Origin of the sequence: Micromonospora echinospora (assembly GCF_900091495.1) — a bacterium.
In the GTDB taxonomy this organism is placed as follows: Bacteria; Actinomycetota; Actinomycetes; order Mycobacteriales; family Micromonosporaceae; genus Micromonospora; species Micromonospora echinospora.
The window spans coordinates 7,673,790-7,731,069 of sequence record NZ_LT607413.1 but is presented as its reverse complement, the minus strand read 5'-3'; the positions used below and the strand labels follow the sequence as shown (position 1 = coordinate 7,731,069).

Genomic DNA, 57,280 nt, shown 5'->3' with positions numbered 1-57,280 from the left:
GTGCCAGATCGGGGAGGCCATTCTTGCGGCGCTCTTCCGGGCCGTTCGCGTCGTACTCGTGCGGGGCGACCCAGGAATCCGCAGCGGCGACGATTTGGTTCAGGTAGAACCGTCGCGCCTCCTCGGGCGGCGTCGCCGGGTCGTAGACCTCCTCGGCGATGCGTTCGAGGTCGACCCAGAGCGAATCGCCGTAGGCCATCGCGAGGCCGTTCATCAGCTCGTCGCGGTCGGAAAGGTCGATGTGCCCCGGGGCCTCGCGGGAGTCGTACAGGATGCCGGTCGCGCGGGTGCGCTTCTCCTTCATCGCGAGGTACGCGAGGTAAGAGATTTCGGCGACGCTGTCCTGACCTGGCGCGTGCGCGTTTGTGGTCTCGATTGCGCGGGCCATGCCGTCGCGGGACTTCGCGAGGTTGCGCCGGATCACGCGGGCGAGGGCATACCCGCCATTGGATTCCGTCCAATGGTGCGTCTCGTCCATGATCGCGAAGGAGGGCCGAGCGCCTTCCTGCGTCGAGCTGGACGCGGTAACCGGCATGATCTTTCCGCCCGACGGCGTGAAGATCCGTGTCTTACCGATGTCCAGGCCGGCGGCTTCGACCAATGGCGACTGCTCGACCATGGCGCGAATAGCGGCCATGGTGTTTTCCGTCTGCGTCTCGCTGACGCCCGCAATGACGATCCATGGCGCGGGGTGCGGCTTGCCGACGGGCTCAAAGTCTCGGCGGGGGTCCTCGTTCCGGCCCTCGGCGCTCCAATGCGAAAACCTGACCGGGCCGCAAAGCTCAGCCAGCGCTAGAGCGCCGAGGAACGGGCTTTTCCCCAGCCCTTCGCCCTCCTAAGGACGGCGCGGCGGTAGATAAAGCGTCCCCGGTCGTCTACGGCGTAGAACCAAAGGACGAAGTTCAGTTGTTCGCGCGTCAGCCGATAGGGCTCGCCGGCCTCGTCGCCGTCGGGCTGAAGCAACCACGCTTCGACCCAATCGACAACGCCCCATCCGAGGGTCTTAATCGACCCGTCGAGCGGGAATGCCTCGATCGTCGTCAGGGCGTGGGCGGCGACGGCCTTCCGCGCCTCGATCGCGGCGAGGCGGGCCAGCTCGTCCAGCTCGGCGGCGCGGGCGTCCGGGGCCGTCACGCGAGCCGGTCGCGCAGCGACGCGCGACGCTCGGAAAGGGACGTCACCCCGGCGGGAAGGTCGCCCTCGGCGGCCTCGTCGTCGGTCTCGACCCGCATCCGAGCCCTCATCCGGTCGACCACGGTCGCGCCTAGGCGCTCTTCGTTCATCCGGATCTCGGACAGCGCGGCGGCCGAGGGGCGACGCCAGTACGCGTCAACGATGGGCGCGAGGGTCGCCAGGCGAAGCCAGTCGGTCGAGATGAAGACGGCGGCCTGCGGGGATCGTCGCCAGGTGTCGAACCATGCGACCGTCTCGGGGCGGAACTCGCGGCCTGCGGTCAGCCCGGCCAGCTCGGGCCCCCGGACCACGTCGTCGTCGGGAAGGACGGTCTCGCCGTGCGTCGGGGCGTTGCGGCGGCGGCGCTGGCCGTCCGGCTTCGGCGCGTGCATGGTGCCACGGGCCACGGCGGGACCTCCTCTCATGTGTTTAAACGGGGGTACTTCCGGACGTTCGGACTCCTCGATCGGTGTCAGCAACCCGACCCGAAGGCCCATCGCTAAACGCTGCGCGCACGTGCCACGATGGCCGGCGGCGTTCGTCCACTTAAGGGAGTCCTAAGGAATGCGTAACAAGCGGTGGTCAGTGGTGGCCGTGGTCCTCGGCGGCGTCGTAGCGCTGGGATGCGGCGGCGGGGGTGGTGACACGGGCAAGGTGACCGACGTTTCGCAGCCGAAGGCCGCTGCGTCGAGTGCGGCCCCGGAGAAGAAGACGGTCGCCGCGATGGGGGCGGAAGCCGTGACCCTTGACGGCGGCGTTGTCGTGACCGTCGGCAAGCCGACGAAGTTCACGCCGTCGGGAACGTCCGCCGGTCACCAGCGCGGCAACTCGGCGGCGGTCTTCTCGATCACGATCGAGAACAAGGGGACCGAGCCCCTAGACCTCACCCTCGCCAACGTAACGGCCTCGTTCGGAGCCGAGGGGACCCAGGCCGAGCCGGTCTTCGACAGCGAGAAGGGCATCACGGGGGGCTTCACGTCGACTATCGCGACGGGCCAGAAGCGCACCGCGAAGTACGCCTTCAGCGCGCCGACGAAGGACACGAGCGTGATCGCGGTGACCGTCGAGCCGAATGCGCTCGGGGACTCGGTCGCTCTGTTCGAGGGCAAGCTCTAACGAACGCCCAGGGGCCCGCCGTTCGGCTACGTGCCAGCGGCGGGCCGACGTTCGGGTACAGTTGGGTTGCCCGGGGCAGTAGCACCGGGAAGCGGACCCGGTAGTCCTCCGGACGGTGGGCGGGCCGGGTTTCGCGCTTTGATGGCTGACCCGTCCGGATAGCCAGGTAAGCCCCCGGGGGACGACGCTGGGCTAATGGGCGTTCTTTAGTTGCAGGTCCCCCGGGTCACGGGTCAGCCTCACAACCCCGCAACCACAGGTGCCCGAACGCGAAGAGCGGCTCGAAGTGCCGGGTCGCGGGGTGGCGGCCGGCGCTAATCTCCAGCATCGGCCCTCCTCGGGCGGTAACAGAGCGTGTAAACGATCGGCGTTAGTGACCCTCCGTTGCGACCTCTATGCCCGTACAGAGCCCGAGGCGCTATGCCGCTTCGGTGGGGGGAGCGAGCGGGAGGGGGCCACCCCCCACCCCTCACGCTGCGTGACAACACACAGAGTCACAGCTCGCCAGGATGACGCTCGGGCTCGCGCGCTCGCTTCGGCCTCGGTCGCCGAGCAGCGGCGGCCTCGGCTGCGGTCTTCACACCGTGGCAGTACGAGCAGAGCGTCTGAAGATTGGATAGGTCGTGGTTGTCACCACGCACCACATGGTCTACCTCGGACCCCGGGGCACCGCACCGCTCACCAGTGCTGAACACCTGGCGGCATCGGTACCCGTCCCGGCGTAGGGCCCGCAGTCTGCGCAGGGCCCAATCATGCGGCAGGCGGGCCCTTCGGTCTGACCCCTCCCAGGTCATCAGACCCTCCCAGGTAGAAGACGAACGCCCCCGGGGCACTCGACACCCGCATCCCGCGCCGTGGCGTCGGGTCGTTGATCGGTAGCGGGTGGAGCGCACGCCGGGGGCGTGGGTATGGCGCTCGGGCGGGTGCTCTCACGGCCAGGTCCGAAAGGAGAGCGCCCGCCCGAGGCGAGCGGAACCCCGGCGGCGTGCCCGAGGGCAGAGGCGGACCGGGGCGTTCACGACGCATACGCGCCCCGCTCCCGAGCCTGTCCCTAGGGGCACACAGGTCGTCGGCAGAGCGGGGCCGTAGCGGCTAGGGGCGGGTCCGTTTACACGGCTCCCTGCCTCTACTACTCCTATGCGCCAGGGCTGGGAGACGCTGATCTTCGTTCGGCCTGCCGGGCGGCGTCGCACTCGCGACACACGACCTTTAGCCCGTCGCCCTTGCTGATGTCCTCGGCGAAGGACAGCGCGGGAAGCGCCTCGCCGCAGGCAGGGCACACCTTGAACGGGATGCGCCCCCGGGCCATCCTGCGGGCGAGCTGGCGGCGGACGCGGGCCGCGAAGTCCGCCGGGTCGAGGGCGTGGCGCTCGGCGACCACGGCGGCCAGCTCGGCGAGCGGGTCGGTCATCCTTCCTCCTTCGGATACGGGAAGGGCCCGCCCAGCACGAAGCCAGGCGGGCCCTTTGGGGTGCGGTCAGGACTGCGGGGAACCGATGCCGAAGAGCAGCCGCGACGTACCGTCGGCCTCGTCGGCGGCGTTCAGGATGCCGGCGGCGTACCGGCGGGCATCCGACGGCGTCACGACGATGTTCGGCCGCGTCGACCCGTCCACCAGGCCGAGCCGGACCCGCTTGCCCCGGACGGTCTGGTAAGCGTCGACCCAAGCGGAGTCGGACGGGACCACAGTGCACGGGACCGACGACAACGCGCCCAGCGGGCCGGGCTCGGCGTCGGTGTCGATCTCGTCGTCCGGGGCCGGGCGCTCGGCGTACTCCAGCAGCAGCGTTGCGATGCCGTTGATCTGTTGAGCGAGCGCGGCGGCGTCCAGCTCGCCGGCACCGGGCAGGGACAGTACGAACTCGCGCGCCTCGGCGAGCGCGCTGGTAGGGGTGAGGGTCACGGGGCCTTCCCTTCGAGAGCGTCGGCGAAGCGGCCGAATAGGCTAGAGACGTTGCGCATACCGAGCCGGCCCGCCTCGGCGGCGGTCTCCCGGGCCGCCCTCACCACGTCGGCCGCAGCCGGCGCGGGGGAGGGGTCGAGCGGGGCGAGGTATTGCGGCAGCACGTACACGCTCCGCGCGCCGTCGCACGTCTCCACGAACACGTCGCCGTCGGCGTCCGGAAGCCGGATCACCCGCACCCGAGCGGGGCCGAAGTAGTCCGTCAGCGCCGCGTACCCGCCCGAACGGCAGGCCCCCGGCAGCAGCCGGTACTCCCGCCCCACCTCGACCGCGCCCGCGTCGCCCGCGACCGGCTTCGGCCCGTCGCCCAGGACGGCCGTCAGGTGGTCGCGCAGCCGGGCGACCTCGGCGCGCTTGACGTAGGTCCCGACGCCGCCAGAACCGACACCCTCGAATCGCATTTCGCCGTCGCCGTCGAAGATGTCCGACACGCGCAGCCGGCCGAAGTAAGCCTCACTCATCAGAAAAGCCCTCCCGTCAGAAAGTGCACTGCCAACCACGTCACGAACGCGAGCAACACGAACCGCCGGAACCGAACCCACCCGGTCACCTCGCGTGGGGGCTCGCCGGCCTTCCGGCGCTGCGTGCCGAACCACAACCACACGTGCTCGCTCAGGGTGTCGCCGGTGCGGGAGTTGAACAGCGCCGCACCTTCGACGGCCGCGAAGTAGACGAACCACGCGACCCACGTCAGCCACCACGCGTCGAGCGCGAGGGCAACGCCCCCGACGGTGCCGAGCAAGGCACCGCCGAGGGTGTAGGGGAGAGTGCGCCTCATGCCGCGTCCCCGATCAGGAACTCAGCGAGGCGCAACACGTCGTCCACGTGGGCCGCGCGACCGTCCAGCATGGTCGACGCCTTCTCCCACGCCGCGACCCGCGCCGGGTCGAGCGAGTCGGCCGGGTCGGGGAGCACCCACAGTGCCTCGGCGGCGTCGCCGGGGAGCGGGGCGAGGAATTCGGGTGCCACACTCCAATTCGGCGTTCCCGCGTTGACGCCGTCCACGGCGGTTACGGTGGCGTTCCCCCGGCGCGTCTTCGGGTTGGTCACGACGACCCGCGTGGTGCCCGAGGTCGCGAGACCCGTACTCACGTCGCCGAAATCGGTGTGGAGCTTCGCACCCGGCAGCAACCGGTACTCGCGGCCGACCTCGATCGCGGCGACCGGGGCCGTCGGACGGGTCACGCGCTCGGCCAGCTCGTGAAGCGCCGTCCCGGTCGTCGGCACCTCGGCCGGGTCGTGCGAGGCCAGGGCCGCCCGCAGCTCGGTCACGCGCGCCGGGGTCAGCCAGACGGTCTGCTCGTCGTCCGTCTCGGCGTTGATCGTGAGCGCGATCGGGTTCTCACGGCTCGACCGCGTGTAAACGGTCAGCGTGTCGCCCTCGACGTCCGTCAGGTCGAGGATCGGGCCGGGACCGGCGTCGGTCGCGGGCTCCGGGGTGCCGTGTGGGGCGAGCGCGGCGCGAAGCCGGTCGACGTCGGCCCCCGGCTTCAGCTCGACGGGAACGATCGTCCCCGCGCGCGACTTCGCCAGAAGAACCAAGTTGCCGGGTGCCGACGGGTAGTGGTCGATGTGGAAGCCGTCGCCGTCGCCGTCGGTGTGCTCGAAAATCTTCCGTGCCATGCGGCCCTCCGCTGTCGTGTCTCGTTCGGACACACGCCCTATGCGCCAGGGCCGCCCGGGGTGTTCACGCGACTTTCGGGAGAAACAGAAGAAGCCCGCCCCCGAGCAGGGGACGGGCTTCTTCAGGGGGTGTTACGGGCGGCGCAGGGCGGAAGCGGGGATGAACCATCCGCCGCCCCCGTGCGCGCCACCCCGGCCCGAGACGAACTCGGCGCGGTAGCGGTCGTCACGCACGCTCGGCAGGTCCGTGATGCGGACGCGGTCACCCGCGCGGACGCTCGCGTGGGTCGGGTAGTCCTCCGTCACGATCGCCTCGTCACCGACAGCCCACGGCCGGTCGGCGGCGGGACGCTTCAGCCGACGCGGGTAGCAGTCGCCCGACACGCCCTTCCGGTTGTGCGTCACCTCGATGAACTCCTCGCCGAAGCTCATGAAGCGCCGCACCACGGTCACGCGGTCGCCGACCCGGAAGTCCACGCCCCACGACTCGACCACCTCGGCCTCCTCGCCGGCCTCCAACGGGCCGGTCTTCGGGGCGGCCGGGGCCTCGGCCAGCGGGGCGAGGCCCGACGGGAGGACGTACGCGCCGGTCCGCGTCCCGTCGCCGTCGAGCGCCCGGATGACCAGGTCGCCGTCGTCGTCCGGACCGGACGTGACCTCGACCCGGGTCACACCGCGCCCGTTCAGGGTGCACGTCCCGAACGACGTGAGCGCGCCCGGCTTCAGCGCGTACACCCCGCCGACCTCCGGCGCGAAGGGCTCGGCCGCGATCGGGTCGCCCAGGTAGGCGCGGCCGACGTTCTGCGTGGTGACGCCCCCCGAGCCGTTCACGCGGTGGACCAGGCAGTTGCCACGCTCGTTCATGGCGCGCTCGACCCGGACCCGGGTCACGTCCGCCGCGAAGTAGACACCGCCCCCGTTGGTCGTCTTCGCGTTCGGCTTCAGCTCGACCACGTCGCCGACCTTCAGGGCGACCGGCTCGGCCGGCTTCTCGTCCTCGGGCAGGATCGCGGCGGCGTGGCGGACGAAGACGGCCGATACGTAGCTGCCGTCCTCCATCAGGTACTCGCCGTCGAAGTCGATCGCATCGGCGACCTTCTCGGTCCGCTTCAGCGAGCCGTCCCGGTTCAGGACCTTCACGGTCTCGCCGGCCTTCGCGCCGAGGTAGCCACCGACGCCGTAGCGGGTCGCGAACCACTCGCCCATCCGCCGGGCGGCGTCCGGGTTCAGCCACACGGACTCGATCTTGCCCGGCAGGGTCAGACCCAGGTACGCACCCTGCGAGTCGGGCCGGCGACCGTCGGCGTCCACGTACACCTGCGCGTCCTCGGTCAGCTTGTCACCGTTCGCACGCGCGGGGAAGTTCTGCATCATTGCTCGGGCCTCCTGGGCTCGTGTCTCTTGCGGACACGGCCCCTATGCGCCAGGGGACCCCAAGGTGTTCAAAGAAAGTTTGAGCCCGCCCCGGGCGACACCGGGACGGGCAGTTTCAGCAGGTCAGTACCTCGGCCGGCGCGGCGGACGCGCCCACGACACGAAGCGTTCGAGCAGGTTCTCTCCACTGTCGGCGGGCACCTCGGACACCGCGACGTCGAGCAGCGTCCCGAGGTACATCGACAGGGCGAGCCGGTCTTTCTTGTACTCGCCGAGGAGACGCAGCTTCGCCGGCTGACACGGCCACGGGGCCCCACACGTCCGGCAACGCCACGCCGGGCGACTGTAGACGTGCGTGCTACCGGGGTGGGGCCGAGGCATTCGGCCACACCTCCCATGCCAGCATTTGGGCGTCGTTGCGGCCCAGCTTCAGCCACCACAGAAACCGGCTGATGAGGGCCGGCGCGGGAATGTCGATTCCTTCCCTCTTCACCCGCCGCGCCTCCTCCACCATTTGGAGCACGGCGGCGGCGCGCTGCGCCGGGGTCGTCAGGAACATAGCCGTTTTGAAGGCGTCGCACGGCCAGTGCCGACCACACTCCACACACCGCACCGTCGCCCAGCGGCGGCGGTGAACGAGGGCCGGGTCCGTCGTCGCCGAGGAAGCCACGCTTACCACCAGCGGCCCCCGTTCCCGCGCTCGCGCTGGGCGCGCGTGACCAGTCCCGACGCGTTCGGCCAGATGACCTGAGTCGCGTCGTCCTGGGCGACCGGACGAGAAGGAAGGCTGAAGGGCCCGATCGGGTTCAGCGGCGGCCAGGGGATCGAAGGCGGCTCGGACTTCGGCTTCGGGTCGGGCTTCGGCGGTGGCTTCGGCTTGTCCTCCGCAGCGTGGCGCGGGGCGGCGAGCGGGCCCGGTCGCAGCGGGTGCCGGCGGTCCGGGCAGCGTCGCCAGGACGCGAGACCACACGAGCACCGCAGCCGGAACCCGCGCAGGACCGGACGGTGCCGGGGGGCGAACGGGACAGACGATGTCGGGCGTGATCGTGGCATGAAGACCAGCCTGCCGACGGTTGCCTGACAATCACACAGCGTTGTCTAATGTCCTTAGGACAGATCGTTTGTTCCGGGAAGGGACAGGCATGAATCACGCGTTTGTCGCGGCGCTCGCCGAGGCAGGGCACACAGCGGAAAGCCTCGCAGGTCAGATAGGGGTACACCCGAAGACCGCGCAACGCTGGGCAAACCCTGGGCACATTCCACAGAGTCGCCACCGCGTCGCCGTCGCAAAACTGCTCGGGCGAGATGTCGACACACTATGGCCGGACGTCGGGCTACGCCGCGAGCCCGTCTGGTTCCGCCCGTGGGTCGACATCGAACGCGAGGCCGCCACGCTGCGCGCGTATCAGCTCGCGTGGGTGCCCGGCTTGCTTCAGACCGAGGCGTACGCGCGGGCGACCCTCGCGGGCGGGGTGCTGTGCACCGACGCGGTAGACGAGCTGGTCGCCGCGAGGCTCGGCCGGCAGTCCATCCTCACGCGGGAGCGCGGGCCCCTGCTCGTCGCCGTACTGGACGAAGGCGTACTGCGGCGGCGCGTCGGCGGCGACCGGGCACTCATGGCCGCGCAGCTCGCCCACCTCGTACAGTGCGCCGACCTGCCCAGCGTGCAACTTCACGTCGTGCCGGCGGACGCGCCCAGCTACCCGGGCCTTGACGGGCCCTTCACGATCGCCGACATGCCCGAAGGCGCACGGGTCGCACACGTCGACAGCCCCGCGCGGGCGGCGATACTCGACCAGCCCTCCGACCTTGTTACCCTTGAGCGGCGGTGGGAGCGCATTCGAGGTGAGGCGCTTCCGCGAGGAAGATCCCTAGACCTCATCATGGAAGCGGCGAAGACATGGACCTGACCGGGGCGCAGTGGCGCAAAAGCACTCGCAGTGGCGGTAACGGCGGCGACTGTGTAGAGGTCGCCGACAACCTTCCCGGGGTCGTCGGTGTCCGGGACTCGAAGGACCCGGCAGGGCCGGCGCTGACCTTCCCGCCCGCAGCCTGGCGGGCGTTCGTGGGCAGCGTGGCGCAGCGCTGACCCGACCAGCACGACGGGCCCTCGGCTACCTAGCCGGGGGCCTTTTGCTGTCCCGGCGCGTGAACGGGATCACGCGGGCCGAGGGGCGGTCGGCTGCGGCCCGCTCGTCGGCGCGGCCCAGCTCGTAAGCCTCCTCGTACGTCGCGGCGGTGACCGCAGGACGCGGCCGGCGACGGCGGGCGAGCACCCACGCGGCCGGCAGGGCAAGGGCGACCAGGCCGAAGACGTAGACCGTCCGCCCCGGGGCGGGGTCGCTGTCCTCGGGTGCGGGCTCACCCCACGGCCCGACAAGGCCCGGAATCGCCTCGGGCGTTGCCGCCCCCGGTGTGGCGGGGCCCGGCTCGGTCGGGCCTTGCAACGTGCCCTTCGGACGGGAAGACGACGCGGGCCCCACCTCTGTTACGTGGGCGGGTGTCGTCCGGGCCGGTGCGGGGGCCTTGGTCGGGGCGGGGCTCGGGGACCCGGCCGGAGTCACCAACGGGGCCGGCGGGACGGTCACGGGGACCGTGGTCGGCGACGGGGGCACGTCGGGCGGGCGGCCGGGAATCAGGCGGTCGACCACGCCCCCGACGGCGTCACGCAGGGGGCCCGGCGGGGCGGCAGGGGCAGGGGCGAGGGCGAGCGTCAGTGCCAGGGCGGCGGTACGCATCGGCGGGTACCTCCTACGGTGAGCGTTAAGCGTAAGGAGACCCCTACCCGCCCAGGCCGGCGGCCATGCGTGACGCAGTGACGCACGTTTCGTCACTCCCGTATCTATGTCTAAGACTCCTCCTCCTCCTCTAGAAGAAGTAATAGGGGAGTGACGAAACGTCGGTCACTTCGTCACCCGGCGGTCTCGCCCGGCGCTCCCTCGGCGCGGCGTGTAAACACGCGAACGCCCCCGGCGGGAGGGCCGAGGGCGTCCGGTCGGGGTTGGTCCGTTTACACGAATTCGGGGTCCGGGTCGTGGGCACCCTCGAACGGGATTGCTTCGAGGCGGGCCGGGTCGAAGTAGCCCTTCCCACCACGCTTCCCGGGGTGGAGGCGTAGCAGCTCGTAGGCGTCGGACAGCAACTCACGCCGACCTTCGGTGTCGCGGGCCTCCCACTCTTCCGCCATCGTAAGGCCGGTCGGAACGCGGGTCACGATCGGTTCGCGGGGTGCGGCGATCAGCTCGTCCCGCTGAGCCTGTAGCGCCTGAAGCTGAGCGAAGGTCTCGGCGGTGGCGGCGGTGGCGAGGCGGGCGAGCAGGCCGGCGAGAGCTTCCTCTACCGCAGCAAGTGCGCCCCCGTCGGCCACGATCACGCGCTCCTCGAACATCGGCGCGTGGCCGAAGTCTTCCAGGAAGCGACGCTCTAGGTACTGCTCAAACGGCAGGGCCGAGACCAGGACGGGGCGCTCGCAGCGCCGACCCTCGGACTTCTCCTGACAGCGGTACGTGATCAGCTCGTACCGGCGCACCTCGCCGGGTCGGGAGCGCGGCCGGTAGGCGGTCTTCGTCCTCGTCACCGTGAGGAACTTCCCGCAGCCGGAACACTCGATCAGCCGGGACCCGAGGCGGGCGGGCTTACGGGGACCCCGGGGGCTCTTCGTGGGGTCGGCGTTCCGTGCAAGCGCCTGACGCAGCGCGGTCACGGTCGGGAGATCGAGCACTTCGGGGAACGGCGCGAACGGAAAGCCCTTCGCGTCCCGCTGAAGGACGTTCCCGATCGTCACCCTGCCGAGAATGTGGTCCCCGGTGAGCGCCTGGGCGAGGGTCGTCCGCGACCACTGCTCGGCGCGGCGCGGGCTTGGCCCGTGGTAGTTCATCCATCGGACGGCGCGGCCGAGGGTCTGTCCGCGAAGGATCAGCGAGGCGCAGTCCTTCAGCGCGGCGGCCTCTTCGTCGTGCTGGGCGAGGGTCTTCCCCTTCCCGTCCCGGGCCGGCACGATCCGGTACCCGAAGGGCACCTCCCCGCCCGGCCAGCGTCCGGCCAGCCGTAGCCGGGTGGCGCGACCGGCGACACGGCGGCGGGCGTTCTCGCGCTCATCGCGGGCGGTCTCGGCCTTGATCAGGAACATGATGCGGAACGCGGTTCCGTTGTCGGAGTCGAGTCCCGTCGTGTCCATGAGCCGGACCGGCGGGCGGACGATCTTGCCCGTGACCGGATCTTTCCCCTCCTGTACGTCGAGGATCATTGCGGCCACGTTCAGGCCCTCGCGGGTCATCCGGTCGACGTGGTGGGCGACCAGGACTTCGCACCGGCCGTGACGGGCGTCGTCAAGCCAGGCGATGAACTCGGGGCGGTCGCGGACACCGCCCGAGATCCCGTCGTCAATATGAAGGGCGATCTCCTCGAAATCCTCGGCGGCGAGAAGGGCTCGGCACTTGTTGATCATGTCGTCTAGGGACGTGTTCGACGCGTCGGCCGCGTGGGACAAGCGAATGTAGATGCTCGCGCGAAGGCGACGCCTGCCCAGGGCGGGCCCGGTGATCGGGAGGGACATGCCGACAGCGTATCGCGCCAAACGTTTAGCGCGAACCCCGGGAAGCGCTTTGCGCAGGATTTCTCTATGTGCCTTGGGTTACATGGCCGTGCCGGCGGTCATCCACTGGGTGTCGCCGTTGGTGATGGTGCCCCCGCCGCCGTGGGAGTCCTGGTGGTCGAAGACACCGTCGATGATGTAGGTGACCGTCTCGAAGCCGCGGTGGGGATGCCAGGCCGTGCCCTTCGGCTCGCCGGGCGCGTACTCCACCTCGCCCATCTGGTCCAGGTGGAGGAAGGGGTCGAGTTCCGACACGGGAACCCCGGCGAAGGCCCGGCGGACCGGGAAACCCTCGCCCTCGAAGCCACTGGGAGCGGTGATCATGCGACGGACCGGTCGGAACGCGGTCGTCGACTCGTCCAACCGGGGAAGTCGGGGCAGGACGAGCACGTCGTCGACGGAGAGGGCGGGCATGGCACCAAATGTAGCCACCGCCGGTGCGGGTTGCCCCTTTCACCGATGTGAGGTGCAGATCATCCGGTCGGCGGAGGCGCGGGATGGCGGAGGCAGCGGGGTCGCGGCACCTCCTTGTGGCGGTTGTCCACACATCCTCCAGTGACTCGCGATTCCGATCTCTTTCACCTTCTGTCATGATCTGGTGACGCAAGGTGCGGTACACGACGAGGGGTGCGTTCCATGAAGCGACGCAGGACCGGCCGAGTGGGGACGGAACTCGCGTTTCCCTGCGCCCGCGCCATGCGCTCCGGAGCCGGGCGACGTCCGATGCTCCCGGAGGACGCCGTGCTGTTCGACGGCTACCTTCCCGTCCCGACCGTCCCCTGGGGCGAACTCCCCCACCCGCCGGCCGGGACCGACCGATTGCTCGACGGCCCGCTGGACGACTGTCCCGGGCCGCGCAGCGCGGAGGCCGTGGCCCGCCGGCTGCGGCAGCACTTCGACGGCCGCCTCCACCTGCCCGGCGCGATCGGCTACGACGTCGGCCGGTCGGCCTGGCGGCGTGACCTCGACCAGCAGCCTCTCCTGGTCGCCGAGGTGGCCGACGCGGCCGACGTGGCGCGGGCCGTCATCACCGCGCGCGAGTTCGACGTACCGGTCGGGGTGCAGGCGACCGGACACGGCACCATCCGCCCCACCGACGACGGGGTGCTGCTCAACCTCTCCCGGTTGGCCTACGTCGACGTCGACCCGGTCCGGGCGACCGCGCGGGTCGGCGGCGGCGCCCGCTGGGGCGACGTGGTCGCCGCGGCGGCCCGGTTCGGGCTGGCGCCCATCTCCGGCACCTCGTCCGCCCTGGGGGTCGCCGGCTACACCCTGGGCGGCGGGGTGGGCTGGCTGTCCCGCCGGCACGGCTTCGCCGCCGACAGCCTGCTCCGCGCCGAGGTGGTGACCGCCGCCGGCAACCGCCTGGTGGCTGGCCCCGACGACGACGCCGACCTGTGGTGGGCGCTGCGCGGCGGTGGCGGGAACTTCGGCGTCGTCACCGAACTCCTGCTCCGCCTCTACCCGGTCCGGGAGGTCTACGGCGGGGTGGCGTACTTCCCGGGCGAACGGGCCGGCGAGATCCTTGCCTGCCACCGCGACCACGCCGCCGGCCTGCCCGACGAGCTGACCACCGCGCTGACGCTGCTGCGGCTGCCGGATGCGCCGGGCGTCCCGGAACCGCTGCGGGACCGGACGGTGGTGGCGGTGCGCGTCTGCCACACCGGCCCGGCGGCACACGGCCGGCGGGCGTTGGCCCCCCTGCTGGCCGTCGCCGGACCACCCCTGTTCGGCGGGTACGCGCCGATGACCTGGCCGGAGACCGCCGGCCTGGAGGACCCGCAGCCCGGCCCGCAGCTCGTCCGGGAACACACCGACCTGTTCCGGGGGTTGAGCGACGAGTTGATCGAGGTGCTGCTCGCCGAGATCGGGGGTTCCGGGACGACCCGTTCGCCGATCTCGGTCGTCGAGCTGCGGCACGTGGGCGGAGCGCTGGGCCGGCCGCTGGCCGACGGCGGACCGTCCGGCCACCGGGACGCGACGTACGCGCTGATCGCGGTCGCCCCGCACCTGCGCGCTGCCGAACTCGCCGTCGCGCGGGGGCACATGGCGGCCTTCGCCCGGCGGCTGCGTCCGTACGCGACCGGTGGGGTGCTGCTCAACTTCCTCAGCGACCCGAGCCGGACCATGGCCGCCTACCGCCCGGCGGACCTGGGTCGGCTGGCCGCCCTCAAGCGGATCTACGACCCGGAGAACATCTTCCACCGCAACCACAACATCCCACCGGGGCCCTGAGTCCGGCGGCGGCCGACCCGCGCGGGGGTGGACCGGCCGACGCGTGGGCCGTGACACCTCCGGCGGACCGTCCGCGCGACGACCGGCGCCCCGGCGGACCCTCCGCGTGACGCCCGACGTCCGGCGACCGTCCGTACGACGGCCGACGCCGACCCTCCGGCAGGGGAGGGTCGGCGTCCGGTTCACGCGCCGGCGGCGGGCGGTCAGCCGTGTCCCTGGTGGCCGCCACCGTGCCCGCCGTCGTCGTGGCCGCCGCTCGGCGGCGTGCCGGCCTTCTGCCCCGGCTCGACCACCACGAACTGGCCCATCATCCCCTCGTCCTCGTGGAACAGGATGTGGCAGTGGTACATGTACGGCATGTCCGGATCGGCGTGGTCGGCGAACCGAGCGATGATCCGGTACGTGGTGTTCGGATGCAGGAAGATCGTGTCCTTCCAGCCGCTGAGGTGCGGCGGTGGCGCGGCCCCGCCCACGTCGATCACCTGGAACTGAACGTCGTGGATGTGGAAGTTGTGCTGGAGGGCCTCCCGGCTCGTCACCTCCCACACCTCCGTGGTGCCCTTGGTGACCGTGAGGTCGATCCGGTCCATGTCCATGGCGTCGCCGTTGATCCGGGTGCCGCTCAGCGTGAACTCCCGGGTCCGGGCGGCCTCCCCGGGGTCGAGCCGGGGCGTCTCGACCAGCCGGGACGGCAGCTCGGGGCTGTCGTCGAGCCGTTCGGCGGCGCGTAGCTGGAGGACGTCGAAGGTGTCCTCGCCGCCGTTGAACCGCTCGCTCCAGGCGTCCGCCCCGAGGTCCGGTGGAAAACTGCGCAGGACCGGCCGATCGCCCGGGCGGACCTCGACCACGATCTCCGCGCGCTCGCCCGGCGAGAGCATGATCCGCTTCATCCGGTACGGCTGGTCGAGCAGGCCGCCGTCCGTGCCGACCAGGGCGAACTCGCGGTCGTCGGCGAAGCCGAAGTCGAAGACCCGCGCGTTGGAGGCGTTGAGCACCCGCAGGCGGACCCGTTCGGTGGTGACGTCCAGGTACGGCGCGGTCGCGCCGTTGACCACGATCGTGTCGCCGATCAGGCCGACGCTGCTGAACATCGGCGCGCTCTCGTTCAGGTTCCCGTTCCGGGAGAACCGCTTGTCCTGCACGATGACCGGCACGTCGTCCACGCCGTACCGGTCGGGCAGTCCGCCGACCGAACTCGTCGGGTCGTCCAGGATGAACATCCCGGCGAGTCCCCGGTAGACGTGTCGGGCGGTCTCCCCGTGCGGGTGCGGGTGGTACCAGAGCGTGGCGGCCGGCTGGTCCACCGTCCAGGTGGGATGCCAACTCGTGCCGGCCGGCACCATCTGGTGCGGCCCACCGTCCATCCGGGCCGGCAGGTGCATGCCGTGCCAGTGCACGGTCGTCTCCTCGTCCAGCCCGTTGTGCACGTTTACCAGCACCTGCTCGCCACGGGCGGCCCGCAGGGTCGGGCCCAGGTACGCCCCGTTGAAGCCCCAGGTGTCGGCGGTGCGGTCGCCGAAGTCGTGCCGTCCGGTCTGTGCCCGCAGCTCGAAGACCCGCCGGCCCTGGCCGTCCACGGTGGAGGGCGCCAGCGGCGGCACCGGCAGCGCGTGGACGAACTCGATCGTGCCAGCAGTGGAGATGGTCCTGGAGTTGAACGTCCAGACCACTCCCGCCATACCGGCCGCGCAGAGGAGCACGACGGCGAGTGTGGCGGCGATCAGCACTCGCCGGAGCGGGCGCATGGGCAATCACCTCTGGGTTTCAAGGGGTCGGTACACCCGTAGCCTGGCTGCGTATCCGCGACAGCGTCCACCTGTCGTCGAGAACTCCAGGGGAAACGCAGGGTTCACCCTGAGTCGGGGCGGGGAGCGCCGGGCCCGTCAGGTCGGGGCCGGGTACCGGAACGGTTGATTCGGCCCAGGTCAGCGGCGTGCGGCGGCGACCCTGAGGGCGGTCCCGATCCGGTGTCCGGTGACCCCGGGTTCCTGCGTCTGCGACGGCCGGAAGGCGGCCCGAGCGCGACCGGAGCTGTAGTCCGGCTACGGATCTCCCTGTTAAGGTGGCGTAGCTACAAGTAGACAAGCTATCTATCTGAGCGTGCGTCTCAGGAGGTCGAGCACTGATGACCAGAACAACCGCCGCAGCCTCGCCGACGCGGCGCCCGAGTGTCTTCGAACGGCTGGGCGGCTGGGCGTACCGGCGCCGCTGGATCGCCGTCGTGCTCTGGGTTCTCGTGCTGGCCGGCGTCACCGTCGCGGCCCAGGCCGTGGGCAGTGACTACCGCAACGACTTCTCGCTGCCGGGCACGGAATCGCAGAAGTCCCTGGACCTGCTCGAGGAGCGGGCGCCGGTGCAGTCCGGCGAGTCGATCCAGGTCGTCTTCGAGCGCGAGGCCGGTCTGCGTGACCCCGGCACCCAGGTCCGGATCGAGTCGATGCTCGCGAAGGTCAAGGAGCTGCCCCACGTCGCCGGCGTGCAGAGCCCGTACGAGGGCTTCGGCATCTCGGAGCAGGGCACCATCGGGTACGCCACCGTCGCGCTCGACGGCCAGTCCGCCGACGTGCCGGCCGACGACGTCCGCAAGATCATTGACACCGCCGACGCCGCCGAGGGCGAGGGGCTCCGGGTCGAGCTCGGCGGCGCGCCGATCCGTGCGGCGCAGGAGGGCGGTGGCGGCGGCGCCGAGTTCGCCGGCATGCTCGCCGCGCTCGTCATCATGGTGATCCTGTTCGGCTCGATCGTGGCGGCCAGCCTGCCGCTGGTGATCGCCATCTTCGCCGTGGGCTCGGCGATCGGCCTGATCGGGCTGGCGTCGCACGTGGCGACCATCGCCGACTTCACCGCGCCGCTGATGATGCTCGTCGGTCTCGGCGTCGGCATCGACTACGCCCTGCTGATCTTCTCCCGGTACCGCTCCGAGCTGCTCAAGGGCGTCGAGCGGCGGCAGGCCGCGATCAATGCGCAGGACACCGCCGGCCGAACCGTCTTCTTCGCCGGCTGCACCGTCATCCTGGCCCTGATCGGCCTGGTCGTGCTGGGTCTCGGCTCCCTCCAGGGGGTCGCGGTGGCCGTCGCGATGACCGTCCTGGTCACCATGCTCTCCTCGCTCACCCTGCTCCCCGCGCTGCTGTCCCTCGTTGGCGGCCGGATCGAGAAGGGCGTGCAGAAGCGGCTCGCCAAGGGCAAGGCCGCCGAGGGGACGCAGTGGCGGCGCTGGGTGACCTGGGTGCAGAAGTACCGCTGGGTGAACGCGCTGGTGCCGCTGGCGGTCCTGGTGGCGCTCGCGGTTCCGGTGATCAACATGAACCTGGGCTTCGCCGACGCCGGCAACGACCCGGAGTCCACCCACAGCCGCCAGGCGTACGACCTGCTGGCCGAGGGCTTCGGACCGGGCTTCAACGGGCCGCTGATCGTGCTCGCCGACGGAAGCCCGGAGGACGCGGCCCGCGCCCAGAGCGCCATCGCCGCGACCGAGGGCGTGGCCACCGCCGTACCGCCGAACACGATCGGTGAGAACCTCTCCCTGATCATCGTGCTGCCCGAGTCGAAGCCGCAGGACCAGGAGACCATGGACCTGGTCGACCGACTCCGGGAGAACGTGCTGCCGCCGGTGGCGGAGGAGACCGGCGCGCGGTATCTGATCGGTGGCAGCACGGCCGCCACGGTCGACTTCTCCGAGGCGGTGGCCGCGAAGATGCCGATCTTCGTGCTCGTCGTGGTCGGTCTCTCCACGCTCCTGCTCATCCTGGTCTTCCGGTCGCTGCTGATCCCGCTCTTCGCCGCGGTGCTCAACGTGCTCAGCGTGGGCGTGGCGCTGGGCATCATGACGCTGGTCTTCCAGGACGGGCGCCTCGGCGTCGAGCCGGGACCGATCGAGGCGTACGTACCGGTCATGATCTTCGCGGTGGCCTTCGGTCTCTCCATGGACTACCAGGTCTTCCTCCTCTCCCGGATGCACGAGGAGTGGGAGCGCAGCAAGGATCCGACGGAGGCGGTCCGCGAGGGGATCGCGACGACCGGGAAGGTGGTCACCGCGGCCGGTGCCATCATGGTGGTGGTCTTCGCCGCCTTCATGCTCAGCCCCACCCGCATGCTCCAGCAGTTCGGGCTCGGGCTCGCGGTCGCGATCCTCGCCGACGCCCTGCTCATCGGCTGCCTGATCCTGCCCGCCGTGATGCAGATCTTCGGCAAGAAGGCCTGGTGGCTGCCCCGTTTCCTGCAGCGGGCGTTGCCCAGGGTCGCCCTCGAGCACAGCGGTGCCGCCGAGGAGGCCCGTGAGGAGGAGCGGGAGCCCGTCGGGGTCTGACGACGACGGCCGCCGTGGGCCCGGCCGGGCCCACGGCGGAGCCGGCGGCGGTCGTCGCCGGACCGGTCGCGCCTCCGGGGCACGGCCGGAGTGCTCGTACACAGCACATGGTCAGTCAGTGGCACGCGGCTCACCCCGATGATCCGCGTCGCCGGCGGTCCAACCGATGACGGTTGGACCGCTCACGGGGATCTGCAGGCGGGCGCGGTGCGGAGCCGCGGGAAGCACGAGAGGGAGGGATGCTCATGGCGCCGCCCAAGAAGTATCCGGACGAGCTGCGGATCCGCGCGGTGGAGCAGTGGCGGGGATCCGATCCACGGCCCCCGATCGTGCAGCTCGCCCGGGACCTCGACGTTCACCCGGAGGCGCTGCGGACCTGGATCCGGCAGGACGAGATCGAGCGTGGCGAGCGACCCGATCCCCGCGCCGAGCGTCTGTCGGAGACCGAGGCGGAGGAGTTGCACCGGCTCCGGGCCGAGAACGCCGAACTCCGCCGGGTGAACGAGATACTGACGGCGGCCAGTGCCTTCTTCGCCTCACAACTGGACCAGCAGCGCCGACTCCTGTGACCAACGCGTTGTCGATCCGCGCCACGACCATCCCCTTAGTACCATCCATTTTGGACTATGGTCCGCTCTGGTGGTTCGGATGGTCGTGGCGTCCTGCGCTGTTCGGGGTGTCCGTCAGTTCTATGGTGAACGGTCGGTGTGGAGCCGGCCGTTCTGCTTTTCCCGCCGTCCGCGCGGATCCGTGTTCGACTGCTGACGTTCCGCTCACCGTTGCGCGTCCAGAAAATGTCCAGGGGTTTTCCAGGAATGCCCATTCATGGGTTGGGTGCCTGGCCATGCCTGTGCCTGGTGCCGTGCGGCAGCGGGTGCCCCGGTCGGGTGAGTCGGGCCGGTGCCGACGGCGTGTCACTTCGAGCCGGTGGGTCTCCGGTGTCACCCGTCCGGCGGGGTGACTCCGCGGGCGGGAGCGAGGAGGCTGAGGCGGCGGTCCGGGTCGGCCCCACCTCCTCTGCCTTGTATGTAGTTCGATGTACTTTTTGGACGCCCAGATCCTGCTATCACCAGGTGCTCCCCGGTTTTCGGCATGCGGCAGCCGGGGCTGCCGGGCGGTATGCCGCGCCGGGTGGGCAGTGTTCCGATGGGTGGCGACCGCTCCAGTGTCAGCCAGCTGACAGCTTTATCTTTCCGATACATGACCTAAGGGCTCTGACCGTCAGGATCGAACACTACCGATCGTATACGCCCAGGATCGGAACGGTTGCGCGTCGTCGGTGGAGCCGACGGCCCGCCCGGGGGTGTCGGGCGCCTCCGGTGCAACTCCCGGCGTGCCCTCATGATCAGCGCAAACGTTCCCTCGGTGACTGATTTCTGATGGCGGCGCCGCCCCGCCGACAGGTGTAATTGAGGTTGCTTCGGCCCGGAGTCGCCGCGCACAATTTCACTACATCCTGTGAAGCCTGCTCCAACAATGCATGGGTGCCTCGAAGCCCGCTCGAAAGCTTCTTGGTTTCTGTGCATGCTTGTGCGGCAACCTGCAATGGGGCATAGTGATGAACAGAGGCATGCATCGATTAGTTGATCAGGATGGCCGGTGTTGCCGCACCGGGAAATATTTGATTCGACAATCGATGATTCAGTCAATGGTTGACCGTCGGAGCTGGGGGGCTGCTAGTGTCACCTTGAGTTACCTCCATGTCTCACTGAGTAACGATGGCAAGACGCGGCAGCTGGGGGGCGCCCCGTCGCTGCGAATTCCACTGTGCGTATCGGTGCCCAGCGTTACGTGTGGTAACGCACGGCTCACGTATTGTTGCGCCCACAAGCCGTCAGGTGTGTTTGGGTAATGGGGATTGCCTGACGATGATGTGGTCCTGAATGCGTTCAGGAATTGCGCTGACACTATTCGGGCCGGGGCCCAAGGGCGTAGAGAAGGATGTGACAGCATTGCAGATCAACGTGCTCGGTCCCTTGTCGGTTCATGTCGGCCAAATGGATATGACGCCAACGGCGCCAAAACCGCGTCGGGTGCTCGCGCTTCTCGCAATTTGTGCCAATCGCGTCGTCCGTAACGAACAGATCATCGAAGAACTGTGGGAGAACAGTCCGCCCACCAGTGTCACCACCACCCTGCAGACCTACGTGTACCAACTCCGTAAACACCTGCAACGGGCACTCGCCCCGCAGCCGGTCGCCACCGGGGGTTCCGTGTCCGGGTCGGATCTGCGGACGTTCGCAGGCGGGTACATGCTCTCGCTCGCCCCCGAGGCGCTCGACTCGCTGCGCTTCGAGCAACTCGTCGCCCAGGGCCGCGCCGCGCTCGAGTCCGGCCGTACGGAGACTGCGGCCCGGATCCTCCGGGAGGCATTGGCGCTCTGGCGGGGGCCGGCGCTGGTGGACGTCACGCCGGGGCCGATCCTCCAGGTGGAGGTGCTGCGGCTGGAGGAGATGAGCAAGAGCGCCCTGGAACTGCGTATCGAGGCGGACCTGCTGCTGGGACGGCACCACGAACTCCTCAGCGAGCTGGTCGGGCTCTCCGCCCGGCAGCCCACCCACGAAGGGTTCCAGGCCAAGCTGATGCTCGCGCTCTACCGGGCGGGGCGCCGCTCCGAGGCGCTCGGCGTCTACCAGGGGGCACGCAAGGCCCTGGTGGCCGAGCTGGGGGTGGACCCCTCGGGCGACCTGCAACGGTTGCACCGGGCCATCCTCGAGGGCGACCCGAGTCTCAGCGAGGCCGGTCCGCCGCCCCTCGGCCTGGAGTCCCTGGCCATGTCCATCCCCCGGCAGCGGCGTCTGGAGCACCGGCAGGTCGGGGCGGTGCAGTAGTGCGGTAGTGCAGGAGGACGCGTCGGCAGCGACCGCGCCCCGGGCCGGGGCCGGTCGGCCGGGACCGGATGGTGGGCGGTTACCCACTCCGGGACCGCAGGCTGCCGGCCGGGCCCTCGGCCCGGGCCGCGACGTCGGACCGTCCGAGTGACCGGTGCCGCGCACAGCGCGCGGCCAGCCGGCACCCGGGCGGTCTCTTCGTCTTGGTCGGCGCACGGGAACCAGCGGTCCGGCCGGAGCCGGGCGGGGCGGGCCACCGGGCACCAGACCGGCGGGGCGAGCGGACCTGGAGCGGTGCCGGGCGGGGCGGGCCACCCTGCACCAGATCGGCGGGGGCGACCGGACCTGGAGCGGTGCCGGGCGGGGCGGACCACCGGGCACCGGGCCGGCGGGCGAGCGGACCTGGAGCGGGGCCGCCGGTGACGGTGGCAGCACCACCGGCCGGGGGCGTCACCGTCCCGTCCCGATGTGGCGCCGCCGCCACCGGCGGCCCCGAGGTCACGCCTTCCCCGCCGCCAGCACCTGGTCGAGCAGGACCTCCGCCAGCTCGCCCACCCGGGGGTACTCGAAGACCACCCCGGCGGGCAGCCGGAGCCCGGTGGCGGTCCGGAGCCGGTTACGCAGCTCCACCGAGGCGAGCGAGTCGAAACCGAGGTCCCGGAACGTCTGGCCGTGGTCGATCCCGCCGCTGCGGCCCAGGACCGACGCGACCTCGGTGCTCAGCAGCCGCACCAGGGCGTCGTGCCGGCGCTCCTCGGGTAGCTGGGCGAGCTGGTCGGCCCAGGAGGAGGACGACCCCGCGCCCCGCGTCACCCGCTCGACGACCCGCCGTCCGGGCGGCGGGACGAGGTCCCGGAACATGCCGGGGACGGTGTCGAGTCGCGCGTGGCCCCGCAGCGCGGCCCGGTCCAGTCGAACCGGCACCAGGTGGGCCTGGTCACGGGTGACGGCCAGGTCGAACAGGGCGAGACCCTCCTCGTTGGACAGTCCGGCGACCCCGGCCCGGCTCATCCGAGCCAGGTCGGCTTCGGCGAGGTGCCCGGTCATCCCGCTGGCCTCGGCCCACAGGCCCCAGGCCAGCGAGGTGGCGGTGCGGCCGGTGGAGCGGCGCAGTGCGGCCAGTCCGTCGAGGAACGCGTTCGCGGCGGCGTAGTTGCCCTGACCGGCCAGCCCGATCGTCCCGGCGACCGACGAGAACAGCACGAAGGCGTCCAACGGCAGGTCCCGGGTCAGGTCGTGCAGGTGCCAGGCACCGTCCACCTTGGGCCGCAGGACCCCCGTCACCTGTTCCGGGGCGAGCGCCTCGACCGTGGCGTCGTCGAGCAGGCCGGCGGTGTGCACGACCGCGGTGAGCGGGTGGGCCGGCGGCACCTCGTCGAGCACCCGCGCCAGAGCGTCCCGGTCGGCCACGTCGCAGGCCGCCACGGTCACCTCCGCGCCCAGCTCGGCGAGTTCCTTCTCCAGCTCGGCCACCCCGTCGGCGTCCCGGCCGCGTCGGCCGGTCAGCAGCAGGTGCCGGACGGCGTGCCGGGTGACCAGGTGCCGGGCCAGCAGCCGACCCAGCGTGCCGGTGCCGCCGGTGATCAGGACGGTGCCCTCCGGGTCGAGGCCTCCGGGCAGGGTCAGCACGAGTTTGCCGACGTGCCGGGCCTGCTGGAGGTGGCGGAAGGCGGCCGGGGCCCGCTCGATCGGCCAGGTGGTGATCGGGCTTGGCTCCAGCACGCCGGAGCCGAAGAGGTCCATCAGGGCGGCGAACATCGTCCGGATCCGGTCCGGGTCCACCGTCAGCAGGTCGAAGAACCGGTACGTCACTCCCGGGTGGTCGGCGGCGACCCGCTCGGCCGGACGGATGTCGGTCTTGCCCATCTCGACGAACCGGCCACCCCGGGGCAGCAGCCGCAGCGAGGCGTCGGTGAACTCGCCGGCCAGCGAGTTGAGCACCACGTCCACGCCCTCCTGCCCGGTCGCGTCGGCGAACCACTGCTCGAAGTCCAGCGTGCGGGAGTTGGCGATGTGCGCGTCGTCGAAGCCGGCCTCCACCAGCGTGTCCCACTTCGCCGGGCTGGCCGTGGCGAAGACCTCGGCGCCCAGATGCCGGGCGACCTGCACCGCCGCCATGCCGACCCCGCCGGTGGCGGCGTGGATCAGCACCCGTTCGCCGGCCCGCAGGTCGGCCAGGTCGACCAGCCCGTACCAGGCGGTGAGGAAGACCGTCGGCACGCTGGCGGCGAGCGCGAAGGTCCAACCCGCCGGGATGCGGGTGAGCAGCCGGTGGTCGGCCACCGCGACCGGACCGAAGGCCCCGTCGGGGAAGAGGCCCATCACCCGGTCGCCGGGGGTCAGGTCGGTCACGCCCGCGCCGACCTCGACGACCACCCCGGCCGCCTCGCAGCCCATCGTCGCCGCGCCCGGATACATGTCGAGGGTGATCAGTACGTCGCGGAAGTTCAGGCCGGCGGCCCGGACCGCGATCCGGACCTCCCCCTCGGCCAGTGCACGGTCCGTCCCGGCGGGCCCGGCCAGGGCCAGGTTGTCGATGGTGCCGCGCGGTGCGGCCAGCAGCCGCCAGTCCGGCGTCTCCGGCACGACCAGGTCCTGTTCGGTGCCGGTGCGGGCCAGCCGGGGTACGCGCAGCGCGTCCCCCCGGACCGCCACCTGCGGCTCGGCGGTGGCGACCGCGGCGGGAACCCGCAGGTGCGACGGGGTGTCCAGGTCGACCAGGACGAACCGGCCGGGGTGCTCGGTCTGCGCGGAGCGCACGAGCCCCCACACCGCGGTGGTCGTCGGGTCCCGGACCGGCTCGCCCGGGTCGGCGGCGACCGCCCGGAACGTGGTCAGCACCAGGCGGGAGGCGTCCAGCCGGTCGCTGGCCAGCCACTGTTGGAGCAGGTCCAGCGTGGCGGTGACCGCCGAGTGGGTCGCCGGGACCATCTCCGGCTCCGGGGCCCCGGCGGTGGCCACCACCACGTCCGGCGCCGGCGCCCCGGCCTCGACCGAGGCGAGCAGCGTGGCCAGGTCCGGGTAGACCGTCGCGCCGACTGCGTCCAGGTCGCTCTCGCCGAGCGCCGCCAGCCGCGTGACCCCGGCGGTCGGTGGCGCGGTCACCTCGGTCCAGGCCAGCTCCAGCAGCGAGTCCCGGTGCGCCGCCGTGGCGGTGAGCTGACCGGGGGCGGCGGGTTGCAGGGTGAGCGACTCCACCTCGGCGACCGGCGAGCCGGACTCGTCGGTCAGGGTCAGCGCGGCGCTCCGCTCCCCGGTGCGCCGGACGTGCACCCGCAGCGCGGTCGCCTCCACCGCGTGCACCCGCACCCCGCTCCACGCGAACGGCAGGGCGATCCCGGCCCGGGTGTCCCCGTCGAGCAGGACCGACACGAGGGGGTGCAGCGCCGCGTCGAGCAGTGCCGGGTGCACGTGGAAACCGGTGACCGGCTGATCGTCGGCGAGCCGTACCTCGGCGTAGAGGTCGTCACCGTCCCGCCAGGCCCGGTGCAGGCCCCGGAACGTCGGCCCGTACCGGTAGCCGGCGTCGGCCAGCCGGGGGTAGGCGTCGGTCAGGTCCCACGGCTCGGCCTGCGGCGGGGGCCACTCGTCCAGGCGCGTCCCCTCGTCCGGTCCGGTCTCGGCGAGGGTTCCGGTGGCGTGGCGGACCCAGGTCCGGTCGGTGTCCGCCTCCCCGGTCGCCGGCCGGGAGTGGATGGTCAGGGCCCGGCGCTCCGGCTCGTCGCCGGGGGAGACGCTCACCTGGATCTCCACCCCACCGGTGGCCGGCAGCACCAGCGGCGCCTCCAGGACCAGGTCGTCGACCGCGCCGCAGCCGGCCCGGTCGGCGGCGTACGAGGCCAGGTCGACCAGGGCGGTGCCGGGAAGCAGCACCGTGTCGCGTACCGCGTGGTCGGCGAGCCAGGGATGTGCGCGCCGGGACAGCCGGCCGGAGAGCAGCACTCCCGCGTCGCCGGCCAGGTCGATCTCGGCGTCCAGGAACCGGTGCCCCCCGGTCCGGTCCGGGGCCGCCCCGCCGGGCGCGGCGAGCCAGTGCCGGTGCGGTTGGAACGGGTACGTGGGCAGGTCGACCGTGCCACCCGGCTCGTACGTCGGGTCGGTGACCAGCCGGGGCCGGTGCCCGGTGTGGGTGTGCACGTGGGCCAGGGAGAGCAGCAGCCGGGCGGCCGTTCCCTCACCGCGCTTCAGCGTCCCGGTGGTGGTGCCCGGGTGGTCGGCGGCGTCCAGGGTGTCCTGGATGCCGATGGTGAGCACCGGGTGCGGGCTGGTCTCGACGAAGTGGGTGTGCCCGGCGGCGGCCAGCGCCCGGACGGTCTCGGCGAACCGGACGGTGTTGCGCAGGTTCTGGAACCAGTACCCGGTGCCCAGCTCGGTGGTGTCGAGCAGGCCGCCGGTGTAGGTGGACCAGAACGGGATCCGCGCGGCCCGGGGCCGGATCTCGCCGAGCAGTTCGTGCATCCGCTCGCGGATCGGCTCCACGAACGGGGTGTGCGAGGCGTAGTCGACGTCGATCCGGCGGGCGTTGACGTCCCGGCCCTGGAAGGTCGCGACCAGGTCCTCCAGGGCGGCGGCCTCACCGGCCACCACCGTGGAGTGGGGTCCGTTGATCGCCGCGACGTGGATCCGTTCCGCCCACGGGGACAGGTCCACCTCCTCCACCGGCAGCGGCACGGAGACCATGCCCCCGGTGCCGGCCAGCGCGGTGATCGCCTGCGACCGGCGGGCGACGACCCGCGCCGAGTCGTCGAGGGTGAGCGCCCCGGCGACGTACGCGGCGGCGATCTCGCCCTGGCTGTGGCCGATGACCGCGTCCGGTTCGACGCCGTGCGCCCGCCAGGTCTCGGCGAGGGAGATCATCATGGCCCAGAGGACGGGTTGGATGACGTCCACCCGGTCCAGCGGCGGGGTGCCCGGTTCGCCGCGCAGCACGTCGAGGAGGTTCCAGTCGGTGTACGGGGCGAGCGCCTCGGCGCAGCGGTGCAGCTGCGCGGTGAAGACGGGGTGGGTGTCGAGCAGTCCGAGCGCCATGCCGACCCACTGGGAGCCCTGCCCGGGGAAGACGAAGACCGTCTTCCCCTCGGTCGGGGCGCCGGTGACCAGGTTCGGCGCGGACCGGCCCGCGGCGAGGGCGGTGAGCGCCTCGCGGGTCGCCTCCCGCCCGGCGGCGACCACGACCGCCCGGTGGTCGAAGCGGGCCCGGGTGGTGGACAGCGTGTGCGCGACCACCGTCGGGTCGAGGTCGGGGTGGGCGTCGAGGTGCCGGGCCAGGTTGGCGGCCTGCTCGCGCAGGGCGGCCTGGCCGCGCGCCGACAGCGGCAGGGCGACCACCGCGTCACCCGGGGCGGCCGGGTTGTCGTCACCGCCCGTCGGGTCGGCGTCGGCCGGAGCCTCCTCCAGGATCACGTGCGCGTTGGTGCCGCTGATGCCGAACGAGGAGACCGCGCCCCGGCGGGGACGCTCGCCGCGCGGCCACGGCACCGCCTCGGTGAGCACGCTGACCGCGCCGGACGACCAGTCCACGTGCGGCGAGGGCTCGGACGCGTGCAGGGTGGGCGGGAGCAGGTCGTGCCGGAGCGCCTCGATCATTTTGATCACGCCGCCCACCCCGGCCGCCGCCTGGCTGTGCCCGATGTTCGACTTCAGCGAGCCCAGCCGGACCGGCCGGTCCGCCGGCCGGTCCTGCCCGTACGTGGCGAGCAGCGCGCCGGCCTCGATCGGGTCGCCGAGCTGGGTGCCGGTGCCGTGCGCCTCGACGGCGTCCACCTCGGCGGGGGAGAGGCCCGCGTCGGCCAGCGCGTCCCGGATCAGCCGTTCCTGGGACGGGCCGTTCGGGGCGGTGAGCCCGTTGCTGGCCCCGTCGGAGTTGATCGCGCTGCCCCGGATCACCGCGAGCACCCGGTGGCCGTTGCGGCGCGCGTCGGAGAGCCGCTCCAGCAGCAGGACACCGGCGCCCTCGGCCCAGCCGGTGCCGTCCGCCCCGGCCCCGAAGGCCTTGCAGCGGCCGTCCGGCGCGAGACCGCGCTGCCGGCTGAACTCGACGAAGATGCCCGGCGAGGACATCACGCACGCCCCGCCGGCCACCGCCAGGGTGCTCTCGCCCCGGCGCAGCGACTGCACCGCGAGGTGGATCGCCACCAGCGACGACGAGCAGGCGGTGTCCACCGTGAACGTCGGGCCCTCGAAGCCGAACACGTACGAGATCCGCCCGGAGGCGACGCTGGCGGTGCTGCCGGTGAGCCGGTACCCGTCGGAGCCGGCCGACGTCTCGTAGAGCCGTGGCCCGTACTCCTGGGACATCAGCCCCATGAAGACGCCGGTGCGGCTGCCGCGCAGCGTGGTCGGGTCGATGCCGGCCCGCTCGAACGCCTCCCACGAGGTCTCCAGCAGCAACCGCTGCTGCGGGTCCATCGCGGCGGCCTCGCGTGGGCTGATCCCGAAGAACTCCTCGTCGAACTCGTCGGCCCGGTGCAGGAAGCCACCGTGCCGGGCGTACGACTTGCCGGGTGCGCCGGGCTCCGGGTCGAACAGCCCCTCCAGGTCCCAGCCCCGGTTGGTGGGGAACTCGCCGATCGCGTCGACGCCGTCGGCGACCAGCCGCCACAGGTCCTCCGAGGAGCGGACGTCGCCGGGGTAGCGGCAGCCGATGGCGACCACGGCGATCGGCTCGTCCGGGTCCGCGCCCGCCCGGGTGGCCGCCGTGTCGCCGCCCGCGCCGACCAGTTCGTCGCGCAGGTGCCCGGCGAGGGCGGTCGGGGTCGGGTGGTTGAACAGCAGCCCGGAGGCGAGCCGTAGCCCGGTGGCCGCCGCGAGCCGGTTGCGCAGTTCCAGCGAGAGCACCGAGTCGAAGCCCAGGTCCCGGAAGGTCACGTCGACGCCGATCGCGGTGTCGGAGGCGTGCCCGAGCACCGCCGCGGCGTTCTTGCGGACCAGGTCGAGCGTCAGCCGGGACCGCTCGGGCCCGGGCAGCAGGGCGAGCCGTTCGGCCAGGGTGCCGGTCAGGCCGGGCCGCGCGTCCCGGACGGGCTCCGCGTCCCGTACCGGGTGCGCCGCGCCGGCCGGCGCGGACCCCGTCGGCGCCGGTCCGGCGGCGATCCAGTACGACTCCCGCTGGAACGGGTACGTGGGCAGATCGACCGTGTCGTGCGGAACGGATCCCGGGCCGACGGTGAGGACCGGTGCCCGCCCGGTGCGGGTGTGCACGGTGGCCAGGGAGAGCAGCAGCCGGCGCGGGCCGCCGTCGCCACGCCTGAGGGTGCCGGTGGTGGTGCCGACGACGTCGCTGACGTCCAGGCTGTCCTGGATGCCGACGGTCAGCACCGGGTGCGGGCTGGGCTCCACGAAGTGGGTGTGCCCGGCGGCGGCCAGCGCCCGGACGGTCTCGTCGAGGCGGACCGGGTTGCGCAGGTTGCCGTACCAGTAGGCGGCGGTCAGGGCGGTGCCGTCGACCGGGCCGGCGGCCACCGTGGACCAGAACGGGATCCGGGCGGCGGTCGGCCGTAGCTCACCGAGCATCTCGTCCCACCGCTCGCGCAGCGGCTCGACGTGGTGGGTGTGCGAGGCGTAGTCGATGTTGACGCGGCGGCAGGTGATCCCCCGCTCGGCGTGCGCGGCGGTGATCTCGTCGAGGGCGTCCAGGTCGCCGGAGACCACCGTGGAGTACGGCCCGTTCAGCGCGCCGACGTGCAGTCGTCCCGCCCACGGGGTCAGGTCGACCTGGTCGGGCGGGAGCGGGACGGAGACCATGCCCCCGGTGCCGGAGATCGCGGTGATCGCCTGGGCGCGACGGGCCACGATCCGCGCCGACTCGTCGAGGGTGAGCGCCCCGGCGACGTACGCGGCGGCGATCTCGCCCTGGCTGTGGCCGATGACCGCGTCCGGTTCGACGCCGTGCCCCCGCCACGTCTCCGCCAACGAGATGATCATCGCCCAGAGTGCCGGCTGGAGCACGTCCACGCGGTCCAGCGGTGGGGCGTCCGGTTCGCCGCGCAGCACGTCGAGGAGGTTCCAGTCGGTGTACGGGGCGAGCGCCTCGGCGCAGCGCTGTAGTTGCGCGGTGAAGACGGGGTGGGTGTCGAGCAGTCCCAGTGCCATGCCGACCCACTGGGAGCCCTGCCCGGGAAACGCGAAGACCACCTTGCCCGGCGTGGCGGAACCGGTGACCAGCCCGTTGTCGGGCTGCCCCCCGGCCAGCGCGGTCAGCGCCGCCCGCGCCTCGGCGATGTCCCCGGCGACCACCACGGCACGCTGGTCGAACCGGGTCCGCGTGGTGACCAGGCTGTGCGCCACCGCGCCCGGATCGAGGTCGGGGTGGGCGTCCAGGTGCCGGACCAGGTTGGCGGCCTGCTCGCGCAGGGCGCCCTCGCCCCGTGCCGAGAGCGGCCAGGCGATCATGTCGACCGTCGGCCCGCCCACTGCTCTCGCCGGCTCCGCGCCGACCGGCTGGCCCGGGGCGGCGGCGAGCACCAGGTGGCAGTTGGTGCCGCCGATGCCGAACGAGGAAACCCCGGCGAGCAGGGGCGCCTCCGGTCGGGGCCAGTCGCCCGCCCGCTGCTGCACCCGCAGCCGCAGTTCGTCCAGCGGAATGGCCGGGTTGGGGGTGGTGAAGTTCAGGCTGGCCGGCAGGAGCCGGTGACGCAGGGCGAGCACCGCCTTGAGCAGCCCGACGACGCCGGCCGCTCCCTCCAGGTGACCGACGTTGGTCTTGGCCGAGCCGACCAGCAGCGGCGCATCCGCCGGGCGGCCCGCACCGAGTACGCGGCCCAGCGCGCCCGCCTCGACCGGGTCACCGACCCGGGTGCCGGTGCCGTGCAACTCGACGTACTGCACGTCGAGCGGGTCGACGCCGGCATCGGCGTACGCCAGCCGCAGCACCTCCTCCTGCGCCGCGCGGCTGGGCACGGTCAGCCCCTCGGCCACCCCGTCGTTGTTGACCGCGCCCCCGAGGATGACCGCGTGCACCCGGTCGCCGTCGGCCAGCGCCCGGGCCAGGGGCTTGAGCAGCACGGCCGCGCCGCCCTCGCCCCGTACGTAGCCGTTGGCGCGGGCGTCGAAGGTGTGACAGCGGCCGTCGGGCGAGAGCGCCCCGGCCCGAGCCATGCCGGTGGTGCTCTCCGGAGCCATGATCAGGTTTACGCCGGCCGCGATGGCCAGGGTGGACTCTCCCCGGCGCAGGCTCTCGCAGGCCAACTGCACCGACACCAGCGACGACGACTGTCCGGTGTCGACGGTCATGCTCGGCCCGGTCAGGCCGAGGTGGTGGGAGACCCGGTTGGCGAGGATGCTGCGGTGCACCCCGGTCACGGTGTGTGGGGAGACCGCCTCCGGACCGCCCCGGTAGGACAGCGTCGCGTAGTCGTCCCAGATCGCGCCGACGAAGACCCCGGTGCGGCTGTCCCGCACCGACGCGGGGACGATCCGGGCCTCCTCCAGCACCTCCCAGCTCAGCTCCAGCATCAGCCGCTGCTGCGGGTCCATCGCCGCGGCCTCGCGGGGACTGATGCCGAAGAAGGCCGCGTCGAAGGTGTCGACCCGGTCCAGGTAGCCGGCCCGACGTACCTCCGCCGGCGGTTCGCCCACGTCCCGCCACCGGTCCGCCGGCGGTTCGCCGACCGCCTCGACCCCGTCCCGCAGCAGCTCCCAGAAGGCGCCCGGGTCGGGCGCCTTGGGAAGCCGGCAGGCGAGTCCGACGATCGCTATGGGTTCAGTACGCCCCACGGGTGCCTCACCCACGGTGGTCTGCGGTTCGCTCACGGTTCCCTCCCGGGCGCGGTGGTTCTGACAGGCGCGTCGGTGTTGTCCGGGCGGCGTTCCGCGCGGGTGCGCGACGGGCGCCGACGCTGCGCACGCCCGACGCCGCGAAGCTCGGCCGGACGGCTGCCTCGGGCTGGGCTAGCTGGCTGGCTGTGCTCGCGGTGCTGGCTGTGCTGGCTGGCTGGCTGTGCTGGCTGGCTGGCTGGCTGCGCTGGGCTGGCTGGGCTGGGCTGAGGTGGTAGCAGGGGACCCTTCCTCATCAAAAAGCGGTAACAAGGGGCCCCTGCTACCACCCGAGCCCGGCTGGGGCGGTGCGGTGGGTCAGGGGTGCAGGAGGGCGGTCAGCACGCGTTCGACGGTGGACTCGGTGGGCTCCGCGTCGGCCGGGGACCGCCAGCAGACGAAACCGTCCGGCCGGACGAGCACCGCCCCCTGCGCGGTGACGCCGTACGTGTCGTGCCAGGGGCGGTCGTCCTCGACCAGGTCCGCGCCGATCCGGTGGACGTCGAGGTCGACGCCGAGCCGCTTGGCGGCTGCCGTCGCGGCGGCCCGCCACGGTTCGCCGGCCGAGCCGAGCAGCAGCACCGGCCGCCGGCCGAACAGGTCCAGGGTGGAGATCCGCTTCCCGTCCAGGCGCAGCCAGACGTGCGGCGCGCGGGTGCCGGGCCGGCCGCCGAGCTGACGTGGGTCGACCAGGGCGGCGGTGCGGATCCCGCCCGGCCCGGGCGGGGCGGCGGGGACGGTGTCGCCCGGTTCGGCGACCACGGCGGACGAGTCGTAGACGTAGCCGAAGGTCACCATCAGGGTGTCCCGGACGGCGGCCTTCTGCTCCGGGGTGGCGAACCCGCCCCGGGTGGCCAGCCGGAGTCCGGCCTGGGTCATCACGGTCACCCCGACCGGGTGGCGCTCGGCGTCGTAGCTGGCCAGCAGCGTGGGGGAGGCCGACCCGGTCAGCACGGCGTGCAGCTTCCAGGCCAGGTTGTGCGCGTCGTGGATGCCGGTGTTCGCGCCGTACCCGCCGACCGGAGGCACCACGTGCGCGGCGTCGCCGACGAGGAAGATCCGCCCGTCGGTGAACCGTTCGGCGACCAGCGCGCCCATCTCCCACGGCATGACGCTGCGCAGTCCGACCTCCAGGTCCGGTACGCCCACCGCCGCCCGGACCAGCTCGACGCAGCGCTCGTCGGTGAAGTCCTCCGGGCGCTCGCCCTTCTCGGGGTGGTAGGTGACGATCAGGGTGCCCTGGCCGAGTGAGTCGTCGTGCCCGAGGATGCCCTCCACCCGGTCGTTCTCCACCTGGCAGATGGCGAACCGGCGGCCGGCGAGCGGCCCGGTGAGGTCGGCGCGGAACAGGATGCTCATCTGGTGGCGGACCACGCCCCGGCCGTGCCGCCGGATGCCGAGCCGTTCCCGGATCGGGCTGTGCGTGCCGTCCGCGGCGACCAGGTACTCCGCCCGGATGGTCCGCCGGGTCCCGGTCTTCCGGTCCGCGACGGTGGCGGTGACGCCCTCGTCGTCCTGGGCGAGGTCGACCAGCTCCGCACCGAAGCGGATGTCGGCGCCCAGCTCGTAGGCCCGGTCCAGGACCAGCGGTTCGATCCGGTCCTGGGGGAGCGAGACCAGTCGTTCGATCGGGCTGATGTCGCTGACGTCCTCCTCGTCGGGGATCCGGGACATGTGGATCTCCCGGCCGGTCAGCGACTCGACCTTGCCGTTGAGGACGTGCCCGGCGAAGCCGGCGCTCTCGGCGTAGATCGCGTCGGTGAGCCCGACGGAGCGGTACAGCTCCAGGGTGCGCGGGTACCAGCCCCAGGCGCGGGGGTGGATGGCGGTGCCCGGGTGGCGTTCGACGAGGACCGACCGGACGCCGTGCGCGGACAGGAACAGGGAGGTGGAGAGCCCCACCACCCCACCCCCGACGATCAGTACTGGTGTTGTCTCGTCGTACACGAGTGACTCCTCCCGGATGATGGCCGGCCCAGCCTGGCAGCCCCGCTTGGAGGACGGCTCGAAGCGCGCTTGGAGATCAACGGGGTCGGATCCGGGTACGACGACGGGCGCCTCCCGTCGGTGACGGGAGGCGCCCGAGGCGGGTGTGGCGGTGCGGCTCAGCGGTGGGGCGGGGTGGTCCGCCGCCGGGCGACGAGGACCGCGACGATCGCGCCGAGGACGGCCAGGACGACCGGCAGGAACCGGAAGCCGCCCGGGTCGCCGGAGGTGAGCAGGCCGACGACGCCGATGATCTGGTCGATCACCAGGCCGGTGAAGAACCCGGCGACGAGGCCGATCAGAACTGCCACCAGCGTCCTCATGAGCTGCCTCCCACCCTCGGCGTGCCGGTACCTATAGCGATTCTACATATGGGTTCCCGGGGGCGGGCCGGGGAAACCCGCCGGTCACTCCGCCACGTAGGTGCGGTGGCTCCAGGTGAACAGCCGCAGGCTGCGCCCCTGGCCGTCGACGATCCGGTCGGGCTCGACCCGGAAGTGGTCGTAACAGTTGCCGTTTCGGAGCTTCAGCGTCGAGGCCGCCTCGTCGGCGCGGCAGTACCGGTCGGCGACCTCGCCGGCGCGGCCCGGTCCGCCCCGCAGCAGGGCGTTGGGTGTTTTCTGGTTCAGGATGCTGGTCGGTTGATCCGTCGGCATGGCGTCACTCCGTTCAGCTCAGGGACTTCACGCCCTCGGCCGGCGACGGCGCCGTCGCCGGCTGGTCCGGTACGGGCTCGTCGGCGAGGCGTCGCGTCAGCGAGCGGACGGAGAGCGCCAGGGCCGCCGCCACGGCGAGCCCGATGCCGCCGAGCACCAGGTAGAAGGTGGCGTCGGAGACCACCGCGGTGATCCCGGCGAGCTGCCCGCCGGTGGCCGCGCCGACCGCCGCGAAGAGCCAGAACAGGCCGATCATCTGGCTGGAGAAGCCCGGCGGGGCGACCTGGGCGGCCAGGCTGAGCCCGACCGGCGCCACCACCAGCTCACCGCAGACGATGATCAGGTAGACCGTCAGCAGCCAGAGCGGCGAGACCGGTCCGCTCTCGGCGAGCGAGGCGGCGAAAGCCATGATCACGAACGAGACGCCACCGAGCAGCATGCCGGCGACGAACTTCGGCGGCACCGCCACCCGGGAGCCCATCCGCACCCAGAGCGCGGCGAACGCGGGAGCGAGCAGCAGCAGGAACAGCGGCTGCGCCGACTGGAACCAGCTCGCCGGCACCTCGAAGCCGAACACGTCCCGGTCGACCGAGTCCTTGGCGAAGATGTTCATCAGGGCGGGGCCCTGGGCGTAGAGCATCCAGAAGAACGCCGAGGCGATCAGCATCCAGAGGAACGCCCGCAGCCGTACCCGGTACGGCTGGATCTCCGGCCGGCGGTTCAGCCGGACCCAGTAGACCACCGGCACGCCGAGCACCATCAGGCCGAGGAGCATCAGCACCTGCTGGAGGGCGATCACCCCGCTGGCCACGCCGAGCACGGCCAGCAGCGCCGGGACGCCCCCGAAGATCGCCGAGCGCCGCCAGACGCGGGACCGCACCTCCGGGGGCGCGGGGTTCGACGGGCGGGAGCCGACGTCGCCGAGGCCGCGCATCCCGACGACGTACTGGATCAGGCCGACGACCATGCCGAACGCGGCGATGCCGAAGCCCAGGTGCCAGTTGATCCGCTCGGCGGCGAACCCGGTGACCAGCGGGGCGAGCAGCGCGCTGACCTGGACGCTCATGTAGAACAGCGAGAAGGCCGCCTCCCGCCGCTCTGGCTGGCCCCGGTACATGTCGCCGACCATCGCCGCCATGCTCGGCTTGACCAGGCCGGTGCCGATGATGATGCAGCCCAGACCCAGGTAGAGGGTGGGCTCCGCGGGTACCGAGAGGAGGATGTGCCCGGCGGTGATGAAGACGCCGCCCCAGAGGGTGGCGCGCCGGGCACCGAGGATCCGGTCGGCGAGCCAGCCGCCCGGCAGGGCGGCCATGAACACCAGGGACATGTACATGCCGAAGAGCGCGGCGGCGTCCACCTCGGACATCCCCATGCCGCCGTCCTCCGGGGAGGCGACCAGGAACAGCGCCAGGATGGCGAGCATCCCGTAGAAGCTGAACCGCTCCCACATGTCGACGACGAAGAGGGTGCCGAACCAGCGGGGCTGGCCGAGGAAGGTCTTTTCGGTGGGCGGGAGCGGTGTCGCTGTCGAGGTCATGGCCTCTCATCCCCTTCTGACGGTGCGGGTGAGACCGGCCGTCGTGGCCGGGCGGCTGGCGGTGGGTGGCCGGCGGAGCATCTCGACCACGGCACACGACCAGGTGAACCCCGCACCGACACCGGCGAGGAGGCACCGCTGACCGGGTTGCAGGACGCCCGAGTCGGCGATCTGCCCCAGCCCGGCGATCTGGTCGCCGGCGCCGAGGTGGCCGACCTGGCGTCCCCAGGACCAGGTGGTCCGGTCGGGGTCGATGGCGAACTTGTTCAGGAAGTGGGCGTTGAGCCGCCCGCGCCCGAGGTTGGGCAGGACGAACCAGTCGATGTCCGCCAGCTTCACCTCGGCGTCGGCCAGGGCCCGCTCGATCGCCTCGGACTGGCCCCGGTCGATCCGGTCGAGGATGCCGTCGAGGCCGCTGGAGCGGACGAAGTCCTGCCGCACCTTCTCCACGTCCACGGTGGCCCGGGCGCTGAACGGGACCGGGCCGAACGGGTCCACCCCGCGCTGCATCTGCTCCAGCCCGGCGTCGGCGACGGTGACGATGCTGCGCAGCCGGGCGAACCCGGGCCGGCGGGAGACGACGACGGCGGTGCCGGCGTCGCCGAAGACGGTGCCCGGATCGCTGCGCCACCGGTCGAACCCGGGGGCGCAGAACCGGTCCCCGGTGGTGACCAACGCGCTGGTCCGCGCCGGGTCGCCGAGCAGGTAGCTCACCGCCAGCTCCAGCGCGCAGAGGCCCCCGTTGGACATCTGCCGCACCTCGATGGCCGGGCAGGAGTTCCCCAGCACCTCGCGCTGCACGTACGAGGCCGGGGCCCACATGTCGTGCCCCTGGTACCAGGTGTTCGCGTGCAGGACCAGGTCGATCTCCGCCGGCCGTGCCCCGGCCTGCCGGAGCGCGGTCCGCGCCGCGTGCGCGGCCATCTCCGGGCCGGACTCGCCCTCGCTCACGCAGACCGACTGCACCTCGGTACGCCAGACCTGCCGGCGCTCGCAGAGCCCGGCCTGTTCCGCCTCCGCCAGCGTCATCACCGGGGGCAGGCGACGCCCGGTGCCGACGACGTAGAGGCTCTCGACCCTCATGCCGACGGTCCCGTGGCGCTGCCGGCGAGCCGCCGCCGGTGGTGGCGTTCGGTCCTGGGCACCGCCCCGCCGCCGGCCGCGCGGCGCGTGCCGGCGGGCCGGTCGTCGGTGGTCCGGGCAGCACCCACCTGGGGCAGGGGGTCGGTCACGGTACGGCCTCCAAACTCCGTCGCTGCCCATTCCTGGGCGTGTCGTGCGCCCCCGGTTCGCGGGGGCCGGATGCGGGCGGGCGGCGGCCGGAGAGCCCCGGTCAGGGGTCCTCCGGCCACCGGTGGATCGCCGGGCGTCCCGCCCGGTCGTCGCCCGGCCCTCGTCCCGGACGGCCCGCCGGCCGCCGGTGGTACGGCGACGCTCAGAACGCCGCCGACACCTCGAAGACCTCGAAGAAGTTCTCCTGCTCGCGGTCCTGGTACTGGCGCAGCGGCGAGGTGGAGGGGCGGTGCGAGACGCCCTCCTCCCAGACCCGGAAGGCCGCCAGGCTCTCCCACTCGCTGAGCACCACCATCCGGTGCGGGTCCGTGGTGGACCGGAGCAGCTCGTTGCCGATGAGGCCGGGGGTGCCCTCCAGGTGCCGGCTGATCTGGTCGTACGCCTTGGCGACCGCGTCGGCGTCGTCGGCCGGCGCGCGGTGCCACACCATCACCCGGGCGCGACCGGCGGTGCTCACCGCAGGGCCTTCGCGGCCTCGCCGGCCGGCAGCGCGAAGACGACGTTCATGGTGAACATCGCCCCGCCGTGCCGGTACGGGTGCAGCTTCTTGCGGTGCTCCACGTGCTCGTCGCTGTGCTCGAACTCCCGGAACCGGGGCTCGTCCACCCAGTCGCTGATGACGTAGTAGGTCGAGTCCTGCGCGGAGTCCTTCATCAGCCACTGGCCGAGGTTGGCCGGGTGGTCGGTGATGACGCTGCCGATGGAGAGCCAGGTCTGCTCGAAGTCGGCCTCCATCCCCGGGTTGATGTCGAACCGCAGCATGACCCGGAAGGTGGGGTTGCTCATGATCAGATACCTCCGTCGACGGGAATGGCGGCGCCACTGACGTAGCGGGACTTGTCACTGGCGAGGAAGAGCACCACCTCGGCGACCTCGTCCGGGTCACCGAGCCGGCCGAGCGAGGTGAGCTGCGCGTACCGGGCCTCCATGGCGGCCCGCTGCTCCGGGGTGAGCCGCGCCATCTCCTCGGTGGCGATGACGCCCGGCTCGACCAGGTTCACCCGGATGCCCCGGCGGCCCAGCTCCTTGCAGAGCGAACGGGTCAGCCCGACCAGACCGGCCTTGGCCGCGGTGTAGTGCGCCCGCATCGGGATGCCCACCTTGGCCACCCGGGAGCCGATGTTGACCACCGACGCGCCCTCGCCCATCAGCGGCAGGGCCTTCTGGATGACCAGGAAGGTGCCGGTCAGGTTGGTGTCGACGACCGCGTGCCAGTCGGCCAGCGACAGGTCGTCGTAGCCGATGTGGCTGATCACGCCGGCGTTGTTGACCACCACGTCCAGGCCGCCCAGCCGGACCTTGCACTCGGCCAGCAACTGGTCGATCTGCTCCGCGTCACCGACGTCGGCGCGGACCAGGTGGTGCTGCCCCGGGGTGTCCTTCAGCTCCCGGGCCAGGCTCTCCACGGCCTCGCCCTCGGAGCGGTAGCAGGTCACCACGTTCGCGCCGGCCTTCGCCAGGGTCAGCACGATCGCCCGGCCGATGCCGCGCGTGCCGCCGGTGACCAGGGCGTTCTTGCCGGCAAGTAGCTGTTCCATCAGTCCTCCAGGTAAGGGGTGGCGCCGGCTTCAGGAGCGGGCGACGGCGGCCTTCTCGATCCGTTCCTTGATGGCCGCCATCTGGATGGCCGAGTTCTTGAGCAGGTGCGCGGCCATGGCCGCGTCGTCGAAGGGCATCTCGTCCTTGACGTGGAACTCCTGCTCCCAGCGCATCTCCACGCCGCCGTCGACCTCGCGGTACGCCCAGAAGATGTGCATGAAGTCGAACGGGCCGGTCTCGATCCGGTGCGCCCGGACGGTCCGGGTGGCCGGGTCGGAGGTCCGCTCGGAGACCCAGGTGTTGACCCGGCCGTTCTCGTCCGGGTGCATGGTCAGCCGGAACCGGATGGTGTTCCCGTCCCGCTCCAGCACCTCCGCCGAGGCGTACTCGGTGAAGAGGTCCGGCCAGTTCGGCACGTCGTTGGTCATCTCCCAGACCAGGTCCATCGGCGCGTCGATGACGACGGCGCACTCCGTCTTCTCGGCCATCGTCACGCCGCTGCGGTGAGCTGGGCGTTGACGAACTCGATCAGCTCGCGCGGGGTGCGCAGGTCGCTGATCTTCTCCTCGGGGACCGAGGCCGGGAACTCCTTCTCCAACCGGCTGACCACCTCGAGCAGGGCCAGCGAGTCGTAGCCGAGGTCGGTGAAGAGGGTGTCGCGGATGTCGGCGGTCAGGTCGACCGAGTCGTCCACGCCCACCGTCGCGCGGATCACGCGCGTCAGGTCGTCCAGGGTCATCTCACTCATGGCAGGAGCCTCCAGTCGGTTGTGTGGTGGATCGTCACGAGGTGGCACGGACGACGACGGCGGAGTTGAACCCGCCGTGCCCGCGGCCGAGCACCAGCGCGGTGCGCACCGGCGCGGTACGGGGACGCTCCCGGACGAGGTCGATGTCGCAGCCGGGGGCGAGGGTGTCGACGTTGATCGTCGGCGGGATGACGCCGTCGCGGATGGAGAGCAGGGCGCTGACCGTGTCGAGGGCGCCGGCGCCGGCGTAGATCCGGCCGGTCATCGTCTTCGGCGCGGTCACCGGCACCCGGCGCGGACCGAAGATCGCGCTGATCGCCGCCGCCTCGACGCGGTCCAGCTCCGGCACGCCGTACGCGTCGGCGAAGACCACGTCGACGTCGCCGGGCTCGACGCCCGCGTCGGCGAGCGCCAGCCGGGCCGCCTGCTCCAGGGTGGGCCTGCGGTCCCCGCCGGGGCGGGGGTCGAAGGTGGCCGCGTACCCGGCGATCTCCCCGTAGACGTGCGGCGCGCCGCGCCGACGGGCGGTCTCGGCGTCCTCGACCACCAGGATCGCGCCGCCCTCACCCGGGACGTAGCCGTTCGCCCGCACGTCGAACGGGAGGAACGCCGCGTCCGGGTTGTCGCTGTGGCTCAGGTTGCCGGTGGGCATCTGGGCCACCACACCGGCCGGCGACATCGCCGACTCGGTGCCGCCGACCAGGACCAGCTGGTGGTTCTGCCGCAGCACCCGGCGGCCGTGGCCGATCGCGTCCAGGCCGCCGGCCTGCTCGGAGACCACCACCCCGCAGTGCCCGCGCAGCTTGTGCCGGATGGAGAGCTGCCCGGTGGTGGCCGCGTAGAACCAGGCGATCGACATGTACGCGCTGACGTGCTCCGGGCCCTGCGTCCAGAGCTTCTCCAGCTCCCGCTGGCCGACCTCGACGCCGCCGGTGGCGTTCGCCGTGATCACGCCGATCTCGTACTCGGGGAGCTGGGTCAGGTCGACCTGGGCGTCCCTGATCGCCATCTCGGCGGCCACGAACGCCAGGTGACTCATGGCCGAGGTCTCCACCAGCAGGCGGCTCGGCACGTGCTCGCTCGGGTCGAAGGTGGCCAGCTCACCGGCGAGCTTGACCGGGTAGCGCGGGGCGTCGAACCGCTGGATGCGGTTGATGCCGCTCTTGCCGTCCAGGATGGACGACCAGTAGGTCTCGGTGTCCATGCCGTTGGGCGCCATGACGCCCAGGCCGGTCACCACCGCTGTCTTCATGCCGGCACCGCCTCGGGGTCGACGACCAGGATCGCGCTCTGGAAGCCGCCGAAACCGCTGCCCACGCTGAGCGCGGCGTCGGTGCGGTGCTCACGCGCGATCATCGGTACGTAGTCCAGGTCGCACTCCGGGTCCCTGGTGGTCAGGTTGGCCGTGGGGGGCACCACGTTGTGCTTGACGGCCAGCGCGCAGGCGGCCACCTCGATCGAGCCGATCGCGCCCAGCGAGTGGCCCACCATCGACTTGATGGAGCTCATCGGCGTCTTGTAGGCGTGCTGGCCGAGGCTCGCCTTGACCGCCGCCGTCTCGTGCCGGTCGTTCTGCTTGGTGCCCGACCCGTGCGCGTTGACGTAGTGGATGTCCTCGGGGTTCAGCCGCGCCTGGTCCATGCTCAGCCGGATCGCCTCGGCCATCTCCCGTCCGTCCGGCTTGAGGCCGGTCATGTGGAAGCCGTTGGCCCGGGTGGCGTACCCGGCGATCTCGCAGTAGATCGGCGCGCCCCGGCGGCGGGCCGACTCGGCGCTCTCCAGCACGAACATCGCCGCGCCCTCGCCGAGGATCAGCCCGCGCCGGTTGCCGTCGAACGGCCGGCAGGCCGACTCCGGGGTGTCGTTGAAGGTCGACGTGGCCCGGATCGCGTCGAAGCAGGCCACCGTGATCGGCGAGATCGGCGCGTCGGTCGACCCGGCGATCACGATGTCCGCCGTGCCCTCGCGGATCAGGTTGGCCGCGTACCCCAGGGCGTCGATGCCGGAGGTGCAGCCGGAGGAAACCACCGAGGCGGGACCCTCGGCGCCGGTCGCCCAGGCCACCTCGCGCGCCAGCGAGCTGGGCGCGAAGTAGTCGTACATCTCGGGGACCGCGTACTCGTGGTCGACGATCCACTTGCGACCGCCGTCGCTGACCACCGTGTACTCGGTCTCCAGCCCCATCGTGCAGCCGACCGCGTTGCCGACGGTGACCGCCGTGCGGGTCGGGTTGAGGTCGGCCAGGGCCAGCCCGCTGTCCTGCACCGCCTCGCGGGTGGCCAGGACGGCCAGCTGGGCGGCCCGGTCCATCCGCCGGACCTCCTGCGGGGTCAGGCCCATCTTCGCCGGGTCGAAGTCGATCTCGGCGGCGACCTGGCAGCGGAAGTCCGACGGGTCGAAGAAGGTGATGCGTCGGGTGGCGGTCCGGCCGGCGGTCATCATGTCCCAGAACGCCTGGCGGCCGACGCCGCCCGGTGCCATCACGCCGATGCCGGTGACCGCGACGCGCGGTGTGCTCACTGGTGCCCTCCGACCTGGGGCGCCGGCTCGTTCTCCCGGCCGGGCAGGAACTCGGTGTCGATGTGACCCAGTTCCGGCCGGGGCGCGAGCGGGCAGAGGTGGAAGATCACCTGGGCCGGTTCCTGGCCGCGGTTCTCCACCCGGTGCTTGACGTTGATCGGCACCAGGCACGCCTCACCCGGGCCGAGGTCGACGTACTCGGTGTCGATCCGCATGGTGATCTGACCGCTCACCACGTAGATGGACTCCTCCGAATACGGGTGGATGTGCTCGCACACGAATTCGCCCGGCTCCAGGGTGAGCATTCCGCCGAATCCGGTGGTGGACTTCACCGTCTTCGGGCTCAGCAGGATACGGACATCACCGCCGCGCCGACGGTTCGGCTGTACGTCGCTCCACGAAACCTTCGTGGCGCTCGTGGTGGTCACGGTTTTCTCCTCTCGGCCTGCGGTGCCGGTTCCGGTGACGGTCATCGCTCCGGCGTCCAGGTGTAGAAGGGCTCGGCCATGGCGTCCTTCGGTTCCGCCCAGGCCGGGTCGTACGGGCTGATGAACTGCGCCAGCTTGTCGTGGATGTCCTGGTAGAGCGGGTGGCTGCGGGCCTTGTACAGGTCGCGGTTGATGGACTGGTCCGCCTCCACGAGGTGGAAGTAGAGGTCGTGGAAACGGAACAGCGTCCGCCGGTCCACCCCGATCATGTGCGGCAGTTCGGTGGCGTCCGATTCGGCGAAAATGTTGGCGACCGACGCGGCATCCGCCGGGTTCATACGGGCCACAATGAGCGTCCGGTGCACAGTCCTCTCCTTTCGGCTGATGCAGGGTTGATCGCCAGGAGTGCCGATCAGGGTCGGCCAGGCATCCCGGTCTCTACTGCGAAATGATTTCGTCGGCGCCTCGAAGGCGCTTAAAGCCCGGATGGAGCATTCGCGAATCCACCGGGGGGTGGGGAACGCCGTCAGGCGTCGTGCCGGCCGATCATCTCGTGCACCGCGGCGGCGTCCTGGTCGCCGTAGCCGGCGTCGATCGCCTCGGTGAAGGTGACCGCGGAGCGCTCGATGACCGGCATGTCCACGCCCACCTTGGCCGCCTCCGCGAGGGCGAGGCGGAGGTCCTTGTTCATCAGCCGGGTCCGGAAGGCCGCCGGCTCGTACTTCCGCTCGCGCATCAGCGCAGCCCGGAACGACATCACCTTGGAGCTGAAACCGCTGCGCTCCACCGCCATCAGCAGCATGTCCCGGTCCAGGCCGGAACGTTCGCCGTAGGCGACCGCCTCGGCCATCGAGGCGACCTGCGCGCCGAGCATGGCGTTGAAGACCAGCTTCATGGTGGCGGCCATCCCGGGCGGGCCCAGGTAGACCACCTGCGGACCGAGCAGGGCGAGGACGTCCTCCACCTCGGCCAGGTCGGCCTGCGCGCCGGCGGTCAGCACCCGCAGCTCGCCGTTGCGGGCCTGGTGCGGGTTGCCCACCACGCACGCCTCGATCCGCTTCACCCCCGCCCGCGCCGCCCGCTCGCCCGCCTCCCGGGCGTAGGTGGGGGAGACGGTGGAGGTGTCGATGATCGGTGTGCCCGGCCGGGCCGCCGGGCACACCGCGCCGAAGAGGACCTGCTCCACGGCGTCCTCGTCGGCGAGGCTGACCAGCACCACGTCCGCCCCGGCGACCGCCTCGGCCGGCGAGTCCGCCTGCCGCGCCCCGGCCGCCACCAGCCCGGCGGCCTTCGCCGCGGTCCGGTTCCACACCGTCAGCTGCACACCACTGTCCAGCAGCCGGTGGGCCATCCCGCCGCCCATGCCGCCCAGGCCGAGGACGGCCACCTTCCGGGTGGCCATCAGATCCCGCCGTCCACGTGCAGGGTCGCCCCGGTCACGTACGCCGACAGCGGGCTGGCCAGCAGGAGGACGGCGTTCGCCACGTCCTCGGAGGTGCCGAGGCGGCGCAGCGCGGCGTTGGACTTGATCCGCTCGTACATCTCCGGCGGCAGCCCGGCACCCGGCTCGGTCTCGATGATGCCGGGGGAGACCTCGTTGATCCGGACGCCGCGCGGGCCGACCTCCTTGCACACCGACCGCATCCAGCCGTTGATGGCGGCCTTGCTGGCGGTGTAGTGCGCCTTGCCGGCCAGGCCCCGGGTGCTCACCGACGCGCCGACGACGACGATCGACGCGCCCGCGCCGAGTAGCGGCAGGGCGGCGTGGGTGACCAGGTGGAACGCGGTCAGGTTGGTGTCCAGCACCCGCCGCCACTCGTCGAGGGTCACCTCGGCGGCCGGCGCGTGGCTGTCCACCCCGGCGCTGTTGACCACGATGTCCAGCCCGCCCAGCTCGGTGCGCGCCACCTCGACGAGGCGCGTCACGTCCGCCGGGTCGCGCAGGTCGGCCTGGACCACCTGGTGGTTGCCGTCGGTCGCCTTCAGGTCCCGGGTGAGGCTCTCCGCCGCCTCGTGGTCGTGCCGGTAGCAGGTGACGACCGAGGCGCCGGCCCCGGCCAGGGCGGTGACGATCGCCCGTCCGATGCCGCGGGTGCCACCCGTGACCAGGGCGCGCTTGCCGGCCAGTTGAAGATCCACGATTCCTCCGGTTTCGGGCGGCGCCGCCGGCAGGGCCGACGACGCCGCGCACTCGATGGTTCTCAGAACTCGGTCAGACGAGCGTGATCAGGCGGTACAGACCCTCGACCGCACGCGGGTGGCCGGTGGTGGCGTTGGTCGCGTACGAGTAGAGGAGGTACGCGCCGGGGGTCAGCTCGGTGCGGACGATGGCCTGCTTGCCGGCCGAGAGCGGGGCGAGGCCGATCGGCATGGTGGTCACCGGGGACTCGCTCGGCCACTGGCCGTTCTTGATCGCCTCGAAGTACGCCGCCACGTCCTCGGCGGTCGCGCCCGGCGCGAGGCGGGACAGGACCGCCTCGTTGTTGTGCCGGGTGGTGTTGACCACCAGGTGCTCGCCGGTGGCCTTCAGCTTCCGGCTCGGCACCAGGAACGACACGGAGTCGTTGCGCTCCCGGTGCAGGACGTAGTCGTCGACGTCCGGGAACCGGGGGACGCCCAGCCCGGTGACCGTCAGCGGCTTCACCTGCGGCACCGCCGTGGCGCTGGTGTAGTCGAAGTTGACCAGGTGGTAGGTGCCCGGCAGCAGGAACTGCGTGAACGACACCCGGGAGTCCGGCGTCACGACCGCGCCGCCGAGGTTCTCGGCGCAGGCCACCAGCTCCCGCTCGGCGGCGGCCCGCTCGGCCGGGTCGTAGGCCGAGGTGGCGGCCAACGCGGTGAGGTACCGGTCCACCGACACCCCCGACCGCAGCCGGATCAGCAGCAGCGACCGGCCACCCGGCTCCGGGGTGCTGACCCGGAAGGTGACCGCGCCGCCGCGCAGCTGGCCCGGCGCGGTGAAGCTGTCGGGGTGGATGACGATGTCCACCGGGGCGGGACGGGTGGCGGGGGCCGGCGCGGCCTTCGCCGGCGCGGCCACGGAAAGGCCCGCCAGCGCGGCCCCGGCGGCGCCGCCCAGCAGCAGGCGACGACGGGAGACGGAGGCGCGTCCGGCATCGGGTTTCGCTGTCACAGGAACTGTTCTCCTTTGTGGAGGGTTCGGATGGATCCCGGCCGGTGGGTCAGGCGGTCTTGCGCCCGATCACGGCCGAGTCTGCGTCGGTCAACGGCAGGACCGAGGTCTCGGTGAAGCCGGCCTCGCGCATCCAACCCTGGCAGTCCGCCCCGGTGTACTCGCCGCCGCCCGGGGTGACCAGCTGCATGTTGAGGCTGAGCAGCAGGTTCGCCGGCTCGCGCCGGTCGTCGTCGATCAGGGCGTCGTACACCATGACCCGGCCGCCGACCGGCAGCGCCTCGTACGCCTTGCGCAGCAGGGCGACCCGCTGCTCGTCGTTCCAGTCGTGCAGCACGTGGCCGAAGATCAGGACGTCGGCGGTGGGGAGGCTGTCGTTGAAGAAGTCACCGGCGTGGAAGGTGACCCGGTCGGTCATGCCCAGCCGGTCCATGTGCTCGTCGAAGAACGGCTTCACCGGCGGCAGGTCGAAGGTGCCGGCGTTCAGCTGCGGGTGGGCCTTGGCGATGACCGCGGCGATGTTGCCCCGCGCCCCGCCGACGTCCACGAAGGACGACACCTCGGTCCAGTCGAACTTTTCGGCCAGCGCCGGGCCGACCGCCGAGTTTGCGCCGTCCATCGCGGACATGAAGTTCCGCACCGACTCCGGCCGCGAGTAGAACTTGTTGAAGTCACGGTCGGTGTGCGCCTGCATGTCACCGGTCTTCAGCAGGTCGGTCAGCTTGCCCCAGACGCCGTACTGCCAGGCGTGCATGCGGAGGAAGCCGCCCTGGTACGACGGGTGCTTCGGGTCGAGCTGGTTGGCGGCGGCGGCGCTGATCGCGTAGCGCCCCTCGGCGTCGCGGTCGAGCACCTTCAGCGCGACCAGCGAGTCGAGGAAGTCGCGGCTGGCCCGGGGGTGCAGCCCGAGCGTCTCGCGGATCTCCGGCTCGGTCCGGCCGCCGTCGGCGAGGACGCCGAACAGGCCCAGCTCGACCGCGCTGAGGAAGGTCTTGGCCGACCAGTAGCCCGCCGCGAGGTCGAGGATCGACAGGTCAGAGTTCTTGGTTCCCATTGCGAAGGCTCCTTCGGAGTGTGGTGCGGGCCGTGGTGGTCGCCACGATGCGCGAAACGCTGACAGCCGTTCCTCGACGAGGGATCGAAGACGACTGGGACGGTGCCGGTCAGAGGTCGACCCGCACCCGGTACTGGTCGAGCCACATGTTGAGCTGGAAGAGCATCTCCACGTGGGTGCGCGCCACCCAGGCGCGCGGACCGGAGATCAGGCTCTCCGGGTCGGCGGCGAACGCCTTCGCGGCGGTTACGTCCACCAGCCCGGCGATCGGGGCGTCGCGGTCGGCGGTCAGCGCCAGGAGCTGGTCGCAGAGCGCCTTGGCGTACGCGGCGTCCTGGGTCACCGGGTACGGCGACTTCTTCCGGTCGACGATGGCCGGCGGCAGCACGTCCTTCACCGCCGCGCGCAGCAGGCTCTTCTCCCGGCCGTCGAAGCTCTTCTGCGACCACGGCGCGGAGTAGACGTACTGCACCAGGCGGTGGTCGCAGTACGGCAGGCGCAGCGCCAGCCCGACCGAACCGGCGATCGACTCGGAGTGCGGGATCAGCGTCTCCAACCAGTTGGTGACGTTGAGGTACCACATCTCCCGCATCCGCTTCTCCTGGCCGGTCTCACCCGGCAGCAGCGGCACCCGGTCCATCGCCTCCCGGTACCGGCCGCTGGTGTAGCCACGCATGTCGAGCCGCTCCAGCAGGCCCGCCTCGATCAGGTCGGTGCCCATGCCGTGCTTGCCGCCACCCCAGTGGGCCATCGCGATCCACGGGAAGGTCTGCGCCTCGATCAGCGGCGGCATCGACATCCACATGGTGCCGCCGAAGACACCGTCGGCGGCGTCGCCGAGCAGGGCCAGCGGGGTGTGCTCCTGCACCGCGCGGCACAGCACGTACAGCGAGGTGTTCATGTTGCCCAGCGGGCTCGGCACGTCCTTGGCCCGCAGGGCATTCGCGGCCACGATCGGGTCGAGCAGGTCGGCGGTGTCCAGCACGATGTCGGTGTGCTCGGCGCCGATCGCGTCGACCAGCTCCTTGACGTACGGCGCGTCCGAGGAGCCCCAGACCTCGTCCGGGGTGAACTCCTCGGCCGAGCCGAACGAGACGGTGAAGGTGTGCAGCGGCCCCTCGCCGCGCTCCTTGAGCGCCCGCGCGGCCAGCGCGGTCACCCCGGAGGAGTCCAGGCCGCCGGAGAGCATCATCCCCAGCGGTACGTCCGCGGTGAGCTGCCCGCCCACCGACTGCTCCAGCAGCTCCCGGACGGTGGCCACGGTGGTGTCCAGGTCGTCGGTGTGCGGCTGCGCCTCCAGCGCCCAGTACCGCTCCTCCCGGTGCCCGGAGCGGGTGACCCGTACGACGTGCCCGGCGCGCACCTGGTGCATGCCCTTGAACACGCCGTGGCCGGGGGTGCCGGCGTAGGAGAGGATCTCGCGCAGGCCGTCGGCGTCCACCACGGCCTCGGCCTGCGGGTGGTCCAGGATCGCCTTGCGCTCCGAGGCGAAGAGCACGCCGTGCGGAGTCGGGTAGTAGAATATCGGCTTGTTGCCGAGCCGGTCCCGGACCAGCAGCAGCTCCTCGCGGCGGACGTCCCAGACCGCGAAGGCGTAGCCGCCCTCCAGCTTCTCGGCCAGCCCGGCGCCCCACTGAAGGTAGGCGTACGCCACCACCTCGGCGTCGCCCCGGCTGCGGAACCGGTGCCCGTGCGACTCCAGTTCGGCGCGGAGCGCGGGCGCGTTGTAGACGTCGCCGTCGACGGCGACCACGGCGAGGATCTGGCCGTCCGCCTCGACGACGTACGGCTGCCGGCCGCCGTCCAGCTCGACCAGCGCGAGCCGGCGGTGACCGATGGCGGCGCGCGGGGACGTCCAGACGCCCTCCGCGTCCGGCCCCCGGTTGGCCATCGTGGCGCTCATGGCACGGACGGTTGCCTGCGCGCGGGACAGGTCCCGCTCGTAGTCAACCCAGCCAGCGATACCCGACATGGCTCGTCTCCTCACATTCGCGTCGTTAGGCGTGCAGCGCGGCCCCGGACCGGGGCGATGCGTCACGCCGCCCGGTCGCCTGCTCGCGGTCGATGCTCAGCGGCCCGTCTCGGGTCTGCCTCGGGGCTCGGTCGAAGGTCGCGCACGTCGGTGTCGCCGCCCGCCGCCCGACCGGCCGGGGCTCCCGCCGCGTCGAGCTTTCCTCCACGTCGGCTTGAGGCGACGCCGTGAGCATCGCTGGCGGAGTTCGTTGCCGGACGCGACGGAAGATGGCGAGCCGATGAGAGAGACAATTGCCCAGGCGCTGGCGGTGGTCGCCGTCGGCGGCAGCGGGATCGTGGCGGGGGTGTTCTTCGCCGTGGCGGTGAGCGTGCTGCCGACCCTCTACACCCTGCCCGCGGGCAGCTACATCACCCTGCACCGCAAGCTCGGGCAGGGGTACCACCCGTCGATGCCGCTGATCGTCAACTCGACGATGTTCGCCGACATCGCGCTGATCTTCGTGGTCGAGGAGCCGGTGACCCGGTGGCTCTTCGTCCTGGCCTCGGTGCTGGCGCTGGGCGTGCAGGGGGTGTCCCACCTCGGCAACGTCCCGATCAACAAGCGGGTGCTTCGGGTCGACCCGGACGCCGTACCGGACGACTGGGACGACCCCCGACCCCAGTGGCGACGCCTGCACCAGCTGCGCACCGCGCTGGCCCTGGCGGCCCTGACGGTGACCGCGGCGGGCGTGGCGGTGCTGCCGTGACCGCGACCACGCCCGGCCGCGACGTGGCCGCCCCGCCCCCGGCCGCCCCGGCCGCCGCCCCGCCGAACGCCGCCGAGCCGCCGGCCGCCACCGCCCCGCCGCCCGCGCGGCGGCTCGGTGCCGCGCTCACCGTGGTCCTGCTGGCCACCTTCATGACCAGCTTCGACACCACCGGCGTCAACATCGCGGTGCCGTCCATCCAGGACGGCCTGGGGGCGAGCTACGGCTCGATGCAGTGGGTCCTCGCCGGCTACACCCTGCCGTTCGCCCTGCTGCTGGTCACCGGCGGTCGGATCGGGGACGCCTTCGGCCGTAGGCGGGCGTTCCTCCTCGGCCTTGCCGGCTTCACCCTCGCCTCGGTGCTCGCCGGCGTCGCCGGGGACGTCGGCTGGCTCGTCGCCGCGCGGGTGGTGCAGGGCGTCGCCGCCGCGATCATGGGTCCGCAGGTTCTCGCGGTCTTCCAGGTGCTGGTGCCGCCCGCCCGCCGGGCCCCGCTGCTCGCCGTCTACGGCCTGGTCATCGGCCTGGCCACGGTCTCCGGCCCGATGCTCGGCGGCATCCTGATGGGCGCGGACCTGTTCGGCTGGGGCTGGCGGACCATCTTCCTGATCAACCTGCCGATCGGCCTGGTCGCCTTCCTCGGCGGGCTCGTCTGGCTGCCCGAGTCCCGCGACGAACGGGGACGTGGCTTCGACCTCGGCGGCGTCTTCCTGGCCGCCGCCGCACTGCTGCTCCTGCTGCACCCCCTCATGTACGGCCGCGAGCTGGGCTGGCCGTGGTGGTCCTGGGTGTGCCTGGCCGCCGCCGGTCCGGCGTTCGTGGTGCTCGTCCGGTTCGAGCGGCGCAAGGAACAGGCCGGCGAGTCGCCCCTGGTGGCGTTGCACCTGTTCGGGCAGCGGACGTTCACCGCCGGGGTGCTCGCGAACATCATCGTCGCGGCGCTGATGTCCGGCTTCTTCCTGACCTTCGTGGTGTTCCTCCAGAACGGTCTGGGTTTCACCGCCGAACGCACCGGCTGGACGGTCGCGCCCTGGGCGGTCGGCACCGCGCTCGCCTCGATGGTGGCGATCCCGCTGGCCCGGACCGCCGGGCGGACCGCCCTGGTCGTCGGCGCGGTCCTGATGACCCTCGGCATGGCCGGGCTGAACGCGATCGTGGTCGTCTCCGGCGACCGGCTCACCTCGCTGCCGATCGTGGTCAGCCTCTGCGTCGTCGGCGTCGGCATGGGCCTGGTCAGCGCGCCGATCCTCAACGTCACCCTGGCCGGCATCCCGCACGTCGACGCCGGGTCCGCCGCCGGCATCTTCTCCACCGGCAAGCAGACCGGCGGGGTGCTCGGGGTGGCGGTGACCGGCGCGGTCTTCTTCGGCCTCCTCGCCGACCAGGACACCGCCAGCCGGGCCCGCTTCGTCGACGCGATGGGCTGGACCCTCGGCGTGCAGGTGCTCCTCTGCCTCCTGGTCGTCGCCCTGGTCCACGTCCTGCCCCGCAAGGTCGACGCCGCCGCCCACTGAGCCACGATCGGATTGCGCCTGTCGGGCGGCCAACGCACCCTGGACGGTGGGCTGGCCGCCCGACAGGCACGTCCGGTGTCGGGGCGCGGCGGTTGCCGATCACCACATCCCCGTCGCCCTGGGGGCCGGTGTTCCGATCCCGGGCTTCGTCCCGCGCGGCGCGGCGCCCGCGGTGCCGGGAAGCGCCACGTCGAGCCACCACCTTCCGCGACCGTCACCTGCTGGCTCGCTGGCGCGGTGAGTCGCTCCCCTGGCCTTCGAGGTAACCCTGAGTGTTCGCGGTCGACCGGCGCTGCTCCTCACGCACGGTGACCCTTCGCCCGGCGGCGCGGTGTCGGTGGTTCTCCGTGACCGAGCTGCGTCGCTGCGGGGATCGCGACGGCGAACGGCCGGGCACCCTGGGAGGGATGCCCGGCCGAGGTGACGCGGGGGCGGGTCAGTGTGACGCGGCGACCTCCGGCTCGCGGCGGCCGGTGCCGGCGGACCGGCGGAACGGCAGCCGGACCAGGGTGACCAGGCCGACGACGAGACCGACGAACATGATGATGCCCCACAGCGAGTCCGGCACCTGGCGGCTGCCGAGCATCGGCATCAGCAGCAGCAGGGTCAGCGCGGCCAGCCCCGGCCAGCGCTGGTCGAACGGCACCGACCGCCACCGGTCCCGCTCCCGGGCGGCGAGGACGGCGAACCAGGCCGCCGGCACGACGAGCAGCAGCGCCCAGAAGCCGGGCAGCCGGATGCCCTCGCCGAGCAGCTCCTTCGCCGGCGGGATGCTCAGCGTCAGCCCCACCCACCAGTACTCGATGACCACGAAGACGGTCAGCGCGAGCGCGGTCGCCCACAGGACGCCCCGCGACCGTTCCCGGCGGAACGCCTGCTCGACGATGTCGATGGCGTTGAACGGGCTGAACAGCCGGGACCGCCGCCGCAGCAGCAGCATGGGCAGGGCGGCGACCTCGAGGCCGCCGTACCGCATCACACCGCAGAGCAGCACGCCGATCGTGGTGTAAACGGCGAGCGCCTGGTGCATCGGCGCCGAGCCGATGCCCATCGGGTAGAGCATCATCGGGAGTTGGAGCAGCGCGGACGGGATCCACGGGTTGACCCCCCGGAACCGCTCGATCCGGCCGAAGAACCAGATGACCGCGGTGTAGACGGCGGCCACCACCACGAACCAGACCGCCATCATGGCCAGACCGGAGGCGTCGAGGGCCTTGTCGATCCGGTACCAGAGGCTGCCGACCGCGATCAGCGCGTACAGAATGCGGAACCAGCTCGCGACCGTGCCGACGTCGCGGCCGATCACGAAGCGGGCGTCCCCGGGTGTCTCCGCCCGGTCCACCGCGGCGGCGGTGGCGCGTGTGTCAGGGGTCATCAACAGATTCCTTCCGTGGATACCCCGGCTCGGCCGGGGAGGAGCGGGACCTCGTGCGGGCAGGGCCACGGGCAGCCGGTCCGATGCCGGGCGGATCGGTGGCCGGCCGGGCGGGGAACGGGGCCGGCGGGGGGACTAGAGCAGTGGGCCGACGGCGATCGCGCTGAGCCCCAGGGCGACGACGACGAGGACCGTCCGGACCGAGTTCCACCTGCCCCAGCGGACCCGTGGGTTGATCTCTTCGAAGTTCGCCGGCAACCGGTCCGGGTCGAGGGTCTTCAGCCACCGGTTGATCGGGACGTTCTTGGTCAGCGAGATGACCATCGCGCCGAGGAGCAGGACGGCGGACACCCCGAAGCCGATCCGGGACACCGGTTCGTCCACCAGGACGGCCAGGAGCAGGTCGACGACCAGCGACGTGATCATGCAGATCGGCATGAACGGATCGAAGCGGGTCACCAGGAACTGGTGGATCGGCACGTACTGGTCGGTCGGCAGTCGGAGCAGCAGCGGCACCCCGCCGAGCACGGTGATCATCAGCCCGCCGGCCGCCATCCCGGTACCCGTCAGGGTGATCGGGACCAGGAGCTGGGTCCAGGTCATCTTGTTCTCGCTTCCAACCCGAGGGTGGCTCGACCACAGTGGTCGATCCGGCTTCGGGACATCCTCGGACCGCCGTCTCGACGCCAACTCCGAAATGGCTGGAGAACCGGGCGGCCGGGGCTTCCTTCCAGGTGCCTTCGAACCGTTTTCGAGAACCGGCCGCCACTGTCGGTCCGGACTCAGACGACATCGGCGCGACCCGCTCGCCACAGCCCTGCACGGTCGACGGCGGTGGTCGGGCCCGGAGCGGGAGAGAGGTGACCGCGATGGCAGCGACTGATGCCGCGATCGTGAGGTGGGCGGTCGGACCGGCGGATCGGGACGACGCGGGGACCACCGGCCGCGCGGCGACCGTCGCGACCGTGGTCGACCGGCTCGGCCCGACGGTACGGCGGGGCCGGCGGACCTCGCTCGTGCTGACCGGCGCGAATTCTCCGACCGGGTACGAGGGCGGGCTCACCTCGGCGTGCGTGCCGCCGGGCGCCGCCGGGGCGACGGTGTTCGTACCCCGGCTCTGCGCGGCGCTGCACCACGCGGCGACCCGGCTGGCCCGGGCCGAGGCCGACCTCGTGCTGGTCGCGGCCGAACTGGAGGACGAACCGGGGCGGTGGCTGGTGGTGGCGCTGCGCCGCCTCGCCGAGTCCTGGTCGCCCGACGAGCCGCCGCTCGCCGTCGTCCGGGCCACCGACGACCTCACCGAGGCCGACCGGTCCCGCTCCGGGGTGCTCCGCCCCGGCGACCTGCGTCGCATGCTCACCGACGGCTGCCGTCGCCCGAACCCGGTCGCCGACCAGCGGGCCCCCACCCCCGTCGCGCTGCCGGACATCTCCCGGCGGGGGAGTGCGGTCGTCCTGCTGCCGCCTCCCGCGCCGGTCCGACCGCCCGGCGACCCGCTGGTGATCCGCTGGTCGGCCGTCGACGAGGCGACGGACCAGCGGCGACGCCGGGCGATGGGGCGGCTCGCCCGCTTCGAGGGAGACCTGTTCGGCGACCACCGGCGGCGGGTCGAGACGCTGGCCCGCCAGGCCGTTCGCCGGACCGGGTCCGGCGGGATGCGCGGCGCGGTCGTGGCGGCCGACGCCGCCGAGGTGACCGGGGCGTTGGAGCGGCACCGGGCCACTACGCCGAAGGGCCGCCCGGTCGCGTTGATCTTTCCCGGCCAGGGCGCGCAGTACCCGCGCATGGGCGCCGGACTGTACGGCCACGACCCGGTCTTCACCACCGCGATGGACACCTTCTTCGCCCTCTGGGGGGACGGCGGCGACCGGCTGCGCGAGGAGTGGCTCTCCGACGACCCGAGCGTCCCCTTCGACGACGGCTCCCGCGCCCAGCCGCTGCTGTTCGGCGTCGGCTACGCGCTCGGCGCGATGGTCCGCTCCTGGGGGGTCCGGCCGGTCGCCCTGCTCGGGCACAGCGCGGGGGAGATGGTCGCCGCCACCCTGGCCGGCGCGTTCAGCCTGCCCGCCGCCGTCCGGCTGATGCGGGCCCGGGTCACCGAGGTGTTGCGTACCCCGCCCGGCGGCATGCTCGCGGTCGCGGCCACCGCCGACGAACTCCAGCCGTACCTGACGCTGGACCCGACCGGGCAGGTCGCCGTCGCCGCCGTCAACGCGCCCCGGCAGACCATGCTGGCCGGCCCGGACGAGGCGCTGGCCGTGGTCCAGGAGAAGCTGCGCGAGCAGGGGTACGTCTGCCGGCTGGCCAAGGCACGCCAGGCGTTCCACAGCCCGGCGGTCCTCGACGCGTCGCTGGCCACCCGGCACGCGGTCGAGGCGGCCCGGCCCGGCCCGCCGGTCGACCCGGTCTACTCCGCGTACGTCGGTCGGAAGCTCGACGCCGAGACCGCCGGTGACCCGATGTTCTGGACCACCCAGATCGCCGACCCGGTGCTGTTCTGGCCGGCGCTCGACGCGCTGCTCGCCACCGGTGACCTGCTGATCGTGGAGGCCGGCGCGGGTCAGGGGTTGACCAACGTGGCCCGCCAGCACCGCGCGGTGCGGTCGAAGGCCAGTGACGTGGTGGCGTTGCTGCCGGCCTCGCCCGGTGCGCCGGTCGCCGACCGCAGGAGCGTCCTCGCCGCCGCCGCCCGGATCTGGGCCGAGGGCCACGAACTCCGGTGGGAGGCGGTGGACGGCACGTCCACCCGCCCCTGACCGACCACGCCGATCGACGCTGCCCGTTCCCGGAGGTTGCCCGTGTTGTTCGAAAGCTATCTGAACTACGACATCGAGGCCGCGCTCTTCCTCACCCTGCTGTGGGGCACGAGCGCGGTCCTGGTGGCCCGCAGACCACGGCACCGCTCCGACCGGCGGGGCCGACGGCGGGCCACCTTCATGCTGGTGCTGGTCGCGCTCGGCTGGCTCGGCGTCGCCGCCCGTGTCGTCACCACCGCGCTGATGGGCAGCTACGGCTACCTCTTCGTGGCCGACCGGGTCGCCGTGGCGCTACCTCTGGTGATCCTGCCCGCCCTGGCGGTGCTGGTGCTGGCGGTTCCCCGCTGGCGTGCCCACCGGCGGAACCCGTCGGCCGGGACCCGGCTGGCGACCTTCGCCCCGCAGGCGGTGGTGCCGTTCCAGGCGACCGCGCTGGGCGCGCTGGCCGGCTTCGTCACCGCGATCATGGTCACCATGGGCCCGCCGCAGCTCGTCCCGATCCTCACCGTCTACGTGTCCTTCCTGACCATCCTGGTCGGACTCTGGCTGTGGCAGCAGCACCGGTACCGCCTCGCCGCGAACGGGGGCCCGGTCCAGCGCACCCGGCCGGTCCGGGCGCTGCGCGCGGTCGCCGTCGCCACGGGGTTCGTCCTGCTGCTGGTCGGCGGGCTGAGCCTGGCGGCCAACGAGACCGTCCTGCCGGGGCGGATGAACATGACCGACCACGCGCACGGCGGCGTCTCCGCGGCCGGCGCGCACGGTCACTCGACCGGCCGTACGGTCAGCGTGGCCGACCTGACCGGGCCGCGCAGCGAGACGCCGGACCGTCGTTTCACCCTGGTCGCCGAGGCGAAGAAGCTGCGGCTGGCCTCCGGCCGGGAGGTCGACGCGTGGCTGTTCAACGGCACGAGCCCCGGGCCGGAGCTGCGGGTCAAGCGCGGTGAGCTGATCGAGGTGACGGTGCACAACAAGGTGCCGGACACCAACGTGTCGGTGCACTGGCACGGGGTGGACGTGCCCAACGCCGAGGACGGCGTCGCCGGGGTCACCCAGGACGCCATCGAGCCCGGCGGCACGCACGTCTACCGGTTCCGGCCGGACGAGGTCGGCACCCACTGGTACCACTCCCACCAGCAGTCCTCGGTCCAGGTCAAGAAGGGCCTGTTCGGGCCGCTGATCATCGAACCGGAGCAGTCGGACCTGGCCCCCGGTACCCAGGATCTGATCGTCTCCACGCACACCTGGTACTCCGACGAACTGCCCCTGGAGCCGCCCGCCATCGGCACCGTCGACCAGCTCGACCGACGCCGGATGGCCCCGGGCACCCCGGTCCGGCTCCGTCTGATCAACACCGACGGCTCCACCCACCGGTACTCGCTGACCGGCACCCCGTTCAAGGTGGTCGCGATCGACGGCAACCCGATCAACGAGCCGACCGACGTCGCCGGCAGACAGATAGTGATCGGCGGAGGTGGCCGGTACGACCTGGAGTTCACCATGCCCACGCAGCCGGTACGCCTCACCGAGCTGCGGCGCTTCGGCAAGGAACTGCGGGTCGTCGAGGGCGGTCTGCTGCTCAGCGCCGACGGCGCCGGCGACGTGCGGCCGGACAAGCCACAGGACGCGTTCGACCCGACCACGTACGGCTCGCCGCTGCCCACCCCGTTCGGCCGGGACAGCAGATTCACCAAGACGCATTCGCTGGTCTTCGACAACGAGCTGTGGTTCTACGACGGGAAGTTCACGGTGGTCTGGGCCAGCAACGGCATGGCCTTCCCGAAGGCCCCGTCGCTCACCGTCCGCGAGGGCGACCTGGTCAAGGTGCGCTTCGCCAACCGCAGCCACTTCGACCACCCGATGCACCTGCACGGCCACCACGTCCTGGTGCTCAGCCGCAACGGCAAGCCGGCCACCGGCAGCCCGCTCTGGCTGGACACGGTCAACGTCGAGGTGGGGGAGATCTGGGAGGTGGCCTTCAAGGCCGACAACCCGGGCCTGTGGATGGACCACTGCCACAACCTCGACCACGCCGCGGCCGGCATGATGTCCCACGTCATCTACGAGGGGGTGACGACGCCGTACGAGGTCGGCCACGACACCCCGAACAAGCTGGAGTAGCGCACCGTCGGCGGCGGCCCCCGGCCCGATGGCCGGGGGCCGCCGCATGAACGCGTGTAAAGGTGACGTGTATCAATGTAAAGTTCATCGATGTGAAGTGCCGGGTCGCTGGCGACCTGCCGAGGCAACGCCGCCTCCACTTACGGAACCGACGATGCCTGGGAGAACACATGAACGAACATCGGGAGGGCCGGCTACGGACGCGTTGGCGGCGGGCGGCCAGAACCGTCGTCGCGGCGGCGGCCTCGGTCGGGATGAGCGTGCTGTCCATCGGATTCACGGCGGGTGCGGCCAACGCGGGCCTCAGCTCTGCCGACCGGGGCGCACCGAACGTCTCGCTCGCCGCCGCGCCGGTGTCCCGGGTCGCCGCGGGTGATCTGCACACCTGTGTCACCCGCACCGACGGAACGCTCTGGTGCTGGGGCAACAACTTCTACGGCCAGCTCGGCGACGGGACCACCACGGACCGGACCGGTCCGGTCCGGATCGGCGACGCCACCACCTGGGCGCGTATCGACGCCGGTAGCAGCAACACCTGCGCGGTACGCACGGACGGAACGCTGTGGTGCTGGGGTGGCAACCACAACGGGCAGCTCGGCGACGGGACGACCACGAGACGGAGCAGCCCCGTACGGATCGGCACCGCTACCACCTGGGCCAGCGTCAGCGCCGGCGCCAACCACACCTGCGCCGTCCAGACCACCGGCACCCTGTGGTGCTGGGGCCTGAACCGCCACGCGCAGCTCGGCATCGGCACGTCTCCCACTCTGACGACCACCCCGGTGCAGGTCGGCACGGCGACCACCTGGGCGAGCGTCACGACCGGCTACGCGCACACCTGCGCCATCCGCACCGACCGGACCCTGTGGTGCTGGGGCAGCAGCTCGGACGGGCAGCTCGGTCTCGGTATCCGGGACTACCGCGCGACA

The 57,280-nt window shown here is 72.0% G+C and carries 48 protein-coding genes and 2 pseudogenes (2 of these 50 only partly in view); 12 read left to right on the top strand and 38 right to left on the bottom strand.

The features are described from left to right. From GA0070618_RS32935 to GA0070618_RS32930, 3 genes are all read right to left on the bottom strand, one after another. Window positions 1-637, bottom strand: the beginning of a protein-coding gene (locus GA0070618_RS32935; protein WP_197701704.1) for a terminase. The gene continues 638 nt to the left of window position 1, outside the view; 637 of the gene's 1,275 nt are visible here — the first part of the coding sequence; the start codon lies at window positions 635-637; its stop codon lies off the left edge, out of view. Between the two features lie 155 nt (window positions 638-792). Then, window positions 793-1,134, bottom strand: coding sequence for a hypothetical protein (locus GA0070618_RS34430; RefSeq protein ID WP_197701703.1), 342 nt, complete (start codon window positions 1,132-1,134; stop codon window positions 793-795). After that, window positions 1,131-1,580 (bottom strand): phage terminase small subunit, encoded by a 450-nt coding sequence (locus tag GA0070618_RS32930; RefSeq protein ID WP_088985122.1) that lies wholly within the window; start codon window positions 1,578-1,580, stop codon window positions 1,131-1,133. The genes GA0070618_RS34430 and GA0070618_RS32930 overlap by 4 nt, the downstream gene beginning before the upstream one ends. A gap of 157 nt (window positions 1,581-1,737) precedes the next feature. On the opposite strand from GA0070618_RS32930, the gene GA0070618_RS32925 reads away from it, so the two are divergent. Further along, the gene (locus GA0070618_RS32925) at window positions 1,738-2,289 is read left to right on the top strand and encodes a DUF4352 domain-containing protein (protein ID WP_143740501.1); all 552 of its coding nucleotides are present in this window, start codon (window positions 1,738-1,740) and stop codon (window positions 2,287-2,289) included. A 494-nt stretch (window positions 2,290-2,783) separates the two neighbouring features. Here GA0070618_RS32925 and GA0070618_RS35615 read toward each other — a convergent pair whose 3' ends face one another. From GA0070618_RS35615 to GA0070618_RS32880, 9 genes are all read right to left on the bottom strand, one after another. Continuing rightward, window positions 2,784-3,083 carry an HNH endonuclease gene (locus GA0070618_RS35615; RefSeq protein WP_088986019.1) on the bottom strand — a complete coding sequence of 100 codons (300 nt, stop codon included), beginning with the start codon at window positions 3,081-3,083 and terminating at the stop codon, window positions 2,784-2,786. A gap of 341 nt (window positions 3,084-3,424) precedes the next feature. Next, window positions 3,425-3,700 (bottom strand): hypothetical protein, encoded by a 276-nt coding sequence (locus GA0070618_RS32915; protein WP_088985120.1) that lies wholly within the window; start codon window positions 3,698-3,700, stop codon window positions 3,425-3,427. 66 nt (window positions 3,701-3,766) lie between these two features. Beyond that, complete coding sequence (locus GA0070618_RS32910) at window positions 3,767-4,192, bottom strand: hypothetical protein (protein WP_088985119.1); 426 nt, start codon at window positions 4,190-4,192, stop codon at window positions 3,767-3,769. After that, the gene (locus GA0070618_RS32905; RefSeq protein ID WP_088985118.1) at window positions 4,189-4,713 is read right to left on the bottom strand and encodes a hypothetical protein; all 525 of its coding nucleotides are present in this window, start codon (window positions 4,711-4,713) and stop codon (window positions 4,189-4,191) included. The genes GA0070618_RS32910 and GA0070618_RS32905 overlap by 4 nt, the downstream gene beginning before the upstream one ends. After that, a complete protein-coding gene (locus GA0070618_RS32900; protein WP_088985117.1) occupies window positions 4,713-5,030 on the bottom strand; it encodes a hypothetical protein in 318 nt (105 codons plus the stop codon). Before GA0070618_RS32900 ends, GA0070618_RS32905 begins: the two co-directional genes overlap by 1 nt. Continuing rightward, window positions 5,027-5,875, bottom strand: coding sequence for a hypothetical protein (locus tag GA0070618_RS32895; protein ID WP_088985116.1), 849 nt, complete (start codon window positions 5,873-5,875; stop codon window positions 5,027-5,029). The genes GA0070618_RS32900 and GA0070618_RS32895 overlap by 4 nt, the downstream gene beginning before the upstream one ends. Before the next feature lie 132 nt (window positions 5,876-6,007). Beyond that, a complete protein-coding gene (locus GA0070618_RS32890; RefSeq protein WP_088985115.1) occupies window positions 6,008-7,249 on the bottom strand; it encodes a hypothetical protein in 1,242 nt (413 codons plus the stop codon). A 123-nt stretch (window positions 7,250-7,372) separates the two neighbouring features. Continuing rightward, on the bottom strand, window positions 7,373-7,630 hold the full coding sequence (locus tag GA0070618_RS32885; protein ID WP_088985114.1) for a flavin reductase: 258 nt from the start codon (window positions 7,628-7,630) through the stop codon (window positions 7,373-7,375). Then, on the bottom strand, window positions 7,608-7,808 hold the full coding sequence (locus tag GA0070618_RS32880) for a hypothetical protein (RefSeq protein WP_088985113.1): 201 nt from the start codon (window positions 7,806-7,808) through the stop codon (window positions 7,608-7,610). Before GA0070618_RS32880 ends, GA0070618_RS32885 begins: the two co-directional genes overlap by 23 nt. 583 nt (window positions 7,809-8,391) lie before the next feature. On the opposite strand from GA0070618_RS32880, the gene GA0070618_RS32875 reads away from it, so the two are divergent. Both GA0070618_RS32875 and GA0070618_RS32870 read left to right on the top strand, forming a co-directional pair. Next, window positions 8,392-9,159, top strand: coding sequence for a DUF5753 domain-containing protein (locus tag GA0070618_RS32875; RefSeq protein WP_088985112.1), 768 nt, complete (start codon window positions 8,392-8,394; stop codon window positions 9,157-9,159). Further along, window positions 9,150-9,338 carry a DUF397 domain-containing protein gene (locus tag GA0070618_RS32870; protein WP_088985111.1) on the top strand — a complete coding sequence of 63 codons (189 nt, stop codon included), beginning with the start codon at window positions 9,150-9,152 and terminating at the stop codon, window positions 9,336-9,338. The genes GA0070618_RS32875 and GA0070618_RS32870 overlap by 10 nt, the downstream gene beginning before the upstream one ends. Window positions 9,339-10,259: 921 nt before the next feature. On the opposite strand, the gene GA0070618_RS32860 is transcribed toward GA0070618_RS32870, so the two are convergent. Both GA0070618_RS32860 and GA0070618_RS32855 read right to left on the bottom strand, forming a co-directional pair. After that, on the bottom strand, window positions 10,260-11,804 hold the full coding sequence (locus GA0070618_RS32860) for a recombinase family protein (protein ID WP_088985109.1): 1,545 nt from the start codon (window positions 11,802-11,804) through the stop codon (window positions 10,260-10,262). An 81-nt stretch (window positions 11,805-11,885) separates the two neighbouring features. Next, window positions 11,886-12,257, bottom strand: a pseudogene (locus GA0070618_RS32855) (pirin family protein); the annotation flags it as partial. A 309-nt stretch (window positions 12,258-12,566) separates the two neighbouring features. On the opposite strand from GA0070618_RS32855, the gene GA0070618_RS32850 reads away from it, so the two are divergent. Further along, entirely contained in the window at window positions 12,567-14,078 is a 1,512-nt protein-coding gene (locus tag GA0070618_RS32850) for an FAD-binding oxidoreductase (protein ID WP_143740355.1), read from the top strand. Window positions 14,079-14,281: 203 nt separating this feature from the next. On the opposite strand, the gene GA0070618_RS32845 is transcribed toward GA0070618_RS32850, so the two are convergent. Next, window positions 14,282-15,823, bottom strand: coding sequence for a multicopper oxidase family protein (locus GA0070618_RS32845; RefSeq protein WP_088985107.1), 1,542 nt, complete (start codon window positions 15,821-15,823; stop codon window positions 14,282-14,284). Window positions 15,824-16,203: 380 nt separating this feature from the next. On the opposite strand from GA0070618_RS32845, the gene GA0070618_RS32840 reads away from it, so the two are divergent. The 3 genes and pseudogenes from GA0070618_RS32840 to GA0070618_RS32830 all read left to right on the top strand — a co-directional run bounded on the left by GA0070618_RS32840 (window position 16,204) and on the right by GA0070618_RS32830 (window position 21,218). Continuing rightward, complete coding sequence (locus tag GA0070618_RS32840) at window positions 16,204-18,387, top strand: MMPL family transporter (RefSeq protein ID WP_172900354.1); 2,184 nt, start codon at window positions 16,204-16,206, stop codon at window positions 18,385-18,387. A 239-nt stretch (window positions 18,388-18,626) separates the two neighbouring features. Then, window positions 18,627-18,920, top strand: a pseudogene (locus tag GA0070618_RS32835) (transposase); the annotation flags it as partial. 1,350 nt (window positions 18,921-20,270) lie between these two features. Then, a complete protein-coding gene (locus GA0070618_RS32830) occupies window positions 20,271-21,218 on the top strand; it encodes an AfsR/SARP family transcriptional regulator (RefSeq protein WP_331253120.1) in 948 nt (315 codons plus the stop codon). A 498-nt stretch (window positions 21,219-21,716) separates the two neighbouring features. On the opposite strand, the gene GA0070618_RS32825 is transcribed toward GA0070618_RS32830, so the two are convergent. The 21 genes from GA0070618_RS32825 to asnB all read right to left on the bottom strand — a co-directional run bounded on the left by GA0070618_RS32825 (window position 21,717) and on the right by asnB (window position 47,840). Continuing rightward, on the bottom strand, window positions 21,717-30,968 hold the full coding sequence (locus GA0070618_RS32825) for a type I polyketide synthase (RefSeq protein ID WP_197701700.1): 9,252 nt from the start codon (window positions 30,966-30,968) through the stop codon (window positions 21,717-21,719). Between the two features lie 321 nt (window positions 30,969-31,289). Further along, on the bottom strand, window positions 31,290-32,918 hold the full coding sequence (locus tag GA0070618_RS32820) for an FAD-dependent monooxygenase (protein WP_088985104.1): 1,629 nt from the start codon (window positions 32,916-32,918) through the stop codon (window positions 31,290-31,292). A 158-nt stretch (window positions 32,919-33,076) separates the two neighbouring features. Beyond that, a complete protein-coding gene (locus tag GA0070618_RS32815) occupies window positions 33,077-33,280 on the bottom strand; it encodes a DUF5957 family protein (protein ID WP_088985103.1) in 204 nt (67 codons plus the stop codon). An 84-nt stretch (window positions 33,281-33,364) separates the two neighbouring features. After that, the gene (locus GA0070618_RS32810) at window positions 33,365-33,613 is read right to left on the bottom strand and encodes a DUF5988 family protein (protein ID WP_197701699.1); all 249 of its coding nucleotides are present in this window, start codon (window positions 33,611-33,613) and stop codon (window positions 33,365-33,367) included. 13 nt (window positions 33,614-33,626) lie between these two features. After that, window positions 33,627-35,153 carry a peptide MFS transporter gene (locus GA0070618_RS32805; protein WP_088985102.1) on the bottom strand — a complete coding sequence of 509 codons (1,527 nt, stop codon included), beginning with the start codon at window positions 35,151-35,153 and terminating at the stop codon, window positions 33,627-33,629. A 6-nt stretch (window positions 35,154-35,159) separates the two neighbouring features. Further along, window positions 35,160-36,236, bottom strand: coding sequence for a ketoacyl-ACP synthase III family protein (locus GA0070618_RS32800; RefSeq protein WP_088985101.1), 1,077 nt, complete (start codon window positions 36,234-36,236; stop codon window positions 35,160-35,162). After that, window positions 36,233-36,385, bottom strand: coding sequence for a hypothetical protein (locus GA0070618_RS35085; protein ID WP_231931539.1), 153 nt, complete (start codon window positions 36,383-36,385; stop codon window positions 36,233-36,235). The genes GA0070618_RS32800 and GA0070618_RS35085 overlap by 4 nt, the downstream gene beginning before the upstream one ends. A 203-nt stretch (window positions 36,386-36,588) precedes the next feature. Beyond that, the gene (locus GA0070618_RS32795; protein ID WP_197701698.1) at window positions 36,589-36,903 is read right to left on the bottom strand and encodes an antibiotic biosynthesis monooxygenase family protein; all 315 of its coding nucleotides are present in this window, start codon (window positions 36,901-36,903) and stop codon (window positions 36,589-36,591) included. Further along, window positions 36,900-37,232: an antibiotic biosynthesis monooxygenase family protein gene (locus tag GA0070618_RS32790; protein WP_088985100.1), complete on the bottom strand. Its 333-nt coding sequence runs from the start codon at window positions 37,230-37,232 to the stop codon at window positions 36,900-36,902. Before GA0070618_RS32790 ends, GA0070618_RS32795 begins: the two co-directional genes overlap by 4 nt. Before the next feature lie 2 nt (window positions 37,233-37,234). After that, window positions 37,235-37,984 (bottom strand): SDR family NAD(P)-dependent oxidoreductase, encoded by a 750-nt coding sequence (locus GA0070618_RS32785; protein ID WP_088985099.1) that lies wholly within the window; start codon window positions 37,982-37,984, stop codon window positions 37,235-37,237. A 30-nt stretch (window positions 37,985-38,014) separates the two neighbouring features. Then, window positions 38,015-38,473 carry an SRPBCC family protein gene (locus GA0070618_RS32780; protein ID WP_088986014.1) on the bottom strand — a complete coding sequence of 153 codons (459 nt, stop codon included), beginning with the start codon at window positions 38,471-38,473 and terminating at the stop codon, window positions 38,015-38,017. Window positions 38,474-38,475: 2 nt separating this feature from the next. Further along, the gene (locus tag GA0070618_RS32775; RefSeq protein WP_088985098.1) at window positions 38,476-38,733 is read right to left on the bottom strand and encodes an acyl carrier protein; all 258 of its coding nucleotides are present in this window, start codon (window positions 38,731-38,733) and stop codon (window positions 38,476-38,478) included. 34 nt (window positions 38,734-38,767) lie between these two features. Further along, window positions 38,768-39,985, bottom strand: coding sequence for a ketosynthase chain-length factor (locus GA0070618_RS32770; protein ID WP_088985097.1), 1,218 nt, complete (start codon window positions 39,983-39,985; stop codon window positions 38,768-38,770). After that, entirely contained in the window at window positions 39,982-41,253 is a 1,272-nt protein-coding gene (locus tag GA0070618_RS32765; protein WP_088985096.1) for a beta-ketoacyl-[acyl-carrier-protein] synthase family protein, read from the bottom strand. The genes GA0070618_RS32770 and GA0070618_RS32765 overlap by 4 nt, the downstream gene beginning before the upstream one ends. Next, window positions 41,250-41,681 carry a cupin domain-containing protein gene (locus GA0070618_RS32760; RefSeq protein ID WP_231931538.1) on the bottom strand — a complete coding sequence of 144 codons (432 nt, stop codon included), beginning with the start codon at window positions 41,679-41,681 and terminating at the stop codon, window positions 41,250-41,252. Before GA0070618_RS32760 ends, GA0070618_RS32765 begins: the two co-directional genes overlap by 4 nt. A 41-nt stretch (window positions 41,682-41,722) precedes the next feature. After that, window positions 41,723-42,046 (bottom strand): TcmI family type II polyketide cyclase, encoded by a 324-nt coding sequence (locus tag GA0070618_RS32755; protein WP_088985094.1) that lies wholly within the window; start codon window positions 42,044-42,046, stop codon window positions 41,723-41,725. Window positions 42,047-42,207: 161 nt separating this feature from the next. Continuing rightward, a complete protein-coding gene (locus tag GA0070618_RS32750; RefSeq protein ID WP_088985093.1) occupies window positions 42,208-43,083 on the bottom strand; it encodes an NAD(P)-dependent oxidoreductase in 876 nt (291 codons plus the stop codon). Then, window positions 43,083-43,820 carry an SDR family NAD(P)-dependent oxidoreductase gene (locus GA0070618_RS32745; RefSeq protein WP_088985092.1) on the bottom strand — a complete coding sequence of 246 codons (738 nt, stop codon included), beginning with the start codon at window positions 43,818-43,820 and terminating at the stop codon, window positions 43,083-43,085. The genes GA0070618_RS32750 and GA0070618_RS32745 overlap by 1 nt, the downstream gene beginning before the upstream one ends. A gap of 73 nt (window positions 43,821-43,893) precedes the next feature. Further along, window positions 43,894-44,814: an NADH dehydrogenase [ubiquinone] iron-sulfur protein 5 gene (locus tag GA0070618_RS32740; RefSeq protein WP_088985091.1), complete on the bottom strand. Its 921-nt coding sequence runs from the start codon at window positions 44,812-44,814 to the stop codon at window positions 43,894-43,896. Window positions 44,815-44,863: 49 nt separating this feature from the next. Then, window positions 44,864-45,868 (bottom strand): methyltransferase, encoded by a 1,005-nt coding sequence (locus GA0070618_RS32735; RefSeq protein WP_088985090.1) that lies wholly within the window; start codon window positions 45,866-45,868, stop codon window positions 44,864-44,866. 109 nt (window positions 45,869-45,977) lie between these two features. Next, window positions 45,978-47,840 (bottom strand): asparagine synthase (glutamine-hydrolyzing), encoded by a 1,863-nt coding sequence (gene asnB, locus GA0070618_RS32730; protein WP_088985089.1) that lies wholly within the window; start codon window positions 47,838-47,840, stop codon window positions 45,978-45,980. 280 nt (window positions 47,841-48,120) lie between these two features. Here asnB and GA0070618_RS32720 point away from each other — a divergent pair, with 280 nt between their 5' ends. Together GA0070618_RS32720 and GA0070618_RS32715 are read left to right on the top strand one after the other, a co-directional pair. Further along, window positions 48,121-48,588 carry a DUF1772 domain-containing protein gene (locus GA0070618_RS32720; RefSeq protein ID WP_088985087.1) on the top strand — a complete coding sequence of 156 codons (468 nt, stop codon included), beginning with the start codon at window positions 48,121-48,123 and terminating at the stop codon, window positions 48,586-48,588. Beyond that, on the top strand, window positions 48,585-50,102 hold the full coding sequence (locus GA0070618_RS32715; protein WP_088985086.1) for an MFS transporter: 1,518 nt from the start codon (window positions 48,585-48,587) through the stop codon (window positions 50,100-50,102). Before GA0070618_RS32720 ends, GA0070618_RS32715 begins: the two co-directional genes overlap by 4 nt. Window positions 50,103-50,538: 436 nt before the next feature. Here GA0070618_RS32715 and GA0070618_RS32710 read toward each other — a convergent pair whose 3' ends face one another. After that, complete coding sequence (locus GA0070618_RS32710) at window positions 50,539-51,477, bottom strand: DUF6410 domain-containing protein (RefSeq protein WP_088985085.1); 939 nt, start codon at window positions 51,475-51,477, stop codon at window positions 50,539-50,541. Window positions 51,478-51,612: 135 nt separating this feature from the next. Then, window positions 51,613-52,080, bottom strand: a complete 468-nt coding sequence (locus GA0070618_RS32705) for a DUF1772 domain-containing protein (protein WP_088985084.1) — start codon at window positions 52,078-52,080, stop codon at window positions 51,613-51,615. Window positions 52,081-52,346: 266 nt separating this feature from the next. On the opposite strand from GA0070618_RS32705, the gene GA0070618_RS34420 reads away from it, so the two are divergent. From GA0070618_RS34420 to GA0070618_RS32690, 3 genes are all read left to right on the top strand, one after another. Beyond that, entirely contained in the window at window positions 52,347-54,233 is a 1,887-nt protein-coding gene (locus GA0070618_RS34420; protein WP_197701697.1) for an acyltransferase domain-containing protein, read from the top strand. A gap of 45 nt (window positions 54,234-54,278) precedes the next feature. Then, a complete protein-coding gene (locus GA0070618_RS32695; RefSeq protein ID WP_143740354.1) occupies window positions 54,279-56,351 on the top strand; it encodes a multicopper oxidase family protein in 2,073 nt (690 codons plus the stop codon). Window positions 56,352-56,521: 170 nt separating this feature from the next. After that, a protein-coding gene (locus GA0070618_RS32690) for an RCC1 domain-containing protein (RefSeq protein ID WP_088985082.1) crosses the window boundary here: on the top strand, window positions 56,522-57,280 show its 5' portion. 474 nt of this gene lie beyond the right edge of the window; only the first 759 of its 1,233 coding nucleotides appear in the window; the start codon lies at window positions 56,522-56,524; its stop codon lies off the right edge, out of view.

Excerpts from the sequence above, each read along its gene's own strand:
- GA0070618_RS32925 (WP_143740501.1), top strand. The coding sequence starts at position 1,738 with ATGCGTAACAAGCGGTGGTCAGTGGTGGCCGTGGTCCTCGGCGGCGTC.
- GA0070618_RS35615 (WP_088986019.1), bottom strand. The coding sequence starts at position 3,083 with ATGACCTGGGAGGGGTCAGACCGAAGGGCCCGCCTGCCGCATGATTGG.
- GA0070618_RS32915 (WP_088985120.1), bottom strand. The coding sequence starts at position 3,700 with ATGACCGACCCGCTCGCCGAGCTGGCCGCCGTGGTCGCCGAGCGCCAC.
- GA0070618_RS32905 (WP_088985118.1), bottom strand. The coding sequence starts at position 4,713 with ATGAGTGAGGCTTACTTCGGCCGGCTGCGCGTGTCGGACATCTTCGAC.
- GA0070618_RS32900 (WP_088985117.1), bottom strand. The coding sequence starts at position 5,030 with ATGAGGCGCACTCTCCCCTACACCCTCGGCGGTGCCTTGCTCGGCACC.
- GA0070618_RS32895 (WP_088985116.1), bottom strand. The coding sequence starts at position 5,875 with ATGGCACGGAAGATTTTCGAGCACACCGACGGCGACGGCGACGGCTTC.
- GA0070618_RS32890 (WP_088985115.1), bottom strand. The coding sequence starts at position 7,249 with ATGATGCAGAACTTCCCCGCGCGTGCGAACGGTGACAAGCTGACCGAG.
- GA0070618_RS32885 (WP_088985114.1), bottom strand. The coding sequence starts at position 7,630 with ATGCCTCGGCCCCACCCCGGTAGCACGCACGTCTACAGTCGCCCGGCG.
- GA0070618_RS32880 (WP_088985113.1), bottom strand. The coding sequence starts at position 7,808 with ATGTTCCTGACGACCCCGGCGCAGCGCGCCGCCGCCGTGCTCCAAATG.
- GA0070618_RS32875 (WP_088985112.1), top strand. The coding sequence starts at position 8,392 with ATGAATCACGCGTTTGTCGCGGCGCTCGCCGAGGCAGGGCACACAGCG.
- GA0070618_RS32870 (WP_088985111.1), top strand. The coding sequence starts at position 9,150 with ATGGACCTGACCGGGGCGCAGTGGCGCAAAAGCACTCGCAGTGGCGGT.
- GA0070618_RS32860 (WP_088985109.1), bottom strand. The coding sequence starts at position 11,804 with ATGTCCCTCCCGATCACCGGGCCCGCCCTGGGCAGGCGTCGCCTTCGC.
- GA0070618_RS32850 (WP_143740355.1), top strand. The coding sequence starts at position 12,567 with ATGCTCCCGGAGGACGCCGTGCTGTTCGACGGCTACCTTCCCGTCCCG.
- GA0070618_RS32845 (WP_088985107.1), bottom strand. The coding sequence starts at position 15,823 with ATGCGCCCGCTCCGGCGAGTGCTGATCGCCGCCACACTCGCCGTCGTG.
- GA0070618_RS32840 (WP_172900354.1), top strand. The coding sequence starts at position 16,204 with ATGACCAGAACAACCGCCGCAGCCTCGCCGACGCGGCGCCCGAGTGTC.
- GA0070618_RS32830 (WP_331253120.1), top strand. The coding sequence starts at position 20,271 with ATGCGTTCAGGAATTGCGCTGACACTATTCGGGCCGGGGCCCAAGGGC.
- GA0070618_RS32815 (WP_088985103.1), bottom strand. The coding sequence starts at position 33,280 with ATGAGGACGCTGGTGGCAGTTCTGATCGGCCTCGTCGCCGGGTTCTTC.
- GA0070618_RS32810 (WP_197701699.1), bottom strand. The coding sequence starts at position 33,613 with ATGCCGACGGATCAACCGACCAGCATCCTGAACCAGAAAACACCCAAC.
- GA0070618_RS32805 (WP_088985102.1), bottom strand. The coding sequence starts at position 35,153 with ATGACCTCGACAGCGACACCGCTCCCGCCCACCGAAAAGACCTTCCTC.
- GA0070618_RS32800 (WP_088985101.1), bottom strand. The coding sequence starts at position 36,236 with ATGAGGGTCGAGAGCCTCTACGTCGTCGGCACCGGGCGTCGCCTGCCC.
- GA0070618_RS32790 (WP_088985100.1), bottom strand. The coding sequence starts at position 37,232 with ATGAGCAACCCCACCTTCCGGGTCATGCTGCGGTTCGACATCAACCCG.
- GA0070618_RS32785 (WP_088985099.1), bottom strand. The coding sequence starts at position 37,984 with ATGGAACAGCTACTTGCCGGCAAGAACGCCCTGGTCACCGGCGGCACG.
- GA0070618_RS32780 (WP_088986014.1), bottom strand. The coding sequence starts at position 38,473 with ATGGCCGAGAAGACGGAGTGCGCCGTCGTCATCGACGCGCCGATGGAC.
- GA0070618_RS32775 (WP_088985098.1), bottom strand. The coding sequence starts at position 38,733 with ATGAGTGAGATGACCCTGGACGACCTGACGCGCGTGATCCGCGCGACG.
- GA0070618_RS32770 (WP_088985097.1), bottom strand. The coding sequence starts at position 39,985 with ATGAAGACAGCGGTGGTGACCGGCCTGGGCGTCATGGCGCCCAACGGC.
- GA0070618_RS32750 (WP_088985093.1), bottom strand. The coding sequence starts at position 43,083 with ATGGCCACCCGGAAGGTGGCCGTCCTCGGCCTGGGCGGCATGGGCGGC.
- GA0070618_RS32735 (WP_088985090.1), bottom strand. The coding sequence starts at position 45,868 with ATGGGAACCAAGAACTCTGACCTGTCGATCCTCGACCTCGCGGCGGGC.
- asnB (WP_088985089.1), bottom strand. The coding sequence starts at position 47,840 with ATGTCGGGTATCGCTGGCTGGGTTGACTACGAGCGGGACCTGTCCCGC.
- GA0070618_RS32720 (WP_088985087.1), top strand. The coding sequence starts at position 48,121 with ATGAGAGAGACAATTGCCCAGGCGCTGGCGGTGGTCGCCGTCGGCGGC.
- GA0070618_RS32710 (WP_088985085.1), bottom strand. The coding sequence starts at position 51,477 with ATGACCCCTGACACACGCGCCACCGCCGCCGCGGTGGACCGGGCGGAG.
- GA0070618_RS32705 (WP_088985084.1), bottom strand. The coding sequence starts at position 52,080 with ATGACCTGGACCCAGCTCCTGGTCCCGATCACCCTGACGGGTACCGGG.
- GA0070618_RS34420 (WP_197701697.1), top strand. The coding sequence starts at position 52,347 with ATGGCAGCGACTGATGCCGCGATCGTGAGGTGGGCGGTCGGACCGGCG.